Origin of the sequence: Neomelitea salexigens DSM 19753 (genome assembly GCF_000422345.1) — a bacterium.
In the GTDB taxonomy this organism is placed as follows: Bacteria; Pseudomonadota; Gammaproteobacteria; order Pseudomonadales; family Spongiibacteraceae; genus Spongiibacter; species Spongiibacter marinus_A.
In genome coordinates this window covers 58,154-115,824 of record NZ_AULP01000007.1, presented here as the reverse complement: position 1 = coordinate 115,824, position 57,671 = coordinate 58,154, and the positions used below count along the sequence as shown (strand labels likewise).

Annotated in this window: 44 protein-coding genes and 2 pseudogenes (1 of these 46 cut by a window edge); 15 read left to right on the top strand and 31 right to left on the bottom strand. The window is 52.1% G+C overall.

The genetic code is table 11. The features are described from left to right. Positions 1-1,154, top strand: partial view of a molybdopterin-containing oxidoreductase family protein gene (locus H573_RS0111645; RefSeq protein ID WP_027874425.1) — the 3' portion only. Its footprint begins 1,072 nt before the window's first position; 1,154 of the gene's 2,226 nt are visible here — the last part of the coding sequence; its start codon lies beyond the left edge, outside the window; it ends in the stop codon at positions 1,152-1,154. A gap of 16 nt (positions 1,155-1,170) precedes the next feature. On the opposite strand, the gene H573_RS0111640 is transcribed toward H573_RS0111645, so the two are convergent. Together H573_RS0111640 and H573_RS0111635 are read right to left on the bottom strand one after the other, a co-directional pair. After that, positions 1,171-1,698: a lipocalin family protein gene (locus H573_RS0111640; RefSeq protein WP_205618933.1), complete on the bottom strand. Its 528-nt coding sequence runs from the start codon at positions 1,696-1,698 to the stop codon at positions 1,171-1,173. Between the two features lie 128 nt (positions 1,699-1,826). Continuing rightward, positions 1,827-2,873, bottom strand: coding sequence for an MDR family NADP-dependent oxidoreductase (locus H573_RS0111635; protein ID WP_027874423.1), 1,047 nt, complete (start codon positions 2,871-2,873; stop codon positions 1,827-1,829). A 301-nt stretch (positions 2,874-3,174) separates the two neighbouring features. On the opposite strand from H573_RS0111635, the gene H573_RS0111630 reads away from it, so the two are divergent. Both H573_RS0111630 and H573_RS0111625 read left to right on the top strand, forming a co-directional pair. After that, the gene (locus H573_RS0111630; RefSeq protein ID WP_084498042.1) at positions 3,175-3,954 is read left to right on the top strand and encodes an outer membrane protein; all 780 of its coding nucleotides are present in this window, start codon (positions 3,175-3,177) and stop codon (positions 3,952-3,954) included. A 557-nt stretch (positions 3,955-4,511) separates the two neighbouring features. Next, a complete protein-coding gene (locus tag H573_RS0111625) occupies positions 4,512-5,588 on the top strand; it encodes an acyltransferase family protein (RefSeq protein ID WP_161624258.1) in 1,077 nt (358 codons plus the stop codon). A 51-nt stretch (positions 5,589-5,639) separates the two neighbouring features. Here H573_RS0111625 and H573_RS0111620 read toward each other — a convergent pair whose 3' ends face one another. The 4 genes from H573_RS0111620 to H573_RS18000 all read right to left on the bottom strand — a co-directional run bounded on the left by H573_RS0111620 (position 5,640) and on the right by H573_RS18000 (position 10,249). Next, positions 5,640-6,359, bottom strand: a complete 720-nt coding sequence (locus H573_RS0111620; RefSeq protein WP_027874420.1) for a hypothetical protein — start codon at positions 6,357-6,359, stop codon at positions 5,640-5,642. Positions 6,360-6,401: 42 nt separating this feature from the next. Continuing rightward, the gene (locus tag H573_RS18005) at positions 6,402-8,033 is read right to left on the bottom strand and encodes a thrombospondin type 3 repeat-containing protein (RefSeq protein WP_084498039.1); all 1,632 of its coding nucleotides are present in this window, start codon (positions 8,031-8,033) and stop codon (positions 6,402-6,404) included. Between the two features lie 347 nt (positions 8,034-8,380). Beyond that, positions 8,381-9,223: a glutathione-dependent disulfide-bond oxidoreductase gene (gene yghU, locus H573_RS0111610; protein WP_027874419.1), complete on the bottom strand. Its 843-nt coding sequence runs from the start codon at positions 9,221-9,223 to the stop codon at positions 8,381-8,383. 120 nt (positions 9,224-9,343) lie between these two features. Further along, entirely contained in the window at positions 9,344-10,249 is a 906-nt protein-coding gene (locus tag H573_RS18000; RefSeq protein WP_051171241.1) for a DMT family transporter, read from the bottom strand. A 345-nt stretch (positions 10,250-10,594) separates the two neighbouring features. Here H573_RS18000 and H573_RS0111600 point away from each other — a divergent pair, with 345 nt between their 5' ends. Beyond that, on the top strand, positions 10,595-11,740 hold the full coding sequence (locus H573_RS0111600) for an iron-containing alcohol dehydrogenase (RefSeq protein WP_027874418.1): 1,146 nt from the start codon (positions 10,595-10,597) through the stop codon (positions 11,738-11,740). A 7-nt stretch (positions 11,741-11,747) separates the two neighbouring features. Here the strand turns inward: H573_RS0111600 and H573_RS0111595 are convergent, their stop codons facing one another. The 5 genes from H573_RS0111595 to H573_RS17990 form a co-directional block, all read right to left on the bottom strand. Next, on the bottom strand, positions 11,748-12,518 hold the full coding sequence (locus H573_RS0111595) for a glutathione S-transferase N-terminal domain-containing protein (protein WP_027874417.1): 771 nt from the start codon (positions 12,516-12,518) through the stop codon (positions 11,748-11,750). A 64-nt stretch (positions 12,519-12,582) separates the two neighbouring features. Then, positions 12,583-13,311, bottom strand: coding sequence for a DUF2894 domain-containing protein (locus H573_RS19075; protein WP_154653885.1), 729 nt, complete (start codon positions 13,309-13,311; stop codon positions 12,583-12,585). Further along, on the bottom strand, positions 13,308-13,943 hold the full coding sequence (locus H573_RS0111585) for an OmpA family protein (protein WP_027874415.1): 636 nt from the start codon (positions 13,941-13,943) through the stop codon (positions 13,308-13,310). Before H573_RS0111585 ends, H573_RS19075 begins: the two co-directional genes overlap by 4 nt. Further along, on the bottom strand, positions 13,940-16,228 hold the full coding sequence (locus H573_RS0111580; protein ID WP_027874414.1) for a DUF802 domain-containing protein: 2,289 nt from the start codon (positions 16,226-16,228) through the stop codon (positions 13,940-13,942). Before H573_RS0111580 ends, H573_RS0111585 begins: the two co-directional genes overlap by 4 nt. After that, complete coding sequence (locus H573_RS17990) at positions 16,225-16,998, bottom strand: DUF3348 family protein (RefSeq protein WP_051171240.1); 774 nt, start codon at positions 16,996-16,998, stop codon at positions 16,225-16,227. Before H573_RS17990 ends, H573_RS0111580 begins: the two co-directional genes overlap by 4 nt. Before the next feature lie 308 nt (positions 16,999-17,306). On the opposite strand from H573_RS17990, the gene H573_RS0111570 reads away from it, so the two are divergent. Then, the gene (locus H573_RS0111570; protein ID WP_027874413.1) at positions 17,307-18,110 is read left to right on the top strand and encodes a DODA-type extradiol aromatic ring-opening family dioxygenase; all 804 of its coding nucleotides are present in this window, start codon (positions 17,307-17,309) and stop codon (positions 18,108-18,110) included. Between the two features lie 157 nt (positions 18,111-18,267). Continuing rightward, positions 18,268-19,530 (top strand): NADH:flavin oxidoreductase/NADH oxidase family protein, encoded by a 1,263-nt coding sequence (locus tag H573_RS0111565; protein ID WP_027874412.1) that lies wholly within the window; start codon positions 18,268-18,270, stop codon positions 19,528-19,530. 15 nt (positions 19,531-19,545) lie between these two features. Here H573_RS0111565 and H573_RS17985 read toward each other — a convergent pair whose 3' ends face one another. Beyond that, complete coding sequence (locus tag H573_RS17985) at positions 19,546-20,580, bottom strand: esterase/lipase family protein (protein ID WP_051171239.1); 1,035 nt, start codon at positions 20,578-20,580, stop codon at positions 19,546-19,548. Between the two features lie 106 nt (positions 20,581-20,686). Here H573_RS17985 and H573_RS0111555 point away from each other — a divergent pair, with 106 nt between their 5' ends. The 3 genes from H573_RS0111555 (at position 20,687) to H573_RS0111545 (ending at position 24,649) form a co-directional block, all read left to right on the top strand. After that, positions 20,687-21,586, top strand: a complete 900-nt coding sequence (locus H573_RS0111555; RefSeq protein ID WP_027874411.1) for an alpha/beta hydrolase — start codon at positions 20,687-20,689, stop codon at positions 21,584-21,586. Positions 21,587-22,021: 435 nt separating this feature from the next. Beyond that, positions 22,022-24,109 (top strand): LruC domain-containing protein, encoded by a 2,088-nt coding sequence (locus tag H573_RS17980; protein WP_036256626.1) that lies wholly within the window; start codon positions 22,022-22,024, stop codon positions 24,107-24,109. 12 nt (positions 24,110-24,121) lie between these two features. Further along, positions 24,122-24,649 (top strand): hypothetical protein, encoded by a 528-nt coding sequence (locus tag H573_RS0111545; RefSeq protein WP_027874410.1) that lies wholly within the window; start codon positions 24,122-24,124, stop codon positions 24,647-24,649. A 76-nt stretch (positions 24,650-24,725) separates the two neighbouring features. Here H573_RS0111545 and H573_RS17975 read toward each other — a convergent pair whose 3' ends face one another. The 6 genes from H573_RS17975 to H573_RS0111515 all read right to left on the bottom strand — a co-directional run bounded on the left by H573_RS17975 (position 24,726) and on the right by H573_RS0111515 (position 31,846). Continuing rightward, positions 24,726-25,667: a D-Ala-D-Ala carboxypeptidase family metallohydrolase gene (locus tag H573_RS17975; protein ID WP_051171237.1), complete on the bottom strand. Its 942-nt coding sequence runs from the start codon at positions 25,665-25,667 to the stop codon at positions 24,726-24,728. Continuing rightward, positions 25,667-27,205: a L,D-transpeptidase family protein gene (locus H573_RS17970; protein ID WP_051171236.1), complete on the bottom strand. Its 1,539-nt coding sequence runs from the start codon at positions 27,203-27,205 to the stop codon at positions 25,667-25,669. Before H573_RS17970 ends, H573_RS17975 begins: the two co-directional genes overlap by 1 nt. 122 nt (positions 27,206-27,327) lie before the next feature. Beyond that, on the bottom strand, positions 27,328-28,188 hold the full coding sequence (locus H573_RS0111530; protein ID WP_027874409.1) for a PA4780 family RIO1-like protein kinase: 861 nt from the start codon (positions 28,186-28,188) through the stop codon (positions 27,328-27,330). 112 nt (positions 28,189-28,300) lie between these two features. After that, entirely contained in the window at positions 28,301-29,200 is a 900-nt protein-coding gene (locus H573_RS0111525; protein ID WP_027874408.1) for an NAD-dependent epimerase/dehydratase family protein, read from the bottom strand. A gap of 75 nt (positions 29,201-29,275) precedes the next feature. Beyond that, positions 29,276-30,670, bottom strand: a complete 1,395-nt coding sequence (locus tag H573_RS0111520) for a hypothetical protein (protein ID WP_036256667.1) — start codon at positions 30,668-30,670, stop codon at positions 29,276-29,278. A gap of 18 nt (positions 30,671-30,688) precedes the next feature. Then, the gene (locus H573_RS0111515; RefSeq protein WP_027874406.1) at positions 30,689-31,846 is read right to left on the bottom strand and encodes a sulfotransferase family protein; all 1,158 of its coding nucleotides are present in this window, start codon (positions 31,844-31,846) and stop codon (positions 30,689-30,691) included. Positions 31,847-32,013: 167 nt separating this feature from the next. Here H573_RS0111515 and H573_RS19070 point away from each other — a divergent pair, with 167 nt between their 5' ends. Next, a complete protein-coding gene (locus H573_RS19070; protein ID WP_051171234.1) occupies positions 32,014-32,673 on the top strand; it encodes a TetR/AcrR family transcriptional regulator in 660 nt (219 codons plus the stop codon). A gap of 9 nt (positions 32,674-32,682) precedes the next feature. Here H573_RS19070 and H573_RS0111505 read toward each other — a convergent pair whose 3' ends face one another. Continuing rightward, positions 32,683-34,377 carry an NAD-dependent malic enzyme gene (locus tag H573_RS0111505; RefSeq protein WP_027874405.1) on the bottom strand — a complete coding sequence of 565 codons (1,695 nt, stop codon included), beginning with the start codon at positions 34,375-34,377 and terminating at the stop codon, positions 32,683-32,685. Positions 34,378-34,668: 291 nt separating this feature from the next. Here H573_RS0111505 and H573_RS17960 point away from each other — a divergent pair, with 291 nt between their 5' ends. Continuing rightward, positions 34,669-35,127, top strand: coding sequence for a response regulator (locus H573_RS17960; RefSeq protein ID WP_051171233.1), 459 nt, complete (start codon positions 34,669-34,671; stop codon positions 35,125-35,127). On the opposite strand, the gene H573_RS0111490 is transcribed toward H573_RS17960, so the two are convergent. From H573_RS0111490 to H573_RS19540, 3 genes are all read right to left on the bottom strand, one after another. Next, positions 35,107-36,594, bottom strand: coding sequence for a PQQ-dependent sugar dehydrogenase (locus H573_RS0111490; RefSeq protein ID WP_027874404.1), 1,488 nt, complete (start codon positions 36,592-36,594; stop codon positions 35,107-35,109). The two genes, H573_RS17960 and H573_RS0111490, sit on opposite strands and share 21 nt — an antisense overlap. 63 nt (positions 36,595-36,657) lie before the next feature. Then, entirely contained in the window at positions 36,658-41,505 is a 4,848-nt protein-coding gene (locus H573_RS17955; RefSeq protein WP_051171232.1) for an NAD-glutamate dehydrogenase, read from the bottom strand. Between the two features lie 128 nt (positions 41,506-41,633). Then, a complete protein-coding gene (locus H573_RS19540; RefSeq protein WP_154653884.1) occupies positions 41,634-42,101 on the bottom strand; it encodes a hypothetical protein in 468 nt (155 codons plus the stop codon). 109 nt (positions 42,102-42,210) lie between these two features. Between H573_RS19540 and H573_RS17950 the strand changes: the two genes are divergently transcribed. Both H573_RS17950 and H573_RS0111470 read left to right on the top strand, forming a co-directional pair. After that, positions 42,211-42,960, top strand: a complete 750-nt coding sequence (locus H573_RS17950; protein ID WP_051171231.1) for a hypothetical protein — start codon at positions 42,211-42,213, stop codon at positions 42,958-42,960. 239 nt (positions 42,961-43,199) lie between these two features. Continuing rightward, positions 43,200-43,898 (top strand): TonB-dependent receptor plug domain-containing protein, encoded by a 699-nt coding sequence (locus H573_RS0111470; RefSeq protein ID WP_027874402.1) that lies wholly within the window; start codon positions 43,200-43,202, stop codon positions 43,896-43,898. Between the two features lie 188 nt (positions 43,899-44,086). Here H573_RS0111470 and H573_RS0111465 read toward each other — a convergent pair. After that, positions 44,087-45,234 (bottom strand): IS3 family transposase gene (locus tag H573_RS0111465; protein WP_154653883.1). Its coding sequence is split into 2 segments (ribosomal slippage): positions 44,087-44,997 and positions 44,997-45,234, totalling 1,149 coding nucleotides; the frame shifts between segments, so codons are not numbered across the junction. Positions 45,235-45,317: 83 nt separating this feature from the next. Between H573_RS0111465 and H573_RS19340 the strand changes: the two genes are divergently transcribed. Beyond that, positions 45,318-45,686, top strand: coding sequence for a helix-turn-helix domain-containing protein (locus H573_RS19340; RefSeq protein WP_084498037.1), 369 nt, complete (start codon positions 45,318-45,320; stop codon positions 45,684-45,686). 59 nt (positions 45,687-45,745) lie between these two features. Here H573_RS19340 and H573_RS0111455 read toward each other — a convergent pair whose 3' ends face one another. After that, a complete protein-coding gene (locus H573_RS0111455) occupies positions 45,746-46,414 on the bottom strand; it encodes a TetR/AcrR family transcriptional regulator (RefSeq protein ID WP_027874399.1) in 669 nt (222 codons plus the stop codon). 249 nt (positions 46,415-46,663) lie between these two features. On the opposite strand from H573_RS0111455, the gene H573_RS0111450 reads away from it, so the two are divergent. Beyond that, on the top strand, positions 46,664-48,880 hold the full coding sequence (locus H573_RS0111450) for a hypothetical protein (protein WP_154653882.1): 2,217 nt from the start codon (positions 46,664-46,666) through the stop codon (positions 48,878-48,880). A gap of 83 nt (positions 48,881-48,963) precedes the next feature. Here H573_RS0111450 and H573_RS17945 read toward each other — a convergent pair. The 7 genes and pseudogenes from H573_RS17945 to H573_RS0111415 form a co-directional block, all read right to left on the bottom strand. Next, a pseudogene (locus tag H573_RS17945) lies at positions 48,964-49,292 on the bottom strand (IS66 family transposase); the annotation flags it as partial. Between the two features lie 202 nt (positions 49,293-49,494). Further along, positions 49,495-50,196, bottom strand: coding sequence for a Tn7-like element transposition protein TnsE (locus H573_RS17940; RefSeq protein ID WP_234701870.1), 702 nt, complete (start codon positions 50,194-50,196; stop codon positions 49,495-49,497). A gap of 117 nt (positions 50,197-50,313) precedes the next feature. Further along, positions 50,314-50,571 (bottom strand): annotated as a pseudogene (locus H573_RS0111435) (transposase); the annotation flags it as partial. A 99-nt stretch (positions 50,572-50,670) separates the two neighbouring features. Continuing rightward, positions 50,671-51,177: a hypothetical protein gene (locus tag H573_RS0111430; RefSeq protein ID WP_027874396.1), complete on the bottom strand. Its 507-nt coding sequence runs from the start codon at positions 51,175-51,177 to the stop codon at positions 50,671-50,673. Continuing rightward, a complete protein-coding gene (locus tag H573_RS0111425; RefSeq protein ID WP_027874395.1) occupies positions 51,170-53,959 on the bottom strand; it encodes a hypothetical protein in 2,790 nt (929 codons plus the stop codon). Before H573_RS0111425 ends, H573_RS0111430 begins: the two co-directional genes overlap by 8 nt. A 1-nt stretch (position 53,960) precedes the next feature. Then, positions 53,961-56,249: a hypothetical protein gene (locus tag H573_RS0111420; RefSeq protein ID WP_027874394.1), complete on the bottom strand. Its 2,289-nt coding sequence runs from the start codon at positions 56,247-56,249 to the stop codon at positions 53,961-53,963. Beyond that, the gene (locus H573_RS0111415) at positions 56,249-57,436 is read right to left on the bottom strand and encodes a tyrosine-type recombinase/integrase (RefSeq protein WP_154653881.1); all 1,188 of its coding nucleotides are present in this window, start codon (positions 57,434-57,436) and stop codon (positions 56,249-56,251) included. The genes H573_RS0111420 and H573_RS0111415 overlap by 1 nt, the downstream gene beginning before the upstream one ends. Positions 57,437-57,671: the final 235 nt, after the last annotated feature.

Below are 57,671 nucleotides of genomic sequence, written 5' to 3'. Positions count from 1 at the left end.
AAGCATTGCGCGTGCGCGGCCTTTCACAGAGCGCGGCAGGCATGCCCACCGCGGCATTAGCAGACGAGATTTTGCTGGAAGGCGAAGGCCAGGTGAAGGCGCTTATCGTCAACAGCGGCAACCCCGTGGCGGCCTGGCCCGACCAGCAGAAAACCGTGGCGGCGATGAAAAAGCTCGAGCTGCTGGTTCACGTGGATATCAAAATGTCGGCCACCGCCAAACTGGCCGACTACATTATTGCCCCGAAAGTCAGCTACGAAGTGCCAACCATTTCGCTCGCCGTCGAGCACCTGGAAAACTTCTCCTACCACTGGGGACTGTGTGAGCCCTTCGGCATGTATGCCCCGGCTTTGATGGACACACCCGAGGGCTCCGACTTGATCGAGGAGTGGGAGTTTTATTACGGCCTGGCCCAGCGTTTGGGCATTGGGCTATTCAGCTTCCCAATGCAATCCCGCACGGCGACGGTGCGAGAGGAGCGCGACTTTGTCATGCTTGATATGGACAACAAACCTACCAGCGACGACATGCTGGAGCTGTTGTGCAACCGCTCTCGCATTCCCTTGGATGAAGTGAAAAAGCACCCGAATGGCGCGCTGTTCCCGGAGGAGATTGTCGCGGCCGCCAAGCGCCCCGATTGCACAGCCAGGCTGGATGTTGGTAACCCCGATATGATGGCCGAGCTTGACGCCGCAGTGGCGGCCAGGCCACGCGATGACCGCTTTCCGTTTACATTGGTGTCGCGCCGGATGAAAAATGCGTATAACTCGTCGCTGCGGGATCTGCCACGCTTGGTGAAAACCAAACGCCCGTACAACCCGGCCTACTTGCACCCGGATGACCTCGCAGCACTCGGCCTCATTGATGGCGATTACATTGAAATTCGCTCGGCGCATGGAGCGATTGTTGGCATTGCCAACGCGGATAAAACGCTGAAACCCGGCGTGCTATCGATGGCCCATGCCTACGGTGACGGGGCGCTTTCTGAAAACGCGCATACCCCTGAACAGAAAGACATTTTGTTCCGTGAGGGCAGCAACACCTCGGCATTGATCAGCACGGATGATGACTACGACCGCTTCTCAGGCATTCCCCGTATGAGCGCCCTGCCGGTTGCCATTCACCCCGTACCCAGTCAACCCTCTCAGCAGTAGCGGGCGGAGTGCAGCGCTATTTTGGGAAAGCCGGCGGCCGCGGCTGAGCCTCTGGCCAGCGTTGCGGCTGACGCTTAAATTCGCTGAGGTCGTAGCCCATCTCGGCGATGCGCACCAGCAGCTCCTGATAACGTGTCTCCGACAATTGTGGTGAGCGCGCCATCAGCCACACGTAGTCGCGCTTTTCCCGTGCGATGATGGTTTCTGAGTAATCCTCAGAAACGTAGGCCACCCGATAGTCTGATTTGAACGGCCAAAGGAACTGCATCTTCCACTGGGTGTTTTCGGTCCCCTCCACCACTGTCGCCGAGGGGCGATATGTTTTGAGCGGGGCATCGAAACTGCCATCGCGAAAATGGTACGCCACGGCGATACCGCCGTCGTCTTTAAGCTGGTAGCTCTCTATGCCGTTGTGAGCATCGCGCTCGGGGAACAACGGAATAAAACCAATCACATACCAGTCTCCCATAAAGCGCTGAAGATCCAGTGCAGTTGGCGCAGGCAGAGCATCGCGTGCCGTGGTGCAAGCAGAAAGAATTGTCATTGATAGTCCGAGGATGGCCATACGTAACATGTCACACTCCATTGCTGTTTGATGTGCGTTGTACGTAAGTTGACCAAACTCAGAGCATTGAGCAATACCCTCTCCAGAGCGGCGCCATCTGCCGTTAACTAGGCAGTATGTGAATACTTACCTACATAGACTGCCAGCTTGCCGGTATTTCCGCCCTCTGCCAGCGTCGCTAAGGCTTTAGGCGCATTTTCCAAACCGTGGAAGAGCTGATTTTGGTTTACCAGTTTTCCAGCCAGAAACCACTGCTCGAGCTGCTGCAATATCGCTGGCACTTCAGCCATGTGATCCAGAATTAAAAAGCCTTCCATGCGCAAGCGGTGCAGAGTCACCAACGGTAAATTCTTCACGCCGTAGCTGTCATGCTTGCCGTATTGCGACACACTGCCCGAGGCAACAATACAGCCGCCGATAGTCATTGTGGGCAGCACCGCATCGAGGATTTCGCCACCAACATTGTCGAAAAACAGCTCCAAGCCCTCGGGGATCATTTCGCGAATGTCGGCGGTCAAATCGCGACTTGCCCGGTAATCAACGGCGCCGTCCAAGCCCAGCTGCTCTGTCAGGAATTCACATTTACGGCTGCCACCGGCGATACCAAACACCTGAGCACCGGCGGCCTTGGCCAATTGCGCAGCCATTAACCCAGTAGCACCCGCCGCCCCGCTAATCAGCACCCGCTGCCCCGCTTGCAAACGGCCGACCGTCATCAAGCCAATATGCGCAGACCAGGCAGTGAGCCCCAGCGTGCCCATGTAGGCATCCAGTGGAATATCAGTGTGGGGAGAAAACCTCAGCGTAAAACCGTCGTTAAGCAACTCATCACCGCTTACCACCTTGTAATCAGCCCACGACTGCAGGCTCATCACATAATCGCCCAGCGCGAAGTCCGGGTGGCGCGACGCGACCACTTTTGCGATCACATTACCGCGCATCAATTCGCCCACCTGCAACTGCGGCAGGTAATCGCGCTTCTCGCTAAGCCACAGTAAATTGGACGCATCGAGCGACAATAGGCAGGTTTCCAGCAGAAGCTGCCCCTCCCCCAACTCGGGTACCGGCTCGCTCACCCAGCGCAGCTCGTCGCCAGCCAGGGTGTTGTCGAGATAGCGGGCAATACGCCAGCCGTTGCTGGATTCCGGTGACATGACTCATCCTTTTTTAGCTATTGTTAACGATGCCAGCGCACTATACGTGGCGCAGAAAATTGCCCGCAATGTGTATCCACGACGAATCTACCCCGCAACGACGACAGCATTGCCCCCAAACCTCGGTAAGCGCCGAAAAGTTAACTCCCCACGTACGTAAAGTCCCGAGTACTTCTAGCCCGAGTACTTCTAGCCCGAGTACTTCTAGTAAGAAACGCGAAAGGCAGCCCCAAAACCTACGCCACTACGACATACGTAGCAGTGTTTTGCGATGTAAATAACAAGATAGTTTGGGGGATTTATGAAAAGAACCACATTAACGTTGTTGTCGATGATGGCAGCAAGCGGATCTGTTCTGGCCGTTGAAAACTGGCAAGGACTCTACACCGACCTACGCGCAGGCGCGGGTTTTAACCCAGGCGACAATGGTGAGTTGGAATTTCGCCGCGTGGACGGCAGCGACAACCGCGCAGCAATAGACAGCGCCTTTGGCGATAACTTCAACGGAGAATTTAACGCAGGCAGCGTACTGGGCGCCGCGGTCGGCTATAAATTTCAGCAGGATCGCTGGGTCTATGGCGCCGAGTTTAGCCTTTCCTCAGCCGATTTATCGCAGGATCAAAGCGCCTTCTCGGCCACGCCCGCGACCTATGTCGAGCGCCGGGAAATCGACCTACTCACCCATGCTTCGTTCAACATCGGCTATGCCAGCGAGCTGCCTATCCTGCCCTTCTTTAGCCTGGGCGCGTCCTATGGCGACGTCGATTACAGCTGGCAGGGTAACTCCGGCGCTTTTCGTGGTGACAACGGAAAGGACGACCGCAACATTGGTTACCACATTGGCATTGGCGTTGAAGTAAAACTTAACGGGCCACTGTCTCTCACCTTCGAATATCAATATGTCGACCTCGGCGATGCTGACTTCGCCACCAACTTCAGCGGCGAGCAGGACTTACTGGGGCAGAATAACGGCGCCTTCAACGCCTTTGGCAATGCCGCCTCGGGGGGCACCAACGCACAGGGCAGCGACGACGACTTCGATTTTCAAACTGTCGGAGCGGCGCTGCGTTACCGCTTCTAACGCGTTTCTCCAGGCAGCGTGTCACGAGCCCACGCGCTGCTTGGCCACCCATCTCACATGCCTGGCTATCGCTTCATCATCACGCAAGGCCTCTATGCTTGAAAACCGTTGCCCTAGGGTCAGCTCATCATAAAGCTGGTGGATACCGCTGTGGCATGGTCGGCAAAGCCACACCCCTGTGTTTAATTCATTGCGGTTAAAGCGCTTGTAAAAGCGTGGCCGACGATGGAGTTTTCGAGGGATCAAATTGTGAAAGGTCAGCGCTACCTGCCTTGCGCAAAGCTGGCACGGCTGATGGGCGGGGCGGCGTCGAGGCATCGATATCTAACCTCAATAAAAAAGCCCCTGGGGGAGGGGCATGAAGCAGGGTCATGAAAAGCACTTACTCTTATGTAAAATTCCCGCCTTTGGATCACCGCTGACCGCGTGTGCTAGCGCACAACTTACCCATCGCGTCGACAAACGCCTGCCACTACTACACCAAATTGTCTACTTCATCACTTACACAGTACGGCGCAGCTCTTAGTATTGTCGCCTCCATTTTCCAGGCTGGCCCAGTGACTTCTCCAAAAACATCTCAGCACCATATCGCTCATCTGCACGCTTTTCGCGGTTTCGCCATTTTGAATGTGATCGGCGCCCACGCCTGGACATCGCTAATGTTCCGGGTTGGGGGCTACGAAATGGCCGACAGCATGCGTGTGCTGTATTCATTGATACAGACCGTTTTCCACGACGCGACGCTGTACTTTGCGGTGATATCGGGCCTGCTGTTCACCAGGGTGTTGCGCGGCCGACCCTGGGCAAATTTTTACCGCGCCAAGCTTAAGAACGTCATCCTGCCGTATGCAATTTTGAGCGTGTTCTTTTTAACGGCGTTGTGGGATTGGTATGTCGGCTACGCCGCCGACAACGGCTTGCCCACCGACTACGCCACCGCCCTGCTACGCGGGCTACTACTCGGGCAAACACTTCCCCAGTTTTGGTATATCCCGGTGCTTGCAGTGCTGTTTTTGATCACGCCGGTACTGGACGCACTTATCCAACACCCACAACGTCGCTGGCTGGCCGTAGCGCTCGTTATTCTGCCTTTGTTTATCTCGCGTACGGGCATGGCGAACTCAGTCAGCGTGCAGACGATTGTCTATTTTAGCGGTGCCTACCTCTGCGGCATGTTGATGGGCCAACACTATGAAGCCGTTCAGGCTGCTATCACCCGCAACACTCTCAATCTATTCTTACTGGTATTGGCAACCTCGGCGGCGCTATTCGCTCTCTATGCCAATGGCTATAAAAGCAGTGGCTGGCTGTCGTACACCGAAAGCCTGTTCTACATACAAAAGCTGGCGATCACCGCGCTAATTCTGCACACCTTCCTTTGCCTGGAGGGTGGCTTACCAAAGCTGTTGCACACGCTGGGCGATTACGCGTTCGCGATTTACTTTTTGCACTTAGTGTTTATCTTTTTACTGGCACAACTACTCGTCGAGCCACTACGAGCGCATCTGCACAGCGGCTGGATGTTTGCTGGGGGGCTGCTGGTAATGCTGGGTAGTGCGGCGTTGACCTTAGCGGCGAGCATACTACTTAAAAAAATATTAGGCCGTTATTCACGGGCGCTGATAGGAAGTTAGAGAAAAATACTCAGGAGGAGCCAGCGAGCCAGCCCCTCCTGCAGATAAAACCTACTGACTGCAGGTCGTCTCCGTGCCAACGATCACATGCTGAACGGCATGCTTCTCGTCATAGGTCGCGCCATTGCTTCCTGTAAACGGATCGTTGTAGAAAAAAGTCGAGGTACCAATTAACGTTTCTCCAGCAACATAGTAATTAAGGTCGCGCTTTCTGCCACTTTCCTCGAAAACAATTGCCACTTTTCCACCCGCCTGGCTCCAGGTAAATGAATCAATCTCTCCATCACTGCGGCCAACAAAGGTTTCTGAAACTCCATTTTCATCTTTAGTGACATCATTATTGTCATGGGGCTGAAAATCTTTCTCACCGTATCCATCTATGACCAATGTCGCCAAACGCTCAAGGTCCGGGTGCAGCTCGCCACTTCCACCTTGATTAAAAATAAGCCGCCCTTCTTGTTTGGTAATACGCACGATTCGATCATTAATATACCCGTCGTTGCTTGTGGTCCGAAGCTCCGTTTCAGTCGCTTCGAATTCATAGCATTTCCCAGCCACCTGAGCAGTTTGCGTTTCTACTTCAATTCCGGAAACTCTTTCTGAAAGCACGTTAATTGCCTCTGCCAAAGCGCTAAAGTTCGCGTTCACCTCGCTAGCTTTTGCAGGAGTATTAGCACTAAACGTGGTCAGTGCGCCCGACTCTATCTGCGCGTATGCCGCCAGCGGCAAAGTGGCTGCGGCGATTGAAATGGCGATTTTCTTGATAGTCATAATTCATTCCTTAAATTTTTTATCTATTTCTTGATAAGCGTGCTACTGCCAATTGGATTGATCCCAATTAAACGCGTCCCATACAGCATCAGAATTAGGCTGCTCGACTTCGCTATCACAAGCATCGCCGACTCCGTCTGCATCAACATCTTCCTGACCACTATTCGCTGTCGATGGGCAGTTATCTTCCTCATTAACGAAACCATCGCCATCGAGATCGTCATCACTGTTATCACCAATCCCATCACTGTCCGTGTCGGCAGATTCTTCCGGATTTAACGGAAAGGCATCGTTTTGATCATCCACGCCATCGTTATCATCGTCCTCATCGGCGTTATTACCAATGCCGTCGCCATCGCTGTCGACAGACTCGCTGCCATTTAAGGGGAAGGCATCGCGATCATCGGGAGTTCCGTCTCCATCATCATCAGTGTCGCTATTATTGCCCGTCCCGTCGCCATCTGTGTCTACAGACTCATTGGCATTATCGGGAAAAGCATCGTCACTATTATTTACACCGTCTCCGTCCCTATCGCGGTCACAGGGATCACCAATCTCATCGAAATCGCTATCAAGCTGATCAGGGTTAGCGATTAAAGGGCAATTATCGTCGGCATCAATGACGCCATCCTCGTCGACATCGGGTGCGGTTTTCGCTGGTTCCGGCGAGGTATCAACTTCACCGCTTTCAAGCGCCGACGTGTCGACCATTGATTGGGTCTTTTCCTTTTCGTCAACCAGCACACCCTCAATATCGGTAATTTTAATATCCGTACCAGGTATATTGAGGGTTGATGGATCTACCGTGATGCGGCCAACAACATTATCAACGTGCTGAAAAACTGAGATAGCCTCACCCGATTTTTCTCCGTCAAGAAGGCCGTCACTCAGGTCATCTGCCATAGCCATAAGCATTTCTAAGCTGGAAACGGTACTCTCACTGTTATTTCCCTTAGCATTTTCGGCCAAGCTCTTAGCGACCGCACTCACTGCTTCTATAGCTGTACGATACTTTGCCGCTAGCGCCTGCTTTTCTGCACTATCTACCGTACTGTCTATCAAGGGAGCCGTTGTATTGAGTGAGGTAAATGCGTTCATACCAAAACCCAACGTGCTGGCCGTTTGCCGCGATGCGACATCAAACGCGCTAAGAAACTCCTCCTCGCTCACAACCCCGTTGCCATCACCAACAAAGGGATGACTGATAGAATCGGCATTTGTTTTTGCTACGTGGAACGCTATCGACGTCAATGGAGAAGGATAAACCCTGACGTCTTCTCCCTCCGCAACAGATACAATGGTAATTAGCCTTCCAATCTCAGGCGACTCACCCGTCGTGATATCAATCGTGTCTTGGTTTGCAACAACCTCAACAATCACTGCACCTGTATAACTTTGCGGAAGGCTCAATCCGCTGATAGCGGCAGTTTCTGTGGTAACGGCACTACCCAGTAGCCTACCGCGGAAGTTTTCCACGTCTTCTGCAAAGGCATAGGCACTTACCGAGGCATTCGCCAGCGGTCCCTTAACACCTGCTCCCTGAATAACCGGTGCAGCAGCTTGGCTAGCACCACCCTCACTACCTCCTCCGCCACCACAGGCGCTGATCAATGCAGAAATCAGGGCAATAGAAATCCCTTTCACCCTAAAAAGGGCGAGCTTTCGTCGCAACATAGATGCCTCGTTATATTTTTAAAAGGTAACTTTATGGAAAATTCATTGTTATGATTTTTTATTAACAGGCCTCACATTATTCCTAGAAAGGCAACACCCCTAATGCATTCATTGCTAAAAATGTGAAGTAGGGGTATTAAATATTTTAGCCTGAAGAAATTCAAGCTTTTTTATATCTCGACTATAAATTGCCTTCGGGCAGAGGTCTGAGCAAGGCTTATTGCAAACATCATCTCAGAGAAAGGAGCACCCCAGGCCTAACCAGCACACAGGAGCAAGCATAAAAAAAAGCACCCCACGCGAATGGAGTGCTTTCCTAAAATCTACAGGGATGGTCAGACCAAAATTTAGTCGAAATCCACAGCGCTGTGACGCTCAGCCATTTGCTCCTCTTCCGGCCCCCACACGCGGTTTACGCGGCGACCGCGCTGCACCGCCGGGCGCTCAGAAATTTGCTCGGCCCAACGCACAACATGGGTGTATGAGGTGACATCGAGAAATTCTGCCGCATCGTAGAGGTGGCCCAGCACCAGGGCGCCGTACCACGGGAAGGTGGCAATATCGGCAATCGAGTACTCGTCGCCGCACAGGTAGGTATTCTCAGCCAGGCGCTTATCTAGCACATCCAACTGGCGCTTCACCTCCATGGTGTAGCGCTCAATGGGGTATTCCAGTTTCTCTGGAGCATAGGCATAAAAGTGGCCAAAGCCACCACCCAGGAAAGGCGCACTGCCCATTTGCCACATCAACCAGGACTGACACTCGGCACGCGTCGCCACATCTTTCGGGTAAAAAGCGTCAAACTTTTCAGCGAGGTAGAGCAGGATCGCGCCGGATTCAAACACCCGCGTTGGCGGCGTTGTACCGCGGTCCAACAGGGCCGGTATTTTTGAGTTGGGGTTTATGTCGACAAAGCCACTGGAGAACTGTTCGCCCTCCATAATATTCACCAAATAGGCGTTGTATTCAGCCTTACTGATACCCAGCTCAAGTAGCTCTTCGAGCATCACCGTCACTTTCACGCCATTGGGGGTTGCCAGCGAGTAAAGCTGTAAATCGTGGTTGCCGCTAGGCAGGGCTTTTTCGTGCGTCGCACCGGAGATCGGCCGGTTAATATTGGCGAACTTCCCGCCACTTTCACTGTTCCATGTCCAGACTTTGGGGGGGACATAGGGCTTGGATTCCGACATACACACATTCTCCACGTTGTTGTAGTAATGGCTCACCGCAGCACCTCGCGGTGAGCCTACCTTGCCACAATAGATGCACGAGCACATAGCTTGTTACATCTCTGGTACTCCGGCCTTCTGCTATGACCGCGTGTCCATCATCGTGTTCATCGGCGAGCGCTGACGCCACAAGCCCTGATGAACAGCCAAGGCGGTAATAATCATGCCCGCGCCCATTAGCATCGCTGGCGTGATCGGCTCGTCGACAACCACACTGCCAATGACCAGCGCCAGCACCGGCGACACCAGGGGGATCAACGAGACGGTTTCCACTGGCATGACTTTCAGAATGTAGTAATAGGCAACAAAGCCGACCAACGACGCAAACAGGGCCAGGTACAGCAGTGATGCCAGCGATACGGCACTGAACACCAGTGGCTCAAAGCCAACCCACAGCCACCAGCTCAGCAACATACCCGGCAAGGCGAAGGCCATTGCACCCAGCGCCTGCTCCACCGGCGACACAACAATGGTGGCGTTGAGCTTTTTAACCCACACGGCGCTGCCCGAGAACAGTAAATTAGACAGCAGCATTAGCGCGATACCGGTGTAACTGTCGCCGGTGATCACCACATCGTCGGCCAGAATACACAGCAAACCCAGCGCTGCCAGCGCAATGGCAAACAGCTTGCGCGGCACCAACATCCGCTCACCCAACATCGGCCACGCCAGCGCCGCCGTGAAAAACGGCGACAAGCCAAACATCAGTGCGATCAGTCCCGAGGGAATATATTGCGCAGCCCAATACACCAATGCCATATTGGGAAACAAGCTGATGGATGCGGCGAAGTAAAGCTTCCAGTGGCGGCGAATATTTAAACCCGCCACACCAAACAGTGTGCACAGCGCACTGCCGACAAAAAACGCAATAAGAATACGCAGGCTCAATGCCGCGATGGGGGGCAACGAATCGCCACCAAGTTTTATCGACAGTGGCGTCGTCGCCCAGATAAGAATAACCAGTAGATAGACAAACCGTACAAGCATGGCGCTTTACTCACGTATTTGCCGAGACATGTCCCCGAGGCCCACAACGAAAAAGGCCGCAGATGAAATGTCTGCGGCCTTTTGGAATTGGGTATTTTCTTTGTATCAATTCTCCGCCGCACACCATCTCGCCACACACACAATACGGCGCATGGCAGCGAGAAATTTGGCGAAACACCACTGATACATAATTTACATACTACATTCGTTAGCAACGCCATCACTATATGCCAGCGGCTTCATTTGGCGCAAGGCCTCTACAAAAAATCCATGACGACAATGCTATATTGGGTAGTCGAGCACCCCGTTAGTGCCTCGCTTTGATTTAACAAATAGGACAGCCCCATGCCCGTCGCCAAATTTCGATCCGCGCAACAGCTACTCACCGGCTCTGGCGCGATAGATCAGCTCAAAGACTACTTACAATCGCAAAATATCCAGCATCCTTTGCTCGTAACTGATAAGGGGGTTCGCAACTCAGGGAGTCTTGCATACATCACCGAAGCCGCGGGCATTAGTGACAAGGACATCTTCGACGAGGTCCCCGCAGAGCCTGAAGTGGATGTTGTAAAAGCCTGCGCAAACTATTTTGGTAATCACAACTTTGACGGCATTATCGCGGTCGGCGGCGGTAGCGCAATCGATATCGCAAAATGCACCGCGGTGATGGCTAGCCACGAGGGTCCGCTGGAATCGCTCTTTGGTGAAGGAATGGTAAAGCAGCGCAATGTGCCACTTATCGCGATCCCCACAACAGCAGGGACTGGATCAGAGGTCACGAATATTGCGATATTGTCAGACCCGAAAGCACAGCTTAAGAAAGGCATTGTTAGCGATTATTTACTGCCAGATCTCGCTATTGTCAGCCCCGAAATGACACTCACCTGCCCACCTTCCGTCACAGCCGCTAGCGGCGTAGACGCTTTAGTTCACGCTATTGAGGCCTACCTCTCTAACTTTGCGAGTCCGATTACTGACGCCCTCGCCACTAAGGCAATGACGCTAATCATCAATGCACTGCCAAAAGCGTATGCCAAGCCCGAAAATATGTCGGCGCGAGAAGACATGGCCACCGGTAGCTTACTGGCTGGATTGGCTTTTGGTAACGCTGGTGTGGGGGCGGTGCATGCCCTGGCGTACCCACTCGGTGGCCGTTACCACATCTCTCATGGTGTGAGTAATGCTCTCCTGCTTCCCCATGTCATGCAGGTAAACAAAATGGCTTGCATAGAGCGCTTTAGCGACATTGCCGCTGCCTTTGGGGAAAGACCAGACCTCGATCACCACAGCGCAGCAAACCGAGTCATCGAGCGTTTGCACGCCCTTTGCAGGGATGTAAACATTCCCGCCAATTTGCGAGTACTCAATATTCCTGAACAAGACCTGCCCAGCCTCGCAGAGGAGGCGCTCGGCGTTGAGCGCTTACTGCGAAATAACCCCAGAACACTGTCACTACAAGATATTCTGGGTATATACCAGGCGGCCTTCTAACCAGCCGTTATTCGGCGTAGGTTTCATTGAGATAGTCGATAATGTCTGCCGACTCAAACATGGCTACCCCCGTGTTGGGGTCGACCAAGTACGGCACCTGACTGCGCCCGGTTAGCTCCCGCAAACGCAGCCGGTTATCGCTGGTTATTGGCGCATCAGGGAAGAATTTTTCACGCACAATTGGCGGCCCCATTTCCTGCCAACGAGACTTGGCGAAATTACGCAGGCGGTAAGGGATTTCCAACTCGCTTAAACGCTCTCTTACCAAGCGCGCATAGGGGCTGGACTCAAAGCTATACAACTCCAGCGGCTGAGCGGGCGCTGTGGACTCCGCCGCATACATACCGCGCGGCTTCGGCGACGATCGCAACGCGGTTGCCGCCAGCGATGACAGCATATCCACCTGACGCAATACTCCCCGCGAGGCGCGACGGCGACCACCACCATACTGGTGATAGAGGTAGTCGATGATCTCTGCAGACTCCAGTAGCACCACATCATTGTTGGGGTCGACCAGCAGCGGGAACTGGCTGGCACCGCTCAAATCGATTGCCGTGCCACGAAAACGCATGCCGCCTTTCGGACAGGGGTAGATCATCGCATCCAGGTCCAGCTCACACAGTACTTCCCGAACGAGCCGACAGAACGGACAACCCTCATACTCGTAGAGCTCAAGTAATTTTTCCGGCTTGCTCGGGGTCGATGTAAAGGCGGCGGTGCCCCGCCAGGCACGACTGGAACTGGCAAAAACAGATGTCGCGATATCGAGCGCTTTCATGATGGCTTCCTCATAAAATTTGCCCGCTACCCTAGCACAGAATGCCTACAGGAAGGCGATGCCACTAGCGCGCTTTGCGACGTTTGCCCTTGCCGGCTTTGCTAGTTTCTTCGCCGGGCAGCTGCGCTTCTAACCACAATAAGGTATCGAGGTAGCCAACAAACTGTTTCAGGTAGGCCGGCGAGCGTTCGCGCATATTGGTCAGCGAGCGAATAGCCAGCATTTGCGGGTTGAGAGGGCCGGGATCTTGGGGGGCGTTTTGAATGGCCTGATCGATGCGCTGCTCGATATCCTGATGGCGCTGGCGGCTGCGCAATTGGCGCAATGCGCGCAGTTCTTTTGGCGGCTCGCTGGTCGCGTTATCGGGTGCATGGCTCTGGGAAGCGCCCAACAGCGAAAATTCCTGCTGGCGGAGCAAGGCACTGATCGGCGAACTTGCTTCGTCGCTTGCGGCGTCATCCGGGGTGTCTCGGTTTAGCTCCGCTTGCAGGGCCCGCAGGGCTGAAGCAGCGCCACTGCGACGAGTCGCCAATTGCTGGCGGTGTGTAGCCAGCACACCAGCCAGTCGGCTCGGCTGCTCGCTGAATTGCTCGCAGTCGCGACGGTAATCGGCAAGCATTGATGCCGCGCGGCGCAACAGGGGCGCCTGTACTGACGGCCGCTGCTGTTGCGCCCTCTCCAACAGACTTTCCACGCCGCGCAGGCGCGGTGGGTCAAACTGAGGACTCTGTCCTTGCAGCGCCGCCAGCGTTGCCTGCAATTCCGCCAGTGGCATACCGGGAGCGGGAGTCACTTCGCCTCCTGCTTCACACGGGGGACGGGCGCCATTTCCACGCGGCGGTTTTGGGCGCGACCATCTTCGCTACTATTGGCAGCCACCGGTTGCTGGTCGCCAAAGGCGGCGGCAAACACGCTGTCGGCGGGCATGCCTTCGTCGATCAACGCGCGGGTAACCGTTAGTGCTCGCTGCGCAGACAGCTCCCAGTTGTCAGAGAACTGCAAATTGCCCTGCTGAATGGGCAGGTCGTCGGTGAAGCCGCTTACCATCAGCAGTTGCTCATTTTCCTGCACAAACAATTTGAGCGGCGGGATCAGGCTGCGCAGCAGTTCCCGGCCTTCTTGCTGAAGTTCCGCCGAGTTCAGCGAAAACAACACGCTGCCGCTTATGCCAATGCGGCCGTCGCGCAGGGTCACTCGACCACTGGCCAAGGGCGCAGCAAGCGCCTCTTCCAGCACGGCGCGGCGCTGTTGCTCCACCTCTCGCTGGGCGACTTCTTTCTCCAGACTTTTCGCCAGCTCCAACTGAAAGCCCAGCGCCCAAATGAGCAGCAGCACGAACACGCCCACCATGCCGGTCATCAGGTCACCAAAGATCGCCCAGATTGGCGGCTCTTGGCTCAAGCCGTCATCAAGTTCGCGACTCACGCGTCAGCCCCTTCGGCGTTCATGTTCAGCTCAAGCTGCTCGGCACTGTCGGTAAGGGCTTGCAGGCGCGCCAGAATATCCTGATGGGTGAGCAGGTTGTGGTCGATAATTTCCCGCGCCTGGGCAACGTAGTAACTCATTTGCTCATCGCTGCGCTCGCCGCTTTCCTTGAGGGTTTGTTCGACACTGGCCAGCGCCGCCAGCAGTTCGACGTTACTGTCACCAAACTGCTGCACCGCGGCGGCAAAGGTGTCGCCCACGCCAGACAACTCCAGCGCGCTACCCGCCAGTTGGTCGCCAAGCTCGGCCAGCTGACCGGCGCGCTGCTCAATGCTGTCACCCAAACGCTCACCCAGCTGCTTGAGAGTATCGCCGCTGTTAGCGAGCAACTGCTCAACCGCTTCGCGCTGCGCCTGACTGCTGTCGCGCAGGCCATCGGTCAAACTGGCCAGCTCCGACATTAACTCACGGCGCTCATCGAGCAGGCTGTTATCGCGCTCAATATTCTTGGTAATTTCGCCGCGCAATTGCTCCATCAGTTCAGCCGCAACGCGCGGCGCCTCCGACGCGGATTCGATCAGATTGGCCAGCGGCGCCTCCAACGAATTGCCCAGTTCGGCCAATTGCGTCGCCACCGCGGCTTGCAAGGTTTCCAGTCGGCTCACGGCGGCATCGCCGCGCTGCGCCTCCTCGTCGCGCAGCTGTTGCAATTGACCTTGCAGGGCATCGATCAGTGCACTGCTGCGCTCTGCCACAGTTGCTTGCCAGCGCTGCTCGGCGGCCTGTTGCTGGCTCAGTTGCTCGGCAATGGCTGCCTGCAGCGTTTCCAAACGGCTAACCGCCGCGTCGCCGCGCTGTCCTTCTTCATCACGCAGCTTTTGCAACTGGCCCTGCAGGGCATCGATCAGCTGTGTGCTTCGCGCCGCCACACTTTCCTGCCAGCGCTGCTCAGCCGCTTGCTGCTCTTCAAGTTGCTGGCGCTGCTGCTCCAGTAACTGTTGGTTGACGCTGTTCAACGCCGCATTGCGGGTTTCGGCATCTTCGCCCAAGGAGCGGGCCACTGCCGACAACATGGTTTCAGCATTGGCAAAGGCCGCCTGCCACTGCTGTAGCCGCTCGGCTTCGGCATCGCGCTGGGCTTGCAGCGCCTCGGCGCTGCGCTGGGCGGCATCGTCTAGCAACTGGCGACTGTCGCGGGCCATCTGCTCGGCGCTACTGCTGAGGCTTTGACCCACCGCATCGGCCAATTCACGATTGGCGCGCTGCTGATTTTCGAGGCCTTTTTGCCAGGTGCTATCGATGGTGGCCGCGCTTTGCTCGAGCTGACTAGACATCGCCTCAAGGCGCGCATTGGCGGCCTCGTCAAACTGTTGGTGGCGCTGCTGTAGATCGCGCTCCAACCCTGCCAGCAGCCCCTCTACAACCGGCTTTATGGTTTCGCCAGCCTGACGACCGCTGTCAGCCAAACTGCGATTGAGTGACTCGGCCACAGCATTGGCCAGTGATTGAAAATCCTGCTGCACGCTCTGCTGAAACTGCTGCTGGTTGTCGAGCAATTGCTGGCTGAGCTGCTCGCCCATCGTACCGAGGCGCTCACTCAGTGCCGTGAGCTGGCTGGCAACGGTGGGCAGAGCATCGGCTTGTTGTTGCAGGGCGGAATAGGTTTGTTGGCGCTGATGACTGAGAGAGTAGTTCCGGAAGCGGCTGTCGCGCTGTTGATCCAACTCGCGGGACGCATCAATGCGCTCGCGGCGGCTAAGCGTGGCGATAAAACCCAGCATCGCCGATGCCGCCACACCGGCTACCGAGGTGCCGAAGGCCATGCCCAAGCCCTTGATCGGCGTAGTAAGGCCGTCGCGAATGGCGCTGAGCTCGGTGCTACCCTCCAGAGCCTGTACCGCACCGCCCAGGGTTTCGACCATACCGACGAAGGTGCCCATCAAACCCAGCATCACCAGCAGGCCAACCAGATAGGGCGTGAGCACGGGCACCGGCAGCCCTACGTATTCCCCTTCGATACGCTGACGTACTGGGTTGCGCAGCGACGCGGGCAAGGCATCCAGCCAGCGGTTCAATTCCACATCGCCGCCCTGCGCCAGGGCCGCGTGCAGCGCACCGGTCGCCTGCTGATAGCGCAGCAATTCGGCCCCGCCGGTAAAATAGGCCAGCGCGATGAGCAACATCACTACCGATGCCAGCAGATGGCCGGCGGCAACGGCCACCCCCATCCACAGAATAACCAGCGCGCCAAGGGTAAAGGCAGCCAGGGAAAGCAATCGTGTCATGGAGTGTCCTCGTGTTCGGAGTTCAGGGCTTCCAATAGGCCCTGTAGCGGCTGCAGGCGCAGCGCGAGTTCAGCAAGTAGCAAACTCTGCATGTCGGTATGAAATTGCCAGAGCCAGCCCCCGTCCGCGAGCCACTGCTCACTGGTAGTTGGCTGCTCGGTATCGGCATCGGAGTTTTGTTGCTCACTGCGCAGCGCGAAAAAATGCTGCGCCAGTAATTTAGGTAAGACAGAAAGTGCGCGACGGCTGTATACCGCCAACGTGCCCTCCATCATAGTATCCAGCGCGGCCAGCTGCGCCAGCGCCTCAGAGCGGCCCGACAACAGCTTGCGTAACTCGCCGCGCAAGCTGATGACCCGATGGTCTATTTCACTTTGATGCAGGGCATAAAAGCGTTGATAAGGCGCGTACCCGGCGGCATCGCTGCCAAACGTGTCGGCGTTTGGCGAAGGTAGAATAAATCCCGCTGGACTGTTGGCCATCGCCTCCGGGTCGAGGGTGAAACTCGCGGAGATCGCCTCAATCATATCGGCGCGGCGCGCCATAAAAAGGGCCTGAGCATCATCGCCAGCGGCTTCGCCGGTGGCCTTCACCCGTCGTAAGCCGCGCAGTGATTCCGACAAGGCAATCGCCCCTGAGAGGTCAATCAATTCGGCCAGCTTGTCGGCAAAACCGGCGCGCGGCGCAGCACTCGCCGCCACACCCAAGGCATTGAGGGTATGGGCCAGTCGCGAAGGTGTCGGCGGGGCGTGCGCGGCGGCCTTGGGCATAGAATCCTAGTGCGAGTTCTCATCGAACACGATGAGCAAGTTTATTCGGGACAGGCCATTCTGCCGACGTGACAAAATACGGAGCGGTCACTGACGCCTGTTACAGGCCACAGCGGAACGGCGTTGCTTCTACTTTTTTGGGTATGCTTTTGCATTTTTGCGCCCCATTATCGCCATTTTACCGCCCGATTCAATACAACTGCACAGGCGATGTATTGGCTTTTCTGCCCCTTTTAGACGATTTTTTGCGCCAGACAGCCCCACGGGAATTCCGTACTATGGCGGTATTACCCGTAACGGAGCAGTCAATGAGTACCACAGCTGGCGCGAGCATTCTGTTTATTCCCCACGGCGGCGGCCCGCTGCCCCTGCTGGGCGACCCCGGCCATGCCCGGCTGTGCGCCTTTCTAACGCAAATGGGGCAAAGCCTGCCAAGGCCGCAAGCGATTGTACTGATCAGCGCGCACTGGGAGGCCGAGCAAGCCCGGATCACCAGCGCCGCTCGCCCCGAGCTGATTTACGACTACAGCGGCTTCCCGCCGGAGTCTTATCAACTGATGTATCCCGCCTCAGGCCATGCGACGCTGGCTTGCGAGCTGCAGCGCGCCCTAAGCAACGAGGGACTGGCCGCTCATCTGGATGCAACGCGCGGCTTCGACCACGGGATGTTTGTGCCCCTCACGCTGATGTACCCCAATGCCGATATTCCCGTTGTGCAGCTCTCGCTGCTGAGCAGCCTCGATGGCGCCGAGCATATCGCCATGGGACGCGCCTTACGGGTATTGCGTGACCGCCGACTATTGGTGTTAGGCAGCGGCGCCACCTATCACAACCTGCAAGCCTATTTTGCCGGCACGATGGATCGCGACGCCCACCACCAGTTTGAAAACTGGCTGGCGCAACAGTGCTGCGACGAAACGCTCTCCGACGATACCCGACAAACTGCACTTGCCCACTGGCAGCGCGCGCCGGGGGCACTTCACTGCCACCCTCGCGCAGAGCATTTAATGCCACTGCAGGTCTGCGCAGGCATGGCCCGTGGCCCTGCTCAACGAGTATTTTTTGACGAGGTCATGGGCGAACTCAGTAGCGCCTTTTTGTGGCAATACTAGGCCGGCTCACCCTCTTTGCACTACAGCTGCTGGGGGCAAATGGCGCCAGCCCTTTGGATCGCGACTAATGAACACTTGTTAATTTATTTTTCTCCGCCCGCCGACTACACTGAGCGTCGCGACAGACTGCCACAACAATAAACACAGGACCCCGGCCATGCCAAAACTCAGCGACCCCCTTACGCTTCCCTGCGGCGCAACACTGCCCAACCGCTTGCTGAAATCTGCGATGACAGAGGGCCTCGCCGACGAGCACGATCACGCCACCACGCGGCTCGCCAGACTTTACCAAGCATGGTCAGAGGGCGGTACTGGCACCCTGGTAACCGGTAACGTGATGGTCGACCACCGTTTTTTAGAGCGCCCAGGCAATGTGGTGATCGACCACAACGGCGGCGAAGAGCAGCTGAAAAACTGGGCAAAAGCCGGACAGGTCGCCGGCAACCAACTGTGGATGCAAATCAATCACCCGGGGCGACAGTGCCAAAAGGTCGTATCGCACCAGCCACTGGCCCCCTCAGATGTGGGCATTGATCTGGCCGGCATGTTCGGCAAACCGCGTCCCATGACCGAAGACGACATCGAGCGTGCAATCAGTGGCTATGCACGCGTTGCCGGCATCGCCAAGGAAACCGGCTTTAGCGGCGTGCAGATTCACGCTGCCCACGGCTATTTGATCAGCCAATTTCTGTCGCCGCTGGCAAACCGCCGCCAGGACCAGTGGGGCGGTAGTCTCGAGAATCGCGCTCGCTTCCTGCTGGAGGTCATTCGCCGCTGTCGCGAGGCGGTCGGCCCCGAATTCCCGATAGCCCTGAAACTCAACTCCGCCGACTTTTCCAAGGGTGGTTTCAGCCACGACGAAAGTCTGCAAGTCGCGGCCTGGGTGTCAGAAGCCGGCATTGACTTGCTGGAGATCTCCGGAGGCACCTACGAAAAACTGGCACTGATGGGCGACAAGGAAGAAGGTGCCGCCGCCAGCCAAGCGCGTGAAGCCTACTTTTTGGACTACGCCAAAGGTATTCGCGACGTCACCTCAATACCCCTGGCGGTTACCGGCGGCTTCCGCAGCTATAACGCCATGCAAGCCGCACTGGATAGTGGCGCGATGGATGTGGTGGGCATTGCGCGGCCACTGTGCATGGAACCCGATGTAAAACCCTTACTGCGTGGCGAAAAACTCGGTTTTCGCGCCTGGGAGAAAGAGCTGCGCATCGGCCCCGGTTGGCTCGGCCCCAACAGCCCCAACCGTACCCTGCGCACCCTGAACTTTGGTCTGGCGACCCAGTGGTACTACCAACAAATCATCAACCTCGCCGAGGGCAAACCACCTGTCGAAGACACCGGCCTGCTGCGCCGCGCCGCCAAGCACATGATCGGCGAACGCAAATTGGCGAAGCGCCGAGTGGCGCGGAACAGCTAGGACGATTGCAGCCATCTACTCAGGCTGCACCGCCGACTGCGCATAGGGTTTTAAGGGCGGCTCTTCGGTCACCAGTGATAGGTCGGGGAAACCCTGGCCGCCCTCACTGGCAAATACATCGATAAAATCGGTAAGCAGGCTTGGCGATAGCGCCGGCTCTGGTAGAAATGGCAGTAAACCACATATCTCGCCGCCGGCCCGCTCTGGGCTGGCTGGTCCGTCATTGGCCAAGGCGTCGAGCACCAGCTCGTAGGTCGCACGGTCGGTCAAACCAATAGTCGCATGCTCAACAACGCGCCCCGGGCAAACGTCTTGAATGAGAATATTCGCCACCTTGGGGTTGTCCTGCTGCCAATCCAACGCGGCGGTTGGCACTGGTGACACCGGCTGCACCAGCTCGTCAAACTGGGTGTAAATATTGGTGTAATCGATATCACCCGGCGTTTCATCGTCGCTATTCAGCGCCTGCATATAGTTCGACTCTTGTCCGAACTGAAAAAACACTGCAGGCATGGGCAGACCGAGTGCCGTTAATTGCGCAAATTCCAGGCCGTGGTTAGGCGTCGCCAGAAGAATCATATCCTCAATCTTGTCGCGCAGGCTCGGCCACCAACGCACTGCCCAGCGCGGCCCCATTCCGCCCTGACTATGGCCAACAATGGATACCTTGCGTCCGGAGTCGGCAATTTGATCAATCGCATTCACCACATATTCGGCGGCAATCTGCGCATCACTTAGTCCGCGGTTGGGGTAGGTCACAATGCAAACATCGTAACCCTCGCCCAACAGCAGGGGCTCGTAATTCCACGTCCACTGCTCCTCACCGTGGGTAAACGTGCCATGCACCAGCAGCACAACAGGCCCGCTCTCGGTAAAGGGGTTACATACCAGCCCCTCGTTAAGCACCGACATTTCAGTTTCAAAGGTCGGCTCAGAAAAACGCTCACCGGAAGAACCGGAGCCCGACGAGGAGCCTCCACAGGCGTTTAATACCGCGATGAATAACAACCCCAGTGTTGTGAGACGTCCTTTTTTCACATGGTCAAACATGGCTTACCCTCGGTAGGTTTAGCGCTTGGCGCTGCGAGATCGCTCATTGTTTGGCAAGGCGCGCAGCCGATCAATCGTCCGTTTTACATAATTATAGAGAGACGCCATGAGCCTACCACGCAAGGATGTCGAATTTTTAAGCCAGGGCACTCGCTGCCGCGCATGGCATTACCCCACGGCCACGCCTCAAGCCTGCATTGTTATGGCGCATGGCTTGGGCGGTACGCGGGATGCTGGCCTGGAGCCCTACGCCCAGCGGTTTGCCGACGCGGGCTTTGCGGTGCTGCTATTTGACTACCGCCACTTTGGCGCCTCTGACGGTGAACCCCGGCAATTGCTATCTATTCCCAAGCAGCTGCAGGATTGGCGCGCCGCCATCAGTTTTGCTGAAACTCTGCCCAATGTTGACGCCAAGCGCATTGCGCTGTGGGGCAGTTCGTTCTCGGGTGGACATGTGATCAGTACGGCGGCCGCCGATAAGCGTGTGGCCGCGGTGGCCGCGCAAGGCCCGATGATGGATGGCCTGGCATCAGTCTCGGCAATGCTCGACTACGCTGGGGTAGGCCGACTACTCAAACTCAGCGCCTACGGCGTGGCCGACCTGGCCAAATCCGCCCTTGGTGGCTCACCGGTGATGGTGCCTATTATCGCCAAACCCGGTGGCTTTGCCGCCATGAGCAGCCACGACGCTTGGAGTGGTTACCGTGCGATTCAACCCAAAGACTGGAAAAATGCCATGTCCGCTCGCTTAGCACTGGCGTTGGGTACGTACCGTCCCACGATGAAAGCCAAGAACGTTCACTGCCCTGCACTAATTCAAGTGTGCTTGCGCGACACAGTGGCACCGGCCTCAGCAGCGATCAGACTAGCTAAGAAATTGGGCAAACTGGCCACACTAAAGCAGTACGATATTGGGCATTTCGACATCTATGTAAAGGAGCCTTTTGAACGGGCAGTCAGTGACCAGATAACCTTTTATCAGGAACAGCTCAACGCAGCCAAGTAGCAAACTTATCCACCGGCGACCATCTCTTATATAGGCACTTTAAACTTAATAGAAACCTACGAACGGCGCTTTTGCACACTAGCATCCGAAGCGCGTTCTAGGCGAAACCTTAGTAGCTCTGTATTGCTAATTCACTGGTCTGCGCAAATCAATGTTATCCACCCTTTTCTCCAATCATAGCGTGTTGGGTTTTACTCGCCCCTCGTACTGACAGTCTTAAACCACGAACCAGCCCCCTGTTAGCTAAGGTACTAGCAAAAGTACATTTAACTGAGGTAATACCACACTGCCCATTGGTCGCGTGCCATTTACAATGCCTCGCAAAATGCGAAATACCCTCAGAAGCCAGCACAAGCCTTTGTTAACAATAGGTTTTTTGTTGGCACAAACCCTGCTCTACAACTGGCATCAATCAAACCGTGCAGGAAAACGATAATGAAAACTTCTTCTCTACTACTGGCAACCGTCCTTGGTGGGACGTCAGCAGTGTACAGCCAGACCTTTGACAGCTGCCCTCAACAAGCTTTTCTAATTCAGGATGCTGATGCTCAGCTCTACAACATTGAGCTATCCACCGGCTTTTATCGCAATGCCGCACCACTGGGCTGGACCGACATGGAACTTAATGCGTTGGCATTCAGTACCCACGACCAATACCTCTACGCCCACAATCACAAACTCAACAGCATTGTACGCATTGACAGTAACTACAATGTGGACGTGATCGCTGAGACAGCTGACGTTGAATTCGCTGGCGGTGACATTGCTCTTAACGAAAATGCGTATTACCTTTACCGCAAAGGCGGCGACGATGACGGCTTGTTCCGCATTTCACTAGACCCCAGCGACAGCGATTACTTACAAACGACACAAGTCGTCAGCGGTAAAACCCTCGAACTTTACATCTATGACTTCGCCTTTCACCCCTTTAACGGCCTAGCCTACAGCGTCGACAAAAAAGGTCAGCTGTGGAGCATCGACGTGAAGACTGGGAGCGCAATTTCCCAGGGCAACATCGGTATAGAGGGCTACTTTGGCGGCGCCTATTTCGACGTTGATGGCAACCTCTATATAACCAGCAACAGCGATGGCTATATTTACAAAGTTGACACTAATGTCTTAAGCCCCAGTGCCACTCTGTTCAGCTATGGCCCTTCCTCAAATAACAACGACGGCGCACGCTGCGCCCAGGCTCCCGTTGTTCCTGGCCAACAGGCCAACGGTGATTTCGGCAACGCCCCAGACAGCTACGGGACACGGTTTGCCAACAATGGCGCCCGTCACGGCGAAAGCGAATTGTTTCTGGGAACCGAAATCAGCTACGAACCCGATGCTTTCAGCTGGTCCGGCAGCGAGCGAACGGAAGACAACGATGGCATTAGCTTCATTAATAACGTCACTCCCTACCAATATACCTACTTCCAAGTCACTGCCTCGGGCGCTGGTGAGCTGAATATCTGGGGCGACTGGAATCAGGATGGCGTCTTCGACGAAAGCGAGCAGGTCGTTGCCGACAAATCAATTGATGCCGGTACCTCCCTGCTGCACTTCAAGGCGCCCAAGGAAACCCTCACGGGTCAAACCTGGATACGTGTACGCCTGAGTTCCTCGGAAAAAATAGGCCCTACTAGCGGCACCAGTGATGGCGAAGTCGAAGATTATCTTGTTGACGTTGACGCGCTAAATACCGTCAGCAGTTACTACCCTGCCTCAAACCGCTATGCCACGCTCGCCTTCGAAGACAACTGGCCTCTGCAGGGCGACTACGACATGAACGATGTGGTAATCAAGTACCGCCTGAAGACGGTCAGCGTAGACGACGAGCTAACAGCGATACGCATCCAGGGCGAAGTCGTTGCCATGGGAGCCAGTTACCACAACGGTTTCGCCTTCCATATCCCAGGCTTACCCAGCGAATTAGTCAATGAGGCACTGACAGTACTAACTATCAATGGCGTGCCGCAGCTTAACTCACCAATGGAAGCCGGCAATCGCGATGCGGTCGCCATCATTGCAGAAGACCTCCACGACTACGTTACTAATGGAGAAACGTGTAAGTACTACCGAACTGAAGACGGCTGTAATTCGGGAATTCAAATGACTTTCCAGCTCGACATTCCGGTACTAGGCGGACTAAAAGCCGATGACCTCGATGAATTTCCCTTTGACCCCTTCCTATTCGGCAGCGAGGGGCACGCCCGCAACTATGTATTCGGCGAAGCGCCAGGGCGCCGCTTTGAAATTCATCTGAAGGACAAAGCCCCAACACAGGCCTTTCAATCAAACTTCTTCGGTCGCGGCGACGATGCCTCAAACCCCGGTAGCGATGAGTATTTCATCAATGAAAACGGTATGCCGTGGGCACTCAACATTCCCTACGACTGGGAACACCCCGTTGAATATATGGATATTAAATTCGCCTACCCTGAATTCCACGAGCATGTAACGTCAGGCGGCAGCAAACAACGCAGCTGGTACAAATCATCACGCGCAAACAAGAAAAACCTTTACAAGAATCGCTAGGAGAATACGACAATGAAAAACACAATGACACTGAGTTCCGCACTGATTATAGCCACGCTAACTGCCTGTGGTGGCGGCGGAGGCGGCGGAAGTAGCGCCGCCTCAGAAACGCCAAGTGCCTCATCACCCAGTAGCGCAGCGCCCACTGGTACCACCCCAAGCGGCGACAGCAGCAACGAAATCGCTAACGCGACGCCCAGCGAAGCGGCGACAACCTCGGAGCTAATCGTGCCCACCGGCTTTGATTTGGAGCAAGACTACCAGCTAACCATTTCTGCCCATGCCGCAGATTTTGGCAGCGAAAACGCCTACTTGTCTGTGTGTAGTAACTTCAGCGAAGCCAACGGCAGCTACGACGTCGATTACTCTAGCTGTATTATGAAGGCGACACTGTCACCGCAGATTGAACGTACGCTGCAAATTCCCAATGATGTGGAAACACTCGTTGCGGTAGTGTTCGCTTTAAATGGTGATAACGAGCCAGCATTTAGCCAATGGCAGCGGTCTGGCGACAGCGAGGAGTATTGGCACGTTCGCTAAAGTAAATCTAAGCCATCGCACATGAAAAAAGCCCCTTCAAGGGGCTTTTTTCATGTCTTCGTTTCAAGCTTCAAGATCAGTGTCCCCAGCGCGCCCGATAACCCCGTGAGTCAACATGAACAAAGGGGCCGTGACTGGCCGTCGCCCCGTATTCACCTAGGCCGCCACGATGTGGCCAGCCCTGCTCGCGGCTAAGCTTGTCCACCAACTCAAACAACAGACCGGCGTCGCGCTTATCGATCCGGCCGTCGCCATTGAGGTCATCCATCACCCCGTCGCGCGGCGATTCATCAATATAGAAGTCGGCTGCGCCACCGTATAAATGGCGCGAATACAGTGTTTTATTGCCGATCGCTCGGTTGTAGTAAGGCGTCCTGTAGCCACTCATAATATGAAAGCTATCGCTGCGATACCCGCGAGCATTGGTTTCCTGCAGGATACGTTCAAGCTTAATAAATAACTCTGGGCGCAATACTAGGTATTTACTTGTTCCGGGCGCTTTTTGCTTACAGACGAATTGCCCCAGGGTGAAATGTGGCGACACGCGCGTTTGAGCATTTTCAGGCGTTACCTCTACAAAGCCTGCCGGCGGAAGATATGCTTTCAAGCCCCGCATTGGCGTTTTGGGGTACTCACCAATGCGATAGCCTCTCAAATAACCGTCTTTCACCGAAGACGCAGGGTGCATAACAAACACATTTATCTTCATCTCACCCGGGCTATTCTGGCGAAAATCCAAGGGGTATAGCCCAGGAACACTGGGTGCCTGCCAAAACCACTGACCAGGATCCGACCTCGCCAGCTCGCCGGCACCAGCATGGATATCAACCCCATTTGGCACCTTGATTAGTACCTTCTCTGCAGGCAAAACCGCAATAGCGAGCGTGCGATAACTGTTATTCACACCGGCGACTTCCACGCTAAACGGCGCTTTGCCAGCATCAAAGCGCTGCTGAGCGAATAATGGCTGGCAACACAGGGTGACACTGAGCAAAAAAACATTAATAAACACATTCATTAGCGCAACACCGCCGGTTGATTTAATGCCGCCAGAACTCGGTTATCACGTTCGTAAATATCGTCAATAAAGCGCAAGTCCCCGTCGCTGTCATCGACAACAACGGTCCAATAGAGCAGATGAACGGGCATCTTATTACGCAAACTCACGGTGGTTTCTTTGCCTTGATCAACGACCGCGTCGATACGCAGCCGCGACCAATCTTTGTTGCCCGCCAGCACCCACTGGGCAAGGTCTAAAGGATCCTTCACACGAATGCAGCCCGATGAAAAATCACGCCGTGTCTTGCTAAACAAATCTCGCGCAGGTGTGTCATGAAGGTATACCGCATGCTCATTAGGAAACATAAACTTGACTGCACCCAAGGCATTGTTTTTACCGGGTGCCTGACGAAGCCGGTAGGGGAAATTTTTTGCAGTATACTGATGCCAATCGATGGTCGATGCGTCCAGAACACGCCCATCGTGGCTCAACACCTGGTAGCCAAGTTCACCAACCAGTGACCGCTTGGACTGGAACTTTGGCAAGAGGTCGTTTCTTGCAAGTTTAGATGGCGTCTCCCACCAGGGATTGAATACAAGATAAGACATATTCGAGGAGAAAACGGGCGTTTTTCGTTGGTTTCTGCCAACCACAACATCGTGTCTAGCCACGATTTCCGAACCTTCATGCGCCTCTAACATGTAATCAGCAATATTGACGCGAATATGTCGGTCGCCAAAATCATCTGGCAACCAACGCCACCTTTCCATGTTTACTCTTAAACGCTCAACACGCTCACGCGGCGTGAGATTGAGCTCCCGTATTGTCGCGGGACCCACTACACCATCTGGCTCTGTATTTGCGCGGCGCTGAAATTGTCTCACCGCGGTAACCAGCTCATCGCTGTACAACAGCGGATCAGCGGGGGCATGCGACGCATCAAGATCACCGCGCCGCTGCAAACTCTCGCGTAAAACCGGTACCTGAGGCGAACGCTCCCCCGGCCTCAACAAACCGGCAAGCTGAAGCGTAGGCCATGGCTCACCATCTGCGAGCTGCCGATAGCGCTTTAGCGCCAAACGCAACGCGCGGTAACGCGGTTGGCTTGGCAATAGCATTGCTAATGATTCTGTTATTTCGCCGCTATCGAGAGCTTGACGTAAATGAGCGACGAGGTCGCGTTTACGCCGCTTGGCAGTCCAGTCAACTTCAACAGAAACAGGGTCGACTTTGCCCTCAAGAAAGTGGGCTGCGAGGCTGAGATATGCGTCCGAGGCAAGGATATCGCGTTCGATATCGCTGATGCTTTTCATCGTTAATTTCGCGCGATGGTAATCGGCAGGGAGTAAGCCCTCGTCGAAGCTGGCATCCACCATGGCAACCAATTGACGATAATGCTGCGGAGACCACAATAATACCGAGGACGCGCCGTATAGGCGTAACACCGACGCCTTGGCATTGAGTGGCATACGCTCAATGGTAGTTGATAAAGGTGTATTGGCACTTGCCGGTGAAAAGCTCAACGACAACAGAAAAAAGACGATAACAAACTTCACAGCCCCACCCTCTTACTAATCAATATCTCAATGAAATCAAAACCTGGCTTATGGGTTTTGAGGTCTAGATACAATGTAGACGATTACGCTTTTGCGAGCCTAAATCGCCTGGGAAATACCGTTTAGTAATCGCCCTCTTGCGTGTCTTGCGCTCTCAGAATCGCCTCTTCGTGCTCAGCCATGACGGCCTTAATTTCTTCTAACACGGCATCGACATCAGCGGCCTCGCCCGGTTCACTATAGTTACCGCTAAGCTCGGTGTCAGCGTGTAACTCACCGGCTTCATAAAGTGCCCACATTTCCTCGCCATAGCGACTATCGAGCAACTCCGGCGCATATTGGCCGTAGTAGCCATTCATATTTCTCACGTCGCGCAGCAGCATGCTCTGGGCATTATTATTGGCAGCGGCATCCACCGCTTGGGGCAAATCGATAATCACCGGCCCGTAATCGTCAACTAACACGTTAAATTCAGACAAGTCGCCGTGAACAAGGCCGGCGCAGAGCATGCGCATAATGTCATGCATGATGTCTCGGTGGTCTTCTCTGGCTTGCTCGGGCGACATGCTGACATCGTTGAGACGCGGTGCCACATGCCCGCTTTCATCGCATACCAATTCCATCAGCAACACGCCGTCAAAGCAGCCATAGGGCTGCGGAACCCGAACTCCGGCGCGAGCTAAGCGGTAAAGCGCATCCACCTCGGCGTTTTGCCACACCTCTTCTTGCTGCTTGCGCCCGTAACTGGAGCCCTTTTCCATGGCTCGTGCTCGGCGGCTACTGCGCTGTTTTCGGCCTTCACGGTATTGAACCGCTTTTTTAAAATTGCGTTTCGCAGCGTCTTTATAGACCTTTGCACAACGAATATCACCGCCGCAGCGCACAACATATACCGTGGCCTCCTTGCCACTCATCAACTGACTAACGGCCTCATCGATAATGCCGTCTTCGATGAGTGGCAATAGAGCTTTAGGAGTTTTCATGGCGCCCTCAATAGCGAAACCGCAGTCGGCGGCTCAGAAAAAGAGCACCCAGTTTATCGCGCCCGGCCGTGTCGCGATATTGTCGTACAGCAATTGTTCTCAAAAAGCTCACCTAGCCCACAGCGGCAACTACCTTAGCTATCAGTGCGTTAAGATCCTGCGGCTGGTACTTAAGCACATCTACGCCCTGCGGCTCATAGTTAATGGTGGCCCCAGCACCGGCAAACATAATAGCGTTTGGCAGCATCGGGTGATCATCCGTTCGAACCTCCAACTCGCGGGGCTGGCCCACTGCTGCACACCACATTTGCAAGTAGTCTTTCCAACTGAGGTTGTCGCCGCCAAGCAAATAGGCCTTGCCGCGTTCACCGTCCACTAGCGCGTTTGCCGTGGCCTGGGCAATGGCATAAGAACTAATGTGGTTGCTACCACCCACCGGTGCAAAAAGGGGTAGATCAGCAAGGTCGCCACGCACATAGTGCACTAGCGCTGTGATATGGGGGATTTCTAGGCCCGGAATATGGCCGAGTACAAAGGGAGCATTCAAGCTGCATACGCGAAAGGTCTCGCTATTTAGCTCGCGAACGGCAACATCGGTGTTGTGGCGCGATGTCACATAATGACAGTAGCCTATACGATGCGGTGCCACTTGCGGGTAAAAGGTTCCGATATAGACCGCCCGGTTGATGCCTGCCGCTTTTGCAGCAGCAAAGAAACGCGGCACGGCCTCATCGTTATATTTGGTGTAAAAATCCTCAGGCGTGATAGAACCATCTTGAGGCAGGGCACGAATATCTGCCGCCGCCGCAAACACCAAGCTATCAAACCCCAGCAACCGGCCATCGGCGCAGTCATCATTGACGTAGTCACCCTGTAAAAAACTCAATTCAGCCAATACCGGAGTGGACGGTGGCTTACGCGCCATAATGGTCACCTCATGGCCCTTTGCCTGTAAATACAGCGATATCTCGCCGCCAATCAGCCCAGAACCACCCACTACCAATACCTTCATACTACTGCCCTCTTATATTGCTCACTGTGCTCGCCGACACGAGCGCTTTTAAATTTCGCGTGAATTGCACGTAAATCAAAATACCCTGAAACGCCGCTGCACATGACGCTGCCGCTCGGCAATTACCGTCCGCCGCTCGGCCGGGGTCAGCGATGGCGTATCCGCGGGAAAACAGCCGGGGATGTCTGAAAAAGCCACCTTTCGAGCACTGATAGTTGGCCACTGATCTTCGTCGGGCAGCTCCGGGTATGCCCAGCGATTCGACAAATAACCCCTGCGCAGGCCCGTAGTATCAATCCAGTTGGGCACACCGGGGTCGCTATGAGCAACGACCCAACGCTGCACGCCATCGGCGCCCATCGCCATCTGAAAACCATTCAAACTGCTTTGGTGGTTCGCGTAATCCGGAGATTCGCCCCACAAGTTGCTGAGATGCAGGCTGGTATAGACCGGCTCAACACTGTAGCGCGCCTCGATATAAAGCGCGTCGTTTTCGCCGAGGTCAAATATCCCACCCGCATATATATTCGTGCTCATACCTCCGCCGGTATCACCCGAAGCGGCGTTGGGTCGATTGTAGCCATTCACAGGCATCGCATAGCGGCCCTCTTGGTGACGGCCACGGCTGTTTAAAATTCGGTCGTAGAAGGCCAGCCAAAAGTGCATTTGCCCTCGAACGATTGCACCCATTTTTCTCAGTTTTCGCGCCGCACGCACACTATCTAATGGCGCGGGTTGACGGCCCTCTGAATGCAACGCGGTAATAGTGAGTTGCGCGGCCTCCTCTCTGGACCAGTCGTAAAAAAGCTGACGACCGCTAATAAAGTCCGCGTAGCGATCGTCGCCGTCAGGATCACTCGCACGGGGCGGCTTACGACTACAGATAAAATTACCGCTATAGCCAGCCGGCCTTTCCGGGCCTATAAGCAGCTCCAGTTGGCCGTCGTCTCCAAGTTGCAGAACGCTGCTGTCGAGGCTACCAAAGCCGGTGCGACGGCCGGGAGTCAGTTCTCCCAGATCACCCGTATCGCCTGCCATCGGCCCACTGTGCAACTCAAATATCAGGTATTGAGGCGCCAATGCGCCGCTGCTGGCACGCTCCTGACCGCGCCAGTGTTGAGCGTCTGCTAACTTTGCCTGCACTCGATAGTACTGGCGGCCATCAATAGCCGCATAGAAATATATGGCATCCGCATTATCGATGGTCGATTTGTTATACACCGATATCGCGTTTCGAAAAGCCGGAAAATTTGCGTCGTCATGGAAGGCCCGCTCCACAGCACTGTGCATAAACCCAGCCAGATAGCGGTAGCCCTCTGCCAGGGTTCGGTCATCGCCATCCGGCGGGAAATATTCCGACTGATCAATGGCATCACGGGCGCTCTGAATGTTGTCAATAAAGTCGTCCCATGCCTCACGCAATAATTCCCGGCTTTGCTGATTTCTTGAATGTTGATTCGCAGCAGTCATCATTTGCTCCCGTAAAGGTTAGGGCTTCGAAGGGCTTGGCTCATCGACTTGTTCACTGAGTCGCGGCCACTGGTACTCGTCAAAAAGCGTCGTCAACTCTCTCTCTATGTCATCTACTGACACTGCGTAGTCATCAATACTGTATGTAAACGCGGACTTGTGGCTGCGCTCCCGCTCCTGCTGAGCACAGAGATAAGCTTCGAAAGCCGGTGAAATTTCAAGCCCCAGGCGATGGTAGATATCATGTACCGTGTTGCGCGGCTCAGAAACTAATTGCCGATAATCGACAAAGGCAGTGGCAGCGTGCGATGCCAGCACAGCTTTAGGGTGACGCATCGATTCGTAGGAGATCTCCGTCATAACGCGCATTGAGTCGCGATATTGCTCCTCTCGCCAACCCCGGCCCTTCCAGTTCAGCTCCAACAGGCGCAACGTACTCGGAATACACTCGTTTGGGTTTCGCAGCATCACCACAAAGCGCGCATCAGGAAACGCTTCTTGCAAGGCGCCAACCCAACCACACATCAATGGATTTTTACTAAGATGGGTACGATGACCGCCGTTAAGCAACAACTGGCGCTTCACACACTCCCGATAGTGATGCATCCAGCGACGGCGTTTCTTCTCCGGCATCTGGTCGACATGAAACAGGTCAACCTTGTCCATCATTGGCACGTCCAATGCCCACTGCTGGGTGACAAACGCCGCACGCATCACGAATTGATCTTCCTCGGCATTCCACAGGCTCATATTGTGGATATGCCGAGTGGAGCCAAAGGTTTTGTCATCCCAGCGCTTTAAACGCTTTAAACACGGACCTCCCAACAGGGCATCCAAACGGCCGAGAGCACGGATGACTTTTTTCTGCAGAAGTGAAGGAAAGAATAACTCCCAGTACAAAAAGTAACTAAATTGATTGGCGTCGGCAGCCAAAAGGCGGTGCGCCAAGGTTGTTCCGCTGCGCGCATGCCCAACAATAAATACCGGCCGATCGACAGACTGTCGCCATAGGCGCGGAAACAACACATAGTCGAGCAGGAAACACAGTGCGTGGAAACCACTAGTGAGTGGCACAATGACTAGCAGGCGCAGCAGCGTCCGCCGCTTCCCCGACCACTGCTGCAAGGACCAGACATGGCGCAGCACGCGAAAGTAATAATCGACATCAAAGTACACAGAAAGGCTCCTAATCTGCGGCGTGAAGTGACAGACTAGGCGAGATACAAATGGCTAAACAACTGGCATTTTCACAGACAAGCAAGAACCACAAGCCATTGATTTATATATAAATAACAGAAAGAATCAGTCAGAAAACGCTGGCACTTATATTTTTGAGTTCGACTATGGCCGATAAAACTCCTCCACGCGCTCGCAAACGCCCCAAGCAGAGTCGATCGTTATTTACCGTTAACGCAATTCAGCAAGCCTGCCTGAAAATTTTGCGTGACGAAGGCGCCGACAAACTCACCACCCAGCGCATCGCTGATGTCGCCGGGGTGAATATTGCGTCGCTATACCAATACTTTCCCTGCAAGGAGGCCATCCTATCTGATGTCTACGATGCTGCACTGGACGATTTAGCGCAGCTCGCCCGCCAGCGCTTTACAGAAATTCAAGCGCGGGCAAACGCCTCGCTACGAGAGGGGCTTGCGGCGATTATTGATATGGAGTGCGAGCAACTATTAGTTCTGCAAGAATTAGAACCGACATTTTTTAAAGAGTATCAACACAATTTCGACGCTCACCAACGCATCGACCAACTGACACAATCATTAAACAACCCGTCATGGGAAACTTGGCTGGATGATTGGCTATGTAAGCATGAGTGCACAGGCAACCCGAAATTGCGCAATTTGCTGCTGCGTCAAACCCTGCAGGGCAATTTGCGAATCGCCGTTCAGCAGCACCCCGAGCTGCTTGCCAGTAACGAATTTCGCGACGAGCTACTCAACCTTTTGATGGCCTATCTGCAAGCTACGCCCAAGCCGACCAACGCTTCCTAATCAGTTGTATCAACGAGCGCGTGCAGCAATACGACGATATTCTCGATAGTTAGGCGTCCAGAAGCTGCGTTCTATATCCGCCTGCAATTCCTCGTCACTGCGCTCACGTGCCAAGCCTTGTGCCTGAGCCACTTTGGCGACGGCAAAGGCGATAGCACGACTCAACTCGGCGAGCTCAGTTAGCGGCGGCAGCACTCTATTTAGTTTATCGTGATACTGGGTAGCGGCCTCAGCAAGGCAGCGACTGGCGGCCATTAACATTTCGTCGCTAACGCGGCTGGCACGGCTGGCCACCACTCCCAAACCAATGCCGGGGAAGATATAGCTGTTATTACACTGCGAAATTTCGTAGCGCTGCTGCGCGTATTCCACCGCTGAGAACGGACTGCCAGTGGCGACGACAGCCTGTCCATTGGTCCATTCAAGAATCTGCTGCGGCCGCGCTTCAACATGCTTTGACGGATTACTTAATGGCAGGATGATGGGCCGCTCACAACGCTGATGCAGACGGCGAATTGCCTCTTCGGTAAACAGACCGGGCTTGCCGGAAACACCTATCAGTACGCCCACATCGATATTGCTAACAACATCCTGCAGACTGGGATAGTCGCCATCATATTGCCAAGCCGATACCACCGATTCGGGCTGGGCCAGCGCCGACTGAAAATCCAACAGCCCGTCCATACGCTGCATCAGTAAGCCATAGCGGTCGATCATGTAGAGCTGGGCGCGGGCTTCGGCGTCGCTCAGGCCCTCTTCGACCATTGCGCGAATCAATTGCTCGGCAATGCCACAGCCGGCCGAACCCGCACCGACGAACACGATATTCTGATCCCGCAGTCGTTCGCCCTTGCGCTTACACGCGGAAAGCACCGTCCCTAAAGTCACGGCAGCGGTTCCTTGAATATCATCGTTAAAGCAACAAACACGCTCTTTATGCCGCTGCAAAATCGGCATGGCATTGGGCTGAGCAAAATCTTCAAACTGAATCAGCACTCCTGGCCAGCGCTGTTGCACCGCGTCGATAAACTGGTCAACAAAGGCGTTGTACTCATCCTTTTCAATACGCGGGTGGCGCATGCCCATATACATGGGGTCATCGAGCAATGTTTGGTTATTCGTGCCCACATCCAACACAACCGGCAATGTATAGGCGGGGCTAATTCCGCCGCAGGCGGTATACAAAGATAATTTGCCAATCGGAATACCCATTCCCCCAATGCCCTGGTCGCCCAAACCCAACACGCGCTCACCGTCGGTGACTACCAGCACTTTTACTCGGTCCTTACTGACGCTGTGCAAAATGTCATTCAAGTAGTCACGGTCTTCATAGGAGACAAAGATGCCGCGGGCACTGCGATAAATGTCGGAAAAATGCTCACAAGCCTCACCCACCGTCGGGGTGTAGATAACGGGTAACATCTCTTCGAGGTGGTCATTCAGCAGGCGATAGAACAGGGTTTCATTATTGTCTTGCACCGCCCGCAGGTAGATATGTTTATTAATCGGTTCATCGAAGCTGCAGTACTGCATATAGGCACGTTCGACTTGCTCGTCGATATTTTCGTAGCGCGGCGGCAACAGCCCCATCAAATTAAAGCTTCGACGCTCCTTTTCAGTAAATGCCGAGCCTTTATTTAGCAGCGGGGTTTCCAACAACATGGGGCCTGCGTAAGAGATATACAGCGGTTTCTCAGAATTCATAATGGACTCGTATCGGAGGGGCACAAACAACTTCTCAGCGCCGTCATTCTAAACATGAATAACACCAATCACAAAATAAATACCACTAAAGTCTATGCGACGATCGCCAAGCTCGCACAGGGTAACACGCCCCATGCAAGCTGCTATGCAAGCTGCAACGCAAGCTGAAATCCGGGCGCTGAGGTAAAAAAATATTCAATATTTTCAACTATTTAATTAAGGAACAAAATTTGCACCAAATCACCTATGAGATTCACACACCGCCCAAGACATGGCGTTGGAGCTTTTAAAATGCGTAATATCGGCAACCACCCCAGCCCTATTGAGTCGTCTCGCATACTCATCGTCGACGACTCACCTATCGAACTGTTCCGAATGGAGGCGCTACTGAAGGGGCACCATTTTGAGACCCTATGCTGTAACGACCCCAACGAAGCACTGCAAATTTTACTGGTTGAGCATATCGATATTGTGCTTTGCGACTGGCAAATGCCTAAGGTCAGTGGATTGGAGCTCTGCCAAACCATTAGTCATAGCCCCGCAATGGGGGCGCCCTACTTCATTATGCTAACGGGGCGTAAAGAGCGGGCGGACATGATCGCAGCCATGGACGCGGGCGCTGACGATTTTATCTGCAAGCCCGCCGCCAGCGAAGAGCTTCGTGCACGCATTCAAGCAGGCTTGAGACGCTTGGACAGAGAGCGCTCCATGATAGTGTGCCAAGAGAAGCTACTTCACTTCGGTGAATAAATACACCATTAGCGCCTCGCGCTGCGCTTCATTTAAATTTAGCTGAGGCATCGGTGGTGTTGGCGTTAGAAAAAAGCGCATTAAGCTCTGCGCTGAATAACGCTCCCCCAACCCGCGCAGGGGGCGTAACCCCTTGCCCTCATGACACTCGGCGCAGGCATAGCGTTCATACAGGCTGCCCCCCATTGCGACGAGGCGCTCACGATCGCGCTGACTATAGTCGCGCAGTGGGTCTGCTTCGTCGCGCTCTGGCACGGTATTCACAGCCACGCGACTGGCTTCACCGCGGTGCACACGATAGACCCGGCCACTGTAATCATCGGAGATAAATATCTCCCCACTTGTCGCCTCGACAATATCCACCGGGCGACCCAGCAAGCGGTCGGACTGTAAGAAGTCACTCAAAAAGTCGCGCTGGACAATACTGCCGTCTTGCTGCCAGTGGAGTGACACCACTTTATAGCCATCTGGCTCGCTGCGATTCCAGGAGCCGTGCAAAGCCACTAGCGCAGAACGCGCGTACGGCCCATCCTGGTGCCGCAAAAAACGAATACCGAGTGGGGCATTATGCGCGGGGAAATTATGGGCAGGTGGCCTGTTTTGTGGCAGTCCTTGCGGAATTTTCTCTCCGAATTCAGGGTCCAGCTGATCCGCATTGTAATAGGGCCAACCATAGAAACCGGCCTTCACAACCTCGTTCAGCTCGCAGGGCGGGAAGTTGTCACCCAACAAATCACGGCCATTATCGGTGGCAAAAAGCCGCTGATCCCAGGGCGTCCAGTCAAAGCCAACACTGTTGCGCAGACCGCGCGCATAAATTTCCAGACCACTGCCATCAGCTTGCATCCGCATGATTGTCGCGCGCTGCGGATCACTTTCTTCACACACATTACAGGTGGACCCGGAACTGAGGTACAGCCAACCATCTGGACCAAACGCTATGGTTTTTGTCCAATGATTGCCGCCGTCGCCAAACCCGCTCACCAACCGCTGGTAATCGCCTTGAATGCGGCCACCACTATCCAGCGCCACGCGACCAATTGCATTCGACTCGGCAACGTATAAGTGATTATCTCGCAATGCCAAGCCATGCGGCCGCGTCAGCCCCGCCAGCACGACCTCTTGAGCGTCGGGCAGGCCATCGCCATTTTGGTCTGCAGCAAGACGCAGCACTTCACCGGTGCGCGGGCGACTGACAAAAAGATCGCCATCTGAGGTGATGGCAAGAAAACGAATATTTCCCAGACCGCTGGCATACACATCAACGCGATACCCCTCCGCAACCGCGAGATCAGTACCGCTACCCGTCGACTCGGCATCGCTGTAGCCAACTGCCGCATGCAACAGGGCCCGAGAGGCCGTTGCCATCCCTGGCGAGCCGAATTGAATCAAGACAAACGGACTGGCAACAATCAGGATCAGGCAGAGCAACAGCGCAGAAAAAACAAAAACCAACGTGCGTTTCAAAAGAGTATTTCCCCTTAGTGTTTATTTCGATTCACCGGCGCCTTATTTAAGGCTCACGGGCGCTTAGCCAGTGGCGTGTGGCGGCGACGAATCGGGCAATTGAGCCAGCGACGCGTCAACCAGATCCTGAAGCTCTCGCAACACGACAGTGAACACCGACAAATCCTCGGCCGCCGCGATTCTGACACTATCGATGATGGTACGGTAACGACTCAAGCGCGTCTGGTTGTCAGTTTGCCAGCTATCGAGTATGTCAGACAAACTCCGTTGTGCATCGCTCAATAGGCCAATGCTTAGCTGGCGCAACAACGACTCCAGGCTATCCACATAGGACTCCCGCGCCAGATCCTGCCAACGCCCGCCCGGCTGCCAGGATATTAATACCTGCAACGCCCAATCCATTTGCAAGGTTTCTAGCAGAGCAAACTGCAACTTGCTAAAACGCTCCGCCGGACAATTCACTTCCAGGGCGGCATCCACGCAGCCTGGCAGCATAAAATAGGCATCAAACGCCGCAATGGTGGTCGCCAATTCTTCCGGCACCCCGGCCTCCATCCAGCGGGCGCTTCTGCTGCGGTATTCCTCCGCCCATACACCGCTCAGATTCTCGACCACCCCTGGCATTAGCGCGGCGAAGCCCGGCTGCATTTTCTCTATCTGCCGCGATGGCTGTATATGGTGGACATTTCGTAAAAACCAGCGCGTGCTGCGTCGCCCAAGGCGCATAATCTGGTGAAACAAGGCGTACTGCACGGCGCTATCAACACGTTGGTCTAACGCTTCTACGTTGCGCCACAGCGCTTCAATACCAAACAGCTCAACAACGGTAACAAACGCACAGGCTGTTTCTACCGCTGTTGCCCCCAGGGAGATTTCCTGACGATGGCTATAGCGAAAGCCCATGATATTCACCAGCTCATTGGCCAACTGTGTGGCAATGATTTCCTTGGCCAGACGGTGGTCGCGAATTTGTGACGCGTAGTCGCGACGAAGACGCTGAGGGAAGGCGCGGTATACACGCTCAAGTAGCCAGGGGTCGTCGGTATCCGCCAGCGCCATTAACTGTTCCTTAAGCTCAACTTTGGCGTAGGAAACCAGCAGCGCTAATTCCGGTCGCGTCCAGCTTTTCCCCTCGCTGTGCAGCTCGTTAATACGCTCGTTGTCAGGTAAAAACTCCAGCTCTCGATTCAGCGCCCCCGTCTCCTCCAGATGCTCGACAAAGCGAAGGTAGTCGTGATGGTGCTTTTCGCGGCTATAGCTGGCCAGGCTGATCGCCAGGGTCTGACGGTAGTTGTTATGCAACACTAAGGACGCCACGTCATCCGTCATATCAGCAAGCAACTGATTGCGCTGCTTGGACGTTAAGTCCTCAGACTCTAGCTGTGCATTGAGCAGAATCTTTATATTTACTTCGTGGTCGGAACAATCCACGCCAGCAGCGTTATCGATAAAGTCGGTATTGCAAATACCGCCATTGCGGCAAAATTCCAGACGCCCGAGCTGGGTAACGCCGAGATTTCCGCCCTCACCAAATACCCGGCAACGCAACTCGCTACCATTTACCCGCAAGGGATCATTGGCACGATCACCGACATCAGCATGACTTTCCTCAGAAGCTTTTACATAGGTGCCAATGCCGCCGTTCCAAATCAGATCCACCTTCGCCTGCAGCAGGCGGCGAATCAATTGCGTGGGTGTGAGTGCCGCGTCATCACAGGCTAATAACTGCTGCATTTCCGGCGACAATGGCACCTGCTTGGCGCTGCGCGAGAATACGCCACCGCCCGCCGAGATTAATTCGGTATTGTAGTCGGCCCAACTTGACCGGGGCCGCTCGAATAAGCGTTTGCGCTCCTGCCAGGAGGTTTCGGCATCGGGCGCTGGATCAATAAAAATATGCAGGTGGTTGAAGGCGGCAACCACCCTCAGCGACTTGGATAACAGCATGCCATTACCAAATACATCCCCGCCCATGTCGCCGATACCGATCACCGTCACCGGATCGCGCTGCACATCAATGCCAAGCTCACGGAAATGCCGCTGCACCGCAACCCAAGCGCCCTTGGCGGTAATTCCCATCGCTTTGTGGTCGTAACCGTTACTGCCCCCAGAGGCGAAGGCATCGCCCAGCCAAAAGCCGCGACTGAGGGCAATATCATTGGCAATATCGGAAAAACTCGCCGTGCCCTTATCCGCTGCAACCACTAAGTAGGGATCGTCATCATCACGGCAAACAACAGACTCGGGCGGCACCACACGATCGCCCTCGCGGTTATCGGTAATATCCAGCAGGCTGCCAATAAACAATTTGTAGCAGGCCACGCCTTCGGAAAACAACTCTTCACGCGACTCAAGCTGCGCCGAGCGTCGGGCGACAAAGCCCCCCTTAGCACCGGTGGGAACTATGACGGCATTTTTCACCTGCTGCGCTTTTACCAGCCCCAGGATTTCGGTGCGGTAATCCTCCAGGCGGTCAGACCAGCGTATGCCGCCTCGCGCAACTTTGCCGCCCCGCAGATGGACGCCCTCCACACGCGGCGAAAACACAAATATCTCGTATTCAGGGCGGGGGGCTGGCGCAAAGCTAAGATCGCGAGTACTGATCTTCAACGCAATACAATCGCGGTATTGCAGCGCGTCATCCTGTTGAAAGAAGTTACACCGCAGCGTGGCGTCGATACACTCAAGGTATTGCCGGAGCACCTGGTCCTCATTGAGGTTTTGCACTTCATCCAGCGCATGAAGAATGCCGTCTCGTAGCTTATTTTCGCGCTCTTCACTGCTTTTTTGTGCGCCGCGCCTCGGGTCAAACAGGCAGCGAAACAAGGCCATTAAATCCCGAGTTATATCGACATTGCTGCTCAATACCGAGGCGATAAAGTCTAAGCTCAGCAGTGAGCCGAGCTGTTTGATGTAGCGCGCATAGGCGCGAATCAGCGCTACAGAACGCCAGTCCAACCTGGCACCAATGACTAGACGATTAAAGCTGTCATTCTCGGCCTTGCCCTGCCAGATCGCGCGCAAGGCGTCTTCATAGCTGTCGCGCACTGACTCCAGATTAAGCTTCCTACCGCCGCCCAGGTCGTGCTCCAACACGAAGTCGTGCATCCAGATATCACTTTCACCGTCCGGGCAAATTTGATACGGGTGCTCCACCACTACCCGCGAGCCCATTTTTTCCAACATCGGCAATATATCTGACAACTGCAAGGATTCTTCACGATGAAATAGCTTTAGCCGCAGGCGATTATCGTCACTGCCGGCCTGATGAAAAAGGCTAATGCTGATATCGCTGCTGTCTGTAAGGCGCCGACAGAGCTCGATATCATTCACCGCCAGCAGCGGCGAAAAACGATCCTGATAAGCGGCAGAAAATGCCTGCTGGTATTGCATGGCTAGCGAGCGCCCGGTTTCCTCGCCATGACGCTCAATACACAGCTCGGTAAAGCGTTGACGCCAGTCCCGACACAATTCAATAATCTCAGCTTCCAGCGCTCCGCGATCTAGCTGCCGAAATTGTTGATCGTGAATGCGGAAAACTAACTGCATGCGCGCCAGCACCGATTCCGACAGAAACTGCGTGGACAACTCACAATCGCTACTGCCAATGGCTTGCCCGAGCAGTCGCTCGATGTCCTTTTCCATTTTTACCGCTTCGCGCGGCAAGTAAACAATGCAGCTCACGAATTTTTCAAAGCGATCAACGCGCAGCACCAATTTCACTGCCCGCCGCTCGTAAATTTTCCAAATCGCCAATAGCGCTTCGAGCAGGTCGCTTTGCTCAGCCTGAATGAGCTCATCTCTGGGGTAGCGCTCAATGATCAGCGCGAAGGTTTTGCCATTGTGGCTGGCGCCATCGAGTTGGGAGTGGTGTCGCAACCATTGCGCTTTGCTACGCAGCAGCGGTATTCGCTCGACACTGTGGTAGTACATACCTGCGGTATACAGGCCGAGCACCCGTGTCTCTCCAACCGCCTCACCCTGCTCATTGAAACGTTTTATCACGATATAATCGGCGTAAACGTGGCGGTGCACCGTAGATTTCTGCGAGGTTTTCGTAAACGCCAATGCCGATCGCTGAGCATAAAAACCGGCAAACCCTTCACACAACTCATTCAATGCAACAGCGGGCAGCGGCGCGCGTTTGCCCATTAAGCCCAACTGATTATTCGGCACCTCGGCAATGTAGGGTTGATCATTTTGGCTAGAGAGAAGAAAGTCCGACATTCCCAAAAACGTGAAATTGCCATCGCGTAGCCAACGCAGAAACACAGCTTCTTCGTTATCTGCTCCAAAGGTTTGCTCACTTTCGTCTATACAGGCCTGTAAACGCTCAAGCATCGACGGGAAGTGCTCGACAACTCGCTCAACATCGTTGCTCGCCGCTCGCAGATCAGAAGTCAATGCGTGGAGCACGCTCTGATCACTACAGGTGTCTATCAATACGTAGCCAACACTTTCGCAACAGGCGTCACTATTGCGGCTCGTCGATAGCGACTCTAACCTTCCCTCAGGGCTGCGCTCCACCCACATTAAATTGCTCTCAAACACGTGCACATTTAAGTTGGAGTTATTCAGCGCGATACGCAGAGAATCAACGAGAAATGGGCGATCGGGCTGGCAGTAATAGATTACCGTGTGCTTACTCAACCAGCCGTCGCTTTCCAGGTCCGGATTAAATACTTTGACCAATGACTCCGATTCAGCGCGCTGGGAGACAAAGTCATATAAGCCATACAACAAACCGAAGTTGGCATCTGCCTCCCAAGTCAGCTGACTCTCGTCAGGGTGAACATGTACCACCTGATCGAGAAACTGGCGAAAAACCTTCGCGTCTCTACCATCTAGCTGTTTATCCGCAACCGTCGAGATACGCTTTAGTAATTGCTGCCTAACATTCAGGTTTGTCATATCACCGGTCTCACTCGACAAAAAAGCAAAGCGGCCTATCAGAAAAGCCGCTCAACCTGAGTCTAGCAGCTGCCTGATAGGCCGCCCGCCCGACCGCAAGCGCCGTCACCCCGGGCAACAAAAGCGTATTAGTATTCGCGAATAATCACCCGCGTGTTCCAGTCATTGCCCTTACCATGAACCCGGAGGCCTTTGTGGGGACGATAGCCGCCCTTATGGGGATGACGGTCGTAGCGACTGTTGTGGTGACGCCAGTAATCGCGTTTGTGGTGGTATTTACCATAGTGGGGGCGGCTGTAATGGTAGGCGCCGTCGTCATAACCATCGCGATAACCGGATCGGTAGGCGTGGCGATAGCCGTGTCGGCGATTGGGGTGTTTGACTACCGCGTGACCACAGTGCGCGTGGTGGCGGTGTACATACCTCACGTCACTGTCGTGCGCGGCATAGACAACGGCAGCCCCCAACAAAACCGCCGCCGCGACGTCTGCATTATCGGCCTGAGCGTGATTTGGCGTGGCAAATACGGCAACTAGTGCCAGCGCAATCCCCGCCAAGAGGTAGTTTCTGGACGCCCCTCTAAATGTCTTGTTCATCGCTATATCCTCCATTAGAGTTTTTAGCCTAATCTTGCTTGGCTTAACCTCAACTGAAGGGCATTGATTTCGCGACTAATTGATACCGCCCAATCACCAGGAATCCGCCATGAGTCACCCCAACCCCCAACCAGAAGACACCTTAGTGATGACGATTGCTATCAATGGTTACGGGTTGCTTTATCAGCGCAATATCGCGAGCCAGCGCCGTTATGCCGAGCGCAATCACTATCACTACCAAGCGGTCACACGTCCGTACTACAGCCCACTGGGCATGGAGGTCGCATGGCTAAAGCTCCACCTGATTCGTTACGCCATGCTAAGTGGCTATAAACAAGTACTATTTGTTGATGCAGATGCATACATTCAGCCGCAGTGCCCTCCTCTAAACGAAGCCGTTCAAGATGGATATAGCATCTACGCCGCGAAGGGCTACAGCAACAGAGTGAACTCAGGAGTGCTGTTATTGCTATCGTGCCCTGAAAGCATCGCTTTTTTAGATCGTGTTATCGGCATGCGTGGCAAAGCGATTCCTGACGGTGACGACGTAGGGTGGGGAGAAAATGGACACGTAATCCACTGTTTGAAGGACGAGCCCCATTTTTTCGAACTCTCTAAGAAGTGGAACAATAATAGCGACCCTGCCGTAGCGGACTATATCCGCCACTTCAGTGCAGGCCCTCTAAGGCAACACTACCAATTTAGTTGGCCTGCCAACGCACTATTTACTTTCCTCAAGTTGGCAAATGGCATTCGTCGCCGCTTTTCATCTCGAGACCTAAATATCGCCGTTGAACTCGAAAAGCTCACACGCCAATGCCTAGCGCACTACCCGCAATTGGATTATGCGCACCGATAAGCCTTTAGCCCGACAAAGGTCTCGCCAGGAAAAACAGGGCTATGACAACGCAGCAGCCTGGTGAGTGGCTTGTAGATGCTTGCCAACCCCGCTTTCGCGCCTACATGACAAAAAGTTATAGCGCCGGCACTTGAAGTATTTTTACACTATGGTGTAAAAATACTTCAAGGTAGAAAAACTACTTATAACAATAAATAAACGGCGGCGTATTGCAGCCCGCCATTCGCCGGAGAGTCATCGTGGATTATTTTACACGCCCTAGCCTCAGTGCTATCGCCGGGGGCATCGCCCTCGGCCTCAGTATTAGCCCGCTCGCCAGTGCCGCCGAGCCAGCCGCTGCCAAACCTGCACAAAAAGGTGTGCTGGAAGAGGTGCTGGTGACAGCGCGAAAGCGCAGTGAAAGTATGCAGGACATCCCTATTGCCGTTACGGCGATTAGCGCCGATAGTCTCCGCGAGCGCGGCATTAGCAACACCAGCGAGTTAACCAAGTCAGTTCCCAGCCTCGAGATTCGCAAGGGTCAAGCCAATCAAATTTACATTCGCGGCATTGGTGAGCGCACCGGTTTTGCCCGCGTTGACCCCACGGTAGGCGTGTATTTAGACGATTTATTCCTACCCCGCTCAGACGGCCAGCTACTCGATACCGTCGACATCGCCAGCATTCAGGTATTACGTGGCCCACAGGGAACACTATTTGGCAAAAACACCACCGGTGGCGCCATGGTGGTCAGCTTGCAAAAACCCGACTCAGAACCCGCTGCTTACGTCGAAGCAGGCGTCGGCAACTACGCCCAGCGGCGCTTAAAAGCTGGCGTCAATTGGCCAATCAGTGATCACTTTTTCACCCGCGCGGCGATTAACATCACCAAAGACGACAAACTTATGTCACCATGGAATTCGTATGTATTTGCGGTATTTGAGTCAAAAATACTTTAAAACGCTCTTTTCTATTCTTTATGCAGCAGTTAGCACATACGAAATCTAAGATTCGATATTCATCCGAAATTAATCAGTGCCGTCGCGATAATTATGCATACGTTATCCTTGTTAACTGAAGATACCAAACCTCGTAACAGGGAACAGAGGGACCCGATATGGCAGAAAGGTGAATCGCCACCAGTCCTCTAGATACTCGCCAGCCTCTCGTGGTGTTGCCTCTCGTACTCTACAGGCGAGAGCTGGTTATTAAAACCATGCCGCCGCTTACTGTTGTAAAACAATTCAATGTAATCAAATATGTCACTGCGAGCTTCGTCTCGTGTGTTGTAGATTTTGCGTTTGATCCGCTCGCGTTTCAGTAATTGAAAAAAGCTTTCCGCCACCGCATTGTCGTGACAATTACCTCGCCTGCTCATACTGCCTTCAAGGCCATGAGCTTTCAGAAATGCGCTCCAGTCATGACTTGTATATTGGCTCCCCTGGTCTGAATGCACTGTAACCATCGTCGTGGGATTGCGCCTCCAGATCGCCATGAGCAATGCATCAAGCACCAGCTCTTTGGTAATCCGCGATTGCATAGACCAGCCAATCACTCGCCGTGAGAACAGGTCTACAACCACAGCAAGATACAACCAGCCTTCGTGAGTTCGGATATGGGTTATATCGGTCACCCAGCTCTGATCCGGCGACTCAGGATTGAACTGTCGTTGCAAGCGATTGGGCGTAACAATATGTACGGCACCATTTGGCGCTCGTGGTTTCCGGTATCCGACCTGAGCCCGAAGCCCTGATTGCTTCATGAGTCGGTGTACTCGATTTGGCCCGCAGTGCTCTCCATGGTCACGCAGATCGCTATGTATCTTGCGATACCCGTAGACGCCACCGGATTCCAGCCAGAACTGTTTAATCAGACCTGTCAGGCGCTCATCGGCCTTGCGGCGCTTGGATTTGGGTTGTTTAAGCCAGGCATAGTATCCGCTGGGATGAACATCCATAAGTCCGCAGAGAGTGAGAACCGGTAGCCGGGAAGCCTGCTCTCGAATAAAGGCGTACCTCACTCGGGGTGGCTGGCGAAGTACGCCGCGGCTTTTTTTAGAATGTCGCGCTCCTCCGTGACTCGTTGGAGCTCTTTCTTTAATCGCCGAATCTCAGCTTGCTCGTCAGCCTTGGCCTGATAGTCGTTGGCTTCAGGTCCGTACTTCTTGATCCAGGCATACAGACTATGCGTTGTGGCGCCAAGTCGGCTGGCAACCTCCGCGACACTGTGACCGCGATCGGTAACCTGTTTGACCGCTTCTATCTTGAATTCTTCTGGGTAACGCTTGTTGCTCATACATAGCTCTCTTTAAGCCATTTTCTCTGGCTGGGAGGTATCTAGTAAACTGGGGGCGATTCAAACTCCATGCTGATTCGCTTATGGAGGTAACGCCGCGACCAGATCCATTTTTGAAAGCTCTTGAAATTAATATTCTTAGAGCAATTCCTCAGGGGGATGTGTCGGCTTCTGCTATTGCAAACATATTAGATATGCCGTTGCGTTCTTTTTATCGGCGCTTAGATCAGCGGAGTATAAATTATAGGCACTTTTTACAAACACTGCGTTATCAATTGGCAAAGCAGTATTTGGCAAATAGTCAGCTTGAATTGGCGGAAATATCTCAATTATTGGGGTATTCTGAGCAAAGCGCCTTTGGTCGTGCATTTAAACAATGGCATGGCGCTACCCCAAACCGGTATAGGCGGTTAATTGAACTGGAGCGCTCAAGGCCGCAGCGGGAAAGTTAATTACGATTAATTGAGTATGGGATAATTTTTGCAAAGTAGAGGTGGGTTTCTGGATAGAGTTAGGCTTTAGGAGTCTGGGTGATTTTAGGATTTGAATATGAGTTAGCGCCCTCTATAAGCCAGCCGACGAAAATAATTGTTTGTTCTACTATTCGCTCTCTATCTTTGGGCTCTTCTAAGTAATCTAAGGCTGCGAATAGTGTATGTTGCGCTATTAGGCGTGTCAGTATTAAAAGTGTTTCGAAATTTGGTAGTGAGTCGTTTTGACCAAGTTTGCTTAGATCCTCCGCTCTATCTAGCGCAAAATCATCCAGCATGCTTTGTAGTGCTCTTCTTAAGCTCGGCAAACTGCCATGTATTTCTCTAGCGCAGAATATTACGCCTAGAGGATGTTCGCTGACGTAGTTAAAATAGTGTTGTGTTGAGGCTCTAATCATATCCTGGGTGTTACCTCCAAAGGCTTTCGCAGCCAGTTGAAGTTCAGCCCTGAGCTCGCTAGCTAGCAGCTCTACTAGTGCTAGGGCGATGTCATCTATTGATTGAAAGTGTCGATAAATTGCTGTGTGGTGCATGCCGGCCTCGCGTGCTAGCTCGCGTAGTCCAATATTTGAAATTGATCGATGCTTTTCGCCAAGCCGCAGTGCCGCCTTCAGTAGCCGGTCACGTCCGCCAATGGGATTGCGGATATTGCTGGGCTGGGGTTTTTCAACTTTATCACTTGAACTCACACTGTTGTCCTGTTTATTTTGTCGGTCGAATTAAATCACAACGCCACTCATATTGACAATTATGTGCTCTAGTGGTTATATTACTGGGCGTCACCAGTTGGTTACTTTGTGAGGTCGAGGTTATAGTTAAGTTTTTGCAGGGCGCGTTATTTAGCTATCGCGGCTATTTTTGTAAAAATTTAGGCTGAACAGAAAAACGTATAAATCCGATAAGGATATGAGTTTTATACAATAAGAATGGATTCCGCCATGATTAAGTTTTTAAACGTCTGGAAGGTAAGGCCCTTCGCGCTTTTTGTATTCGCTGTATTGTCAATTCAAGGTTGTCGGGAAAATAATAAAATTAATGAAAATCAGTCGATTGATGTCGATCAATTGGCTGGTTTGCCATCAAATATCATTCCTAGACCTGGCCCGCCAATTCTTTACGCGCCACCGCCAGTCGCTCCACAGCTTAGCAATACCGGTGTTTGGAATGCGCAGCCTATTCTGATTTCCGGCGCGACTGCTTATCGCTCAGGAGAATTTATCTATCAGGATTGGCTGTTTGACGATCACGGTGCTGCTGGAACTCAGGATTTCACAGACCCTCAAGGACTGGGGAGCACCAGCTATATTTTTTCTCGTAAAGCGGGAACATTAACCTATCCGACGAATTCGGCTTATGCCAATAATGCTGCCGATCTCGTTGAGCTGCGGGTACGAGCTTTAAACAATGCGACGGCTTTTCGGCTAACGCTAAATACAATGATGGAGCCAGAGCTTTCCGCATTCACGCTTGCGATTGGCGCCTCCGATGAACCTGTAGATTGGCCTCTCGGCGCGGGCGTTAGGTCGCCTGCAGTTATCTTTGTCACAGTACATGGCAATGAAGCGGTTGCCCATAAAGCAAGTGACTTAACTGTTATAGAGGCTGATATCACTGTAAATGTGGATCGAGTGCGGCGTCAGATTGAGGTAAGAGTTCCCCACGGTATATGGCGTCCAGGTCGAGGTAAAGTTCGTTTGGCTGCGGGTGTAGGATTATGGGATTTGGAGTCTGGCCAGTATCTTCAGCCGGGGTTGATCGCAAATGACACTACGCCAGGCGGCGCAGCCATTTCTGGGGCGGCACTGTATAACGTAGCATTTCGTGAAGAACCCATGCCGCAATTTACTGCCAAGAGCGGTAGAACAATTGTTGGTGCTGCTGCGCAGGCGTTAGCTGAAGCGCATTTTTGGCGGGAACGAGCGCAGGCAGATGCGCTCAGCTCAGGCGATATAAGCGCGTTCTATGCGGTTGTCGATTTTGCAAAACTTATGGACTCCATCACGGATGAATCCGGTGTGCCGTTAACGGGGCACATGAACCGAATCTTTGCTAGTAGGTTTGAGTACGGGCAAGGCGTTGATTACGCTCGTCAATGTGGAATTGGAACGACGGGGGAGTGTGATGGGCCTCTTATTGGGCAATTGCAGCCCTATGCGATCTATGTGCCGCGAACGCCCCCATCCGTGGAGGGTTATGGCCTAACATTATTACTACATGCCCTGTCGGCTAATTTTAATCAGTATTTAGGTAGTCGGCACGCAGAGCAGTATGGTGAGCGCGGTCGCGGTAGTATTGTTATAACGCCTGCGGCGCGAGGGCCTGATGGTTTTTACATCGACATGGCTGAAGCTGATGTATTCGAAGTCTGGGCTGATGTTGCGCGTCATTATAAACTTGACCCAGAATGGGTTGCTATGAGCGGGATCTCTATGGGTGGCATTGGAAGTTTCCGCCTTGCGTCACGCTACCCTGATTTATTTGCTCGAATTGCGCCGGTAGTCGCGACCACACCAGTCGAGCACCTCGTGGCGAGTATGCATAATGTCCCCGTTATGATGTGGGTTTCAGTTCTGGATGAGCTGCAATCATTGCCGTTAACTGAGCTTACAGTGCAAGCGCTAGACAGTGCTGGCTTAAGATATGATGTATTAAGCTTCCCAACCTGGGACCACCTTTCCCCCTCAACCTATGATTACTATCCCCAGGCAACTGAGTTTCTTGGGGAGCATTTGGTAGAACGTAACCCGGCTAGGGTGCGGTATATTATAGATCGCTCGCAAGATAGTCCGCGCGCGGGAGTCGTTGCACCAAGTGGAGCGTATTGGGTTTCTAATATAGAGCTTAATGATGAGCAACTTTTAACTGGCGAAATTGATATTGTTACAGAGGGGCTTGGTGTGGCTCAGGGTGAGCCAACGCCGCTCAGTTCAAACGTCGGTGTCCTTTCTGGAGGTAGCCACGAGCCAGCGCCTTATGTCCGTCGTCAGCGTGGTTGGAGTTCGAGCACTGCAATTCCGCCTACCGATCGCGTACATATAAAGGCTCGAAATGTAAAATATCTGCAAATAGATCCCGCTCGCGCGGGCTTGAGTTGTTTTCCTGATATTAGAATTGAGGCGGATGGTCCAGTCGAGGTGGGGCTGATAGGTTGCTGAGTGAGGATGATTCTGAGTTGTTAATTGAGTTTCATCTGCGCTTACTCGTTGAATGGGAGTAAGCGTCCGGCAAACCCACATTGCTACGGCCGCCAATTATGCGGCAATAGTTCGCTGATCTTTGATGCCCGCTGAGTCGGTAGCTTTTCCATTACTCTTTTAGGTAGGCCTGTGGGTTTAAACCATTAATCTTCGCGGACTGGATTAAGGTCATTACGTTAGCCGCACGCTGACCACTGCGCAGTGAACCCGCAAACAGCCAGTTCGAACGGCCAAGCGCCCAAGGCCTAATTTGATTCTCCACCCAGTTATTGTCGATGGGCACAGTGCCATCATCAAGGTAGCGCGTGAGCGCATCCCAGCGTTTCAAGCTGTATTGGATTGCTTTGGCCGTCGCGCTGCCATCGGGTACCTGGTAATCCTCCCATTTTTAGCTGATGCTCAAAAGCGAGGTTAAGTGGACATCGTTCGCACCCTCAGCAGAGAGGCAAAACACTTATGTATCTTGTATTTAATTCTGATAGATTTAGCTTCAATAGGCACCCTAATCACAGTCACCAGGACAAAAATGCGGAGGAACTAACACCAATTTGAGTGGCCAATCCTGCTGAGGTTTAGAACCCCTTCACTTTCTCTGCCGCACGTTCGACCCAGGATTCCAGTGCATCAAACTCAATCTTGATTTTGTTATCAGGATGCCCTAAATATTCTCGAATTTTCGTATTTTGAGAAACAAATCTCCTTTTCCAATTCATTGCCTTAGGACCTTCTTTTCCGTAAGAGGTCATTAATTCATCAAGAATAGCAAGGAAAGTCGAAGTAGTGTCGCCGGCTCGGAAGAATAAAGTTGACAGACTTTCTGGTTCGAATTCACCTTTTTTATTAAGCTTAGACGTCAGCTCAATCTCCAAAACCTGCACGGTCGTAGACTCATCTCGATAAATAATTGCATGACAATATCGGCGAGGTCGGCCATCAATCAAATGCTGGCTTCGGCATTTCATTTTAGGAACGGCACCCATTTTGTCTTCTATCCTCCAACCGTACTCCTCTTTCAATTTTTGCAGCATTGCTTGGAAAAGCACGATTTTCTCAGGAGCGTCTACGAGCTCTGGAGGATCTAGATTTTCTACATCTGCCCTAGGTCCGTTGCCATTGTCGCGTCCTCTCTGCAAGCTTCCTAATTCTTCGGGTGTTTGTTCCTCTAATTCATCAAGGTTGGACTCAACCATTGGAGGGAGTGCTCGAACATGTCGTGGGCTGCGTCGAGTATCCAGTTCTACATCAAAATTTAGTCCGCTACGTCCCAGTTTCACAAAGTGCCGCTTTTTACCTGATTTAGGTGACGTACTCGGGTCGATTTCTTTAATATCAGATACGATGCTCTGCGATCATGTGTTTGGCTACCTGCTTGCGGCCGGCGGGCTTTACCACTTTTTTGACAGAACGTCCTTCATCGCTTCGACTTCAAGGAGCTTGTCGGCTAATAGTTTCTTGAGCTTGTTGTTCTCGCTCTCCAACTCTCGTAACCGTTTGGCTTCGTTGACTTCCATTCCGGCAAACTTGCTGCGCCAGTTATAGAAAGTGCCCGTCGAGATACCTAGGTTGCGACAGATGCCATCTACCTTGGCTCCAGCCTCATGCTCTTTGATGGCCTTGATGATTTGTTCGTCGCTGTATCGCTTCTTCATACTGAGATCTCCATCCCGTTAGGTTAACCGGAAATCTCATCTTGGTCATGGTTCTAAAATCGGGGGAAAGGTCAATACAGCCCACCACTTAGCATACACTTAAACCAAACCAAGCTTTCGCTTTACATCCAGGCTCATTGAATCGAGCGTTTTCTGAAAAAGTTCGTCGACTGTCTTTTCCATAGCATCTGCATTACGTTTTCTATCATCCTGTATTTGCTTAATAAGTTCCGCCTTTTGCTTTTGTTTAAGGCCACCTTGTTTTTTAGCAAGCCGTTTTATTTTTTTATCTTCGAGAGCCTTATTGACACTATCAAAATAATTAGTCAAATCGCGAGAGTAACTATTGCTGTTAAATAAAGGCTGCGGATTCACCCCGACAATTTTCGCCACCTCTGCCTTTGTAATTTGATAACTTGACCGCAGAGTGTAGTCGGTTTTATTACCATGCGAACGAATGTATCTGTCCTTGTATTTTTTTAACTCACAAATTACCTGATAGGATTTCAAAGAACTATTTTTTGAGCTTACCCACTTTGGCAGAGCTTCTATATTTTCAGGATGTTGAGCATCTATAAACTGTGCCAAGTAACTATCATCAATCATGCGAAACCTCAATTAATTCCTTTGAGATGGACTCATCGGCTACAGCTATAGCCTTTTCAAGATGAACGATAAAATCTCCATACTTGCCCGGGGAAGCTTTTCGTTGAAGCTCCCTCACCCTGCGCAAGGCGGATCTAACGATCCGAAGTGGCTCAATCTTAAAAAAGGCTGGCAAGTTTTCATTAAGGCACGCTTTAATATCATTTTTGATATATATAACGATCCCTTCATAATTTCCTTCGTCTATGCTGGCATTAATACAAGACAGACATAACTTTGGTTCTGCAAGATAGCGCCTTGGTTCACCATCCTGTGAGCAGCGTGCAGTCTTCTTTGTGCTCTGTCTTAGCAAGCAGAAAGACCAGGGATTGGGTTGGATATCATCCACCCTATCCTCAGCGATAGTGTTTGCCAGTTTTAAAACATCCTCCTCCGAAACAACATGTGTATAACGAAGCGCTTTATCCAAAAAACGATCGAAACCGCCAGCGTATTCTCTATTTTCATCTGCCAATGACAAAATTTGACTTCTTACAGTTCTGTTAATTACAGTGCGCTTTGCTATCTGCATAACTATCTTCGTTTCCTTGTCCCGCAAATAGGCCATAAAGAAACTTTCGTCCATATGCTTGAAATTCGCTCGAATGAATCGACCAACATCGCCACGATAACGACATAACACCGCCTCAGCCCAAATATGCCTAAAAGAATGTGGTGTTGGATACCTCATATTCTCAAGCAATCTTCGGGTGATCGATCTAGAGCTTTGCTTATCAAGCTTTCCATTCACGCTTCTAATAAAGGTTTTTTCTTCTTCATTTAGGAGCGTATCCAACAATAATGCCCCTCTGTTCTCCCAATATTCATCTAACCAACATCTTATAGTTGCAGAAAAACTATTACCGAATACTGCAGAGACTGCCGTGTAGATGGGAAGATCCTGCCGAAGCTCCTCCATTGTAGAAATAAGCTGTTGCATCTCGCTTTTTCTGCTTCGCCCTGCATCATTTGTGGATGCGGTCGTGGCTTGCCCGACGCCACGACTCGAAGTAGTAGATTCGGAATTCGAGGGCTCGACATCAGCAAGCTTAGCAAATAGGGAATAGTTTAGTACGAAGTCTGGCCAGGGCTGCGCTACTGAAATCCCCAACGGCCAGCGCTCAAGTATTGATTTATGCGTATCGCCTGCAGGCTCTTCAAACCTGTCTAGCTGAAAAAGAATAATATATGTTTGGAGAGTTATTTCTCTCTCTTGCTTAGATGCGCCGCCAGTCTTTGGGACCTTCCACCGAACATGGAACCTCCAGGGGGTATAGAGATTATCAAGAATGTCTTCATTTTTTGATATATCAATCGACTTGCAGTTAAAACCAAATTCACTTGATCGCCATCCAGTTAGCCCAGCAATTTGAACAATGCCTGCGCACAAAACGCGCTTTACGAAACTCGCAGGAAAAGATGAAAATAGTTTTTTCGACGACGGTCTTACATGCTTGTAGAGAATTGATTCCTTCTCGAATATATTCGTTAAAAGAGATGACGTATCGGCTGCGCTCGACAGCCTTTTGGCATTCCTCTTAACCACCTTCTTGCACAAGATAATAAATTCACTGAATTCAATTTTAGAGTAATCACCATTGCTAGCAAGAGCGGATTTGTATCTCCTGAATATTTCTTCTGTGCGATCGCTCTCTTTTATTATGTAAATAGAGAACAAGACCGACCTAACGAACTCCTGGGAATCATATCTTTCTGGAAACCCGCTCTCTTCGAGGATATTGCTAGTTGAGTCTAGCCTGAACGCAGACACAATTTCCGCAGTCTCATTAAAGTGTTTTTCAAAAGTATTATACAGAAAATCTATGGACTTCTGTATTTCTTCAATGGATAGCTGGTTAAGCCTATCTCGATGGGGAAGCGCTTTAATATCGCTGGCCGAAAATCCGGCCAGCAGCGGATACACTAGCTCAGATACAGCCGCCTTTAGAGAGTCTTTGGATTTTACCCCAGGAAATAGATGTTCTAAATATTCCCTCGCCTTCGGCAGAGTAAGATCCATTGCTCTGGCAGCCTGATACTCATCTTCGAAGATATTGGCACAATGATCTAAATAGTGCTTTCCTACATCCAAAGTTAAAAAATTAAAACTCCCACCTTTTGAATAATCACTAAGAGTCATATTCATAACGGATATACAAGTACTATTTAAAGCCTCAAGAGCCACTGAACGATTTATTGGAGCAACAACGCATTCTGCGCCGTATGCGCTCATCATAGCGCTTATTTCATACAGCTTTATTCCACCAAATATTGTCCCATGGGCTGGAACTTGAATACGCTTACGGGGAGGATATTTCTCGCAATCATGCAATAGTGCATATGAGAAGAAATCTTCCAAATCTTCTTTTAAAATTATTGTCTTCCTGCTTTCATATAGATATAAAAACACTAATTTTAAAAACCTAAATGATGTAACCACCCCTCCAGAATAATAATAACGACTTATTAATTTAACTGTTATAAGCTTTATCACATCTATAGGGCTAAGAGAAATTCGCTCGCCATCAAAATCTATCTTCAAACTAGAAGACGCATTTTTATAAACATCACCCGGAAGATTAAAATCCAAGTCGACACACCTATTCCTCAGCCCCGTTAGAGTCCAAAGGTTGTCAGAAAAACATTGGCCGCGCCGTATACCCCAAAGATTCAGTTCGAGATCCATCTGAGAAACAAAATTCTCATGCATTAATGATCTATTCTTGATGTCATGATCAGACATATCAAACTCTTATTTGAGAAGAAAACAATGGGGGCAAGCTATCTTTATATTGCGAATATATAACTTCAGCTTTGGAAATAGATTCCATGCTAAAAACTTTTCTATCAAACAATTGCTCTATCCATTCTGCAGTAGGAAGAGCCTCGTTAAAAAGAAATTCCGGCGAACGCCTAATTAATAATTTATGTTTTTCATCAAGCTGCGCAAGAAAATGCATATATTTAACAATAGAATACGCATCATCTAATATATATACTTCCTGCTCTCGATTTGATTGCATCTGGTATGATTCTGCAACACCGAAGTTTTTAATATCACCAGAGCTCTTACCTGTTACCACTTTCATCCTGACCAGAGCCTCCTTAGATCTTGAATCTATTGTCTTTAGTGCTTTAGAAAATTCCGAATTAAAGTTTTGCAAATCTTGCTTGGATGGCCGAAATAAATTAATAGCAAAATCTTGCATTACAGCCCTTGTAATCCGCCCAGCATTATTCATCCACTCTTCATTTTCTTTGGTTAAGTATGCATTTCTTTCAGTACGATCGGAATGGGAATGGTAATTCATAAGAGAAGATGGATCGAATGTATCTGAGCGAGCGTACACTGCCGCAGTTTTTATAGAGTTTGGTGCGAACAGTGATTTTTTCAAAGGAGTACTTGAATTTTCATGAGCCCTGGTCTTCGCGCAGTATTTTTCGCCATTGGATACCAAAGCCGATAAACAATTTAGAAAAACAGGCACTGAGCCCTCGGATTTTAGACTAGCAAGTACTTTCGGCCTAAATTCATGATTAAAGTTTTCGATCATTCGAAAGAATTCGCCATTAACTTCTTTCATTTTTGGACTCCAAGATACGTACGCACCTACCCCAGCACTTGCACCAAAGGCGGATAGATGACCGAAAACAGCTCTTCCTAACAAGCTGTTCGCATCTATATCTTCAACATCGAGTGATCGTTTTGCACGACCCTTGTAGTAGCGCAAACTTATGTGTGTAACCTGACCTGTACGCCTTCGCATATAGGTAAAAGAAGAGTATTTCAGCTTATATATATCTGATTGCTGGACCGTTAGAGACCCCATAAGCCAACCGAATAAAAGGTTTTCTCCTTCACAAATCGGTATTTGCGATATTTCCGCGACTTCACCTGGCAATGCTGCATAGTCAATTAATTCCATAATGAACTTGATGTTAAACCCCCACGCATTGGTAACGTTAAACATTGAGTCCATCACCATTACCCCATCAAGCCTTGCCTTGAACGGCCGATTGGAAAAAAAGTTTTTTATTTGGCGTTCTTGATAGTCATATCCATCACTAGTACTCATCCGCACAAAGATGCGTATCGCCATGTCTAGGTACGGATTGCATCTTCGCTTCTTATTATAGGCACGCTGTATAGAGGCCACATTCTCTGCATTACAGTATTGCCTTGCGAGCCTAGCTTGAAATCGTTTGCCAAAATCGGAGTTACTTATAAGGGTCGGATCATTCAGGATAATCTTTTCTTCACGGAAAAAATCAATCAATGCCATTTTACAATGCTGCATTTCTAGCATAATCGTCGCCGCTGTAATCTTAATTGACTTAACGACAACTTTAGGGGAGGCCAAAAGGGAATAGGTATCATGACCCACGCCAACCACTTCATCCCTAAGCCAATCATGTTCGCTAAGCCAGCGATTTATTGTATATGACTCTTTGTCTGAATGGTTCGCTGGTACGGCATTCGTTTCGCCTTGGGAGCGAAGATATGCTCGCTCTTTAGAATCAATTGTTTTAGAGAATGGATCAAAGGCCAGAGCAATAAATATCATTTTTTTTATTTGGGATAGCCTGCTACTATGGGTCTTTACCTTCCCATCATTTAATCTCCATTCTTCAAATTCTTTATACAATGCAATTCCACTTCCTTCTGAAGCGCTGCGAAGGTTGATAAATTCCACCAAAAGCCTTATTGCATCGGCAAAGTTATCCCTAACGGCTTGACTATATTCACGAGGAGATTTTATAAATATAACGTAAGCGGCTGCGTTAGCGACTTTGAAGATTAAATCGACGTATTTGTCCTCGCCAGGAGTTGTTAAAGTAAACCGGCGAGTATTTCCTGTGGTTTTTTTACCCGTAACTGGTATGACAATAGATATCGCGTCCGGGTCATAAGGGATTTCTTCTGGAGTTTTAGTACGGGACCTAAATTCTCGCACCATCTTTTTCTGCTCAACGACAACAATCTCTTGCTCGCTTGTTTCATCAGAACTACAGGAATTTCTTTTATTATCCACTAAATATCCTGCATATATTTTGTTTTGAGGTGGCAGCTTCGAATATATTGGGCTGTCGTTTTTGGCGCAGATCCATCGGCAGCACTGTGCCCCATTAATGCAGCAACTGTAAGATACACTTGCGAGGTTGAGACAACATCGTCATATCTTACCCCCCTGCCATCCGCAAGGCCAAAGAACATATCAGTTCCAAAAGAGTGCCTTAGGACGTGATAAGAGTGATTCTTGTCAAGCTCCTGGCCTCGCTCAGGAAGTAGCCCATTTTCTTGTTTCCTCAAAACAACCCGCTTTATTTTTTCGAATACCTTAGTCGCCCTATTCTCCGCGATAGACGTTCCATAACTGCCCGGCGCTGCATTAACAAAAAAACTTTTATTTTTTATATCCGGACGTTCATTAATGTAATAATCCCGCATGCGCAATAATAAGTCCCTATGGATAAACAAAACCCTTGATTCGCCACCTTTTCTTCTTTTTGATTTGGAGTATTTACCTTGCAAAAAATATTCGAATTCCTGTTGTTTTGGATTTCTTTCGGCCCGTTCAAATAGAGATTTTAATCCTGGATAGCGAGAGTTTCCTACGAAAAAATCTTCAACAAGAAACCCCAAGTTTTCTTTACTTCTAACACCGAGCTCCCCCGCGGTTTTCAACAGTAACTCATCTCGTATAGAAGGCGCATTTCTGTATAAAATAGACCGCAATTCCGGCGTTAAATATTTGACTGCTGTTCTTGGTATTTCGTTTGCACGAGCGATCTCTTTCATATCCGCAAATATCATGAGGCTTTTAGCATCGGTGAAGCCCGTTACCGCGAGATAATTATAGTATGCATTTAGTGCCATAATGTGCTGAACTGCCGATCCTGTTGAAGCTCCTCGCTCTGCAATCAACACGTCATTTATATAGCTATTTAGTATTGATGTATCGGCATTGTGATGATTAGCAAGGTTTAGCCCGTCACCCCCAATGCGTCCTTCCGAATACTTCTCTACCCACTCAAGGAAGTTACCAAGCTTGTCTTCGACCATGCGGCGTGTTTTTAATGTCGCGTCTTTCAGCTCCATGGTATTTGCAACAAAACCGTTTTTGTTTGTTTTCTTTTGGCTGACGTAGTAAGAACCACTACGAGAAATTGAGTAGCTGAATAGGCTGGGCAGAATAACAAGCGAGAGGTCATCTCTCACGTAGACGGCGCATCCAAATGTCTTAGACCGAACCTTTTGCATACGCTATCGTATTTTGAAGTATGTGGACAAATAATACACGATTAGTAGGAAACTTACATTCAATATGTTACCTCGAATACATGGGGATACTTACGGCTTTATGTCACCATGGAATTCGTATGTATTTGCGGTATTTGAGTCAAAAATACTTTAAAACGCTCTTTTCTATTCTTTATGCAGCAGTTAGCACATA

Bases quoted from the DNA above. Each gene is read 5' to 3' on its own strand.
- H573_RS0111640 (WP_205618933.1), bottom strand. From the start codon at position 1,698: ATGACAATTCTTTCTGCTTGCACCACGGCACGCGATGCTCTGCCTGCG.
- H573_RS0111635 (WP_027874423.1), bottom strand. From the start codon at position 2,873: ATGTCACCGGAATCCAGCAACGGCTGGCGTATTGCCCGCTATCTCGAC.
- H573_RS0111630 (WP_084498042.1), top strand. From the start codon at position 3,175: ATGAAAAGAACCACATTAACGTTGTTGTCGATGATGGCAGCAAGCGGA.
- H573_RS0111620 (WP_027874420.1), bottom strand. From the start codon at position 6,359: ATGACTATCAAGAAAATCGCCATTTCAATCGCCGCAGCCACTTTGCCG.
- H573_RS18005 (WP_084498039.1), bottom strand. From the start codon at position 8,033: ATGTTGCGACGAAAGCTCGCCCTTTTTAGGGTGAAAGGGATTTCTATT.
- yghU (WP_027874419.1), bottom strand. From the start codon at position 9,223: ATGTCGGAATCCAAGCCCTATGTCCCCCCCAAAGTCTGGACATGGAAC.
- H573_RS18000 (WP_051171241.1), bottom strand. From the start codon at position 10,249: ATGCTTGTACGGTTTGTCTATCTACTGGTTATTCTTATCTGGGCGACG.
- H573_RS0111600 (WP_027874418.1), top strand. From the start codon at position 10,595: ATGCCCGTCGCCAAATTTCGATCCGCGCAACAGCTACTCACCGGCTCT.
- H573_RS0111595 (WP_027874417.1), bottom strand. From the start codon at position 12,518: ATGAAAGCGCTCGATATCGCGACATCTGTTTTTGCCAGTTCCAGTCGT.
- H573_RS0111580 (WP_027874414.1), bottom strand. From the start codon at position 16,228: ATGACACGATTGCTTTCCCTGGCTGCCTTTACCCTTGGCGCGCTGGTT.
- H573_RS17990 (WP_051171240.1), bottom strand. From the start codon at position 16,998: ATGCCCAAGGCCGCCGCGCACGCCCCGCCGACACCTTCGCGACTGGCC.
- H573_RS0111570 (WP_027874413.1), top strand. From the start codon at position 17,307: ATGAGTACCACAGCTGGCGCGAGCATTCTGTTTATTCCCCACGGCGGC.
- H573_RS0111565 (WP_027874412.1), top strand. From the start codon at position 18,268: ATGCCAAAACTCAGCGACCCCCTTACGCTTCCCTGCGGCGCAACACTG.
- H573_RS17985 (WP_051171239.1), bottom strand. From the start codon at position 20,580: ATGTTTGACCATGTGAAAAAAGGACGTCTCACAACACTGGGGTTGTTA.
- H573_RS0111555 (WP_027874411.1), top strand. From the start codon at position 20,687: ATGAGCCTACCACGCAAGGATGTCGAATTTTTAAGCCAGGGCACTCGC.
- H573_RS17980 (WP_036256626.1), top strand. From the start codon at position 22,022: ATGAAAACTTCTTCTCTACTACTGGCAACCGTCCTTGGTGGGACGTCA.
- H573_RS0111545 (WP_027874410.1), top strand. From the start codon at position 24,122: ATGAAAAACACAATGACACTGAGTTCCGCACTGATTATAGCCACGCTA.
- H573_RS17975 (WP_051171237.1), bottom strand. From the start codon at position 25,667: ATGAATGTGTTTATTAATGTTTTTTTGCTCAGTGTCACCCTGTGTTGC.
- H573_RS0111530 (WP_027874409.1), bottom strand. From the start codon at position 28,188: ATGAAAACTCCTAAAGCTCTATTGCCACTCATCGAAGACGGCATTATC.
- H573_RS0111525 (WP_027874408.1), bottom strand. From the start codon at position 29,200: ATGAAGGTATTGGTAGTGGGTGGTTCTGGGCTGATTGGCGGCGAGATA.
- H573_RS0111520 (WP_036256667.1), bottom strand. From the start codon at position 30,670: ATGACTGCTGCGAATCAACATTCAAGAAATCAGCAAAGCCGGGAATTA.
- H573_RS19070 (WP_051171234.1), top strand. From the start codon at position 32,014: ATGGCCGATAAAACTCCTCCACGCGCTCGCAAACGCCCCAAGCAGAGT.
- H573_RS0111505 (WP_027874405.1), bottom strand. From the start codon at position 34,377: ATGAATTCTGAGAAACCGCTGTATATCTCTTACGCAGGCCCCATGTTG.
- H573_RS17960 (WP_051171233.1), top strand. From the start codon at position 34,669: ATGCGTAATATCGGCAACCACCCCAGCCCTATTGAGTCGTCTCGCATA.
- H573_RS17955 (WP_051171232.1), bottom strand. From the start codon at position 41,505: ATGACAAACCTGAATGTTAGGCAGCAATTACTAAAGCGTATCTCGACG.
- H573_RS19540 (WP_154653884.1), bottom strand. From the start codon at position 42,101: ATGAACAAGACATTTAGAGGGGCGTCCAGAAACTACCTCTTGGCGGGG.
- H573_RS17950 (WP_051171231.1), top strand. From the start codon at position 42,211: ATGAGTCACCCCAACCCCCAACCAGAAGACACCTTAGTGATGACGATT.
- H573_RS19340 (WP_084498037.1), top strand. From the start codon at position 45,318: ATGGAGGTAACGCCGCGACCAGATCCATTTTTGAAAGCTCTTGAAATT.
- H573_RS0111450 (WP_154653882.1), top strand. From the start codon at position 46,664: ATGATTAAGTTTTTAAACGTCTGGAAGGTAAGGCCCTTCGCGCTTTTT.
- H573_RS0111430 (WP_027874396.1), bottom strand. From the start codon at position 51,177: ATGATTGATGATAGTTACTTGGCACAGTTTATAGATGCTCAACATCCT.
- H573_RS0111425 (WP_027874395.1), bottom strand. From the start codon at position 53,959: ATGTCTGATCATGACATCAAGAATAGATCATTAATGCATGAGAATTTT.